The organism is Sphingomonas sp. GC_Shp_5 (assembly GCF_026540855.1).
Lineage (GTDB): Bacteria > Pseudomonadota > Alphaproteobacteria > Sphingomonadales > Sphingomonadaceae > Sphingomonas.
Map to the genome: position 1 here is coordinate 57,672 of NZ_JALNUP010000002.1, position 57,671 is coordinate 115,342.

The following is a 57,671-nucleotide window of genomic DNA, read 5'->3' on the forward strand; positions in this document are numbered from 1 at the left end:
CGCGACATTGACCATCGGGTCGAAGCGGTTGGCGTTCTCCTTGAACAGGAAGGCGCCGTTGGTGATCGGGTTCGGCGTGGTGTCGCCGTTGACGATGAACAGCGAGCCGTGGCGATCGTCCTTGGTCCAGCGACCACCGGCGGTGATGTGGAGCGCGTCGAAGCCGTCGGGGGTGTAGGTCGCCTGGCCGAACAGCGAGTAGTTGTGATCGTGCGCCTGGCTGTCGCGGGTGATGAACTGCGAGCCGGGCTGATAGCCCGAATTCGCGCTCGACAGCGTGCCGGTGACGAACGGATTGCGGATCGTATAGGCGGTCCCGTCGGCATTCCACAGGTTGCTCAGCGGGGTCGCCGCATATTCGGTGGCATGCTCGGTGTAATAATAGGCGCCGACGACGTAATCGAGCTGGTGGACGCTGCCCACCGCCTGGAATTCCTGGCTGAACTGGTTCTGCCGCAGGAACGACAGGCTGTAGCGGCTGAAGTTGCTGTTGGGCGCGAAGGCCGAGCGCTCGGGCCCGCCCGAATTGTCCCACTGATCGGTGCTGACGCCGCGCCAGGCGGTGATCGAGCGCAGCTCGATCCAGGGCGCCGCCTCATATTTCAGGTTGATCGAGGTGCCATGGGTGAGATCGGTGCTCTCCTGCTGCGGCACGCCGACGTCGGCCACCGACTGGCGATCGGGATGAACGCCGACCAGCGGCGCCTTGGGGGCGACGCAGGCAACGCGGCCGGCCGTCGCCTGGGCGGCGGTGATGGTGCCGCCGCACGCGGTGTTGGTGCCCGGCAGATACAGCGTCGTCCCGGTCACGCCGGCGGCGTTGGTGTAGGAGCCGACGGTGTAGTTGTTGGGGTTGTAGTTGAGCAGCTGGCTGTACATCGGCGTGTTGTCGTCACGCGCCTGATCATAAGCGATGTCGGCGGTGAAGCCTTCCACCGGCTGCCAGCGCGCCTGCACCCGGCCGCCCTTGCGATCGTAGTAATTCCAGCCCTTCGAGCCTTTGAGCGGATCCTTCACGGTCGGATCCTGGTGCTGATAAACGCCGTCGAACTTGAGCGAGATGTTGTTCCACTCGGGCAGGTCGATATGCGCCTCGGCATTCTTGCTGCCGTAATTGCCGATACCGGCGGTGACGCGGCCGTCGAACTGACCGGTCGGTGCCTTGGAAACCAGCGACAGCGCGCCGCCCTCGGTATTGCGGCCAAACAGCGTGCCCTGCGGGCCCTTGAGCACTTCGATGCGCTCGATATCGAACAAGGCGGCGTTGAGGCCCTGGGTCTTCCCGAGCGCGACGCCGTCGATATAGACGCCGACACCGCCGTCGCGCGCCGTCTGGTTCTGATCATAGGGGACGATGCCGCGGATGCCGATGGTCAGCGCCGACTGGCGCGCCTCGAAGGTGGCGATGCGCAGCGACGGCACCGAACCGTCGGCGAGGTTGAGCAGGCTCTGCACATGGCGGTCGGCAAGGGCCTGGGTGTCGAGCACGCTGATCGAGATCGGCGTCTTCTGCAGGTTGGTCTCGCGGCGGGTCGCGGTGACGACGATATCGGCGAGGCCGTTCGGACCCTGCGTGGCGCTGCCGTTGGTGCTGGTCGCCTCGGCGGTGCCGGTCGAGGTGGTGCCGGCGGCGGCCGCGTCGGTGGTGGTGCCGGTCTGCACGTCCTGCGCGAACGCCGGGCTGGCGACCACGGCCAGCATGGCAGCGCCGGAGAGCAGCAGCGCGCGGCCGCCGAACTTAATCATCATCGTCATGGTCCCTAAAGGTGCGTTTGTGCGTTGCATGGAGCCTTAGGGGGGATGGGCGTCACATCTGTTGCACTTGTGTGAAAGGCGCCGCCTTCCTCACTTCATGTTGGCGTCATCTTTGACCAGCGCCAATCGTGGCTGCGATCGCCGGTGAATACGCTCAATAGTGTTGCGTCGACCCTGATAATGTGAGCCATCGCGAGCAGATGTCATCAAACGGCAGTGTTGCGCGATCAAGGATAGATCATGCGCAAGTACCCAATTGCTCTTGGCAGTGCCACGCTGATGTTGGTGCCGGCGCTTGCGCAGGCACAATCCTTGCCGGCGTCGCCCGCCTCCTCGACCGAAAAGCCCGGCAAGGAGGAAACTGCGCCGAAGGAGGATCAGCCCGGCCTGATCATCACCGCCTCGAGTCGCGCCCGCTTCGAGACCGTTGATGGTCGACCAAGGCCCGGCTATGCGACCTCCGAAGACGCCTTCCTGCTGCGCACCGGCGTCGCGATCGAATATGGCCCAGGGCCGCTATCGATCGGCGGCGAGCTGATCGATAGTCGCGCCTATGACATCGGCGGCAAAACCCAGATCGGCCGCGACGACGTCAACGCGGTCGAACTGCCCCAGGCCTATCTTAAGCTGCGTCTCGACGATGCGTTCGGCACCGGCAGCAAGCTCGCGCTGCAGGGCGGCCGCTTCCTGCTCAACCTCGGCTCCGGGCGGTTGGTGGCGACCGACGAATATCGCAACACCGTTAACGGCTTCACCGGTTTGCAAGTGGAGATCGATCCCACCCGCGCGACAGCGCTGACGCTGTTCTACGTGCTGCCGCAGGAGCGATTGCCCGACGACGCCGACGATATCCGCCACAACAAGGTGCGCTTCGATCGCGAGACGTTCGACGACGCGTTCTTCGGCGCCTATCTCCGCCACAAGAAGCTGGTCGGCCCGCTGCAGGGCGAACTCGCTTACTATCGGCTGGTCGAGCGCGATTCGCCGGGGCGTGACACCGCCGATCGCCACCTTAGCGTGGTCGATGCGCGCATCGACAATGACGCCAAGGCAGGCAGCGTCGATGTCGACGTGGAGGGTGTCTACGAATTCGGCCGCGCCAGCGACTCGACGATGGCGACTGCGACCAACGCCGCCGTCGCGGCGGGCTTCGTCCATGCCGCGGCCGGCTATACCTTCGCCGCGCCGTTCACGCCGCGGGTCGGCCTGTTCTACGACTATGCCAGCGGCGACAAGCCGGGCGGCAAGTTCGGCCGGTTCGACACGCTGTTCGGCAGCCGTCGCGATGATCTCGGGCCATCGGGTACTTATGGCGGGGTGGCGCGCGAGAACATCAGCGCGCCGGGTGTCCGGTTCGAGGCCAAGCCCGGCAAGCGGGTCGAAGTGCTCGCCGACTATCGCGCGATCTGGCTCGCGTCGCGCTATGATCGTTTCTACAACGTCGTCGACAAGACCGGCCGGTCGGGCGATTTTGCCGGCCAGCAGCTGTCCGGTCGCTTCCGTTACTGGCTGGTGCCGCAGCATCTGCGGCTAGAGAGCAACTATGCGTTGCTGTTCAAGGGCGCGTTCCTCAAGGACGCGCCCCAGGCGCTCGCCCGCGACCATGATCTGGTCCGCTTCCTTGAGATGAACGTCCAGGTCACCTTTTAGCGGATGATGACGTCACGTCGGCATGCTCCCTCAACCCCGTTCGCCCTGAGCTTGTCGAAGGGCCTTGGGTCTCACCGTGCTTCGACAGGCTCAGCACGAACGGATTAAGAGGCAGCTGGGCTTCCGGCATGCGCCGAACTTGGGCCCACCTTGCTGGGGAGCGATCGGATCGCAACGGCCGGCGCCATTTGCCAACCACGGACGCGCTACGCTAAGGCTGGTGCCGAACTGATCGCGCCGGTGCCCGCAAGGGCTTGAAGGGGAATGCGGTGCGGGGGCTCGTCCCCTCATGCCGCGGCTGTCCCTGCAACTGTAAGCGGTGAGCAACGTGCCCAACGCTCCTGTCGCCGGGAGCAGCCACTGGACCCCCTGGCCGCATCGGCCACGGACCGGGAAGGCCGGGTGCCGAGCTTCGACCCGCAAGCCAGGAAACCCGCCGGCGATGGGTCGCTCATGCCGTCATCCAGGGGATGGTGCCGGCACGGTTCTCCGTCTGAGCGACGAACCTGTGTGGCGGGGGCCGCATCGGTGCGTGGCAATGGGCGCCAGACCGCCCGTCCGTCGCTCGCGCACCGGCCGCCAAGGCGCTCCCCGCCGGTCGTGTCGTGGCGTCGCGAGAGCATGATGAGCCGGTATTGCTTGCCCCATCTCGATCGACGCTGCCGGACCGCGTTGCGCGGACGCCGCCGGTGAGCGCGTTCGCGGTCCGTGGCTGGTGCCCCGATGCCTGGCGGCCGATGCTGGCGGGTGACGGTCTGCTCGTCCGGATGCGGCCGCGGCTCGGGCGGCTGACCCGCGAGCAGGCGCTCGGCCTGTGCGCGGCGGCGCTGGCGTATGGCAATGGTGCGATCGACCTCACCAGCCGCGGCAACCTCCAGCTGCGCGGGATCACCGAGCGGCGATGGCAGGGGTTGATCGACCAACTGATCGCCCTTGACCTGATCGATGCCGATCCCGGCCTTGAGGCGCGCACCGCCATCCTCGTCGCGCCGGACTGGCGGGCAGGGGACGACACCCAGCGCATCGCCGCCGCCTTGCTGGCGCGGCGCGGCGATTGGCCCGATCTGCCCGGCAAGATCGGCGTGACGATCGATGCGGGGCCGGCGCCGGTGCTGCTCGCCGACCCCGGCGATTTCCGCATCGAGCGCGGTATGTCGGGCGGCCTGATCCTGCGCGCCGACGGCCATGCCGAGGGCGTGGCGCTGGCAGCCGGCACGGAGGTCGATCAGCTGATCGAGCTGGGGCGTTGGTACGTCGCCAGCGGCGGTCGCGAGGCCGGGCGGATGGCGCGGCATCGCGCGCCGCTGCCCGGCTGGGCGACGCCGGGCGAAGCGCCGGCGCCCGCCGCGGCGGCATGGCAACCGGGCCGTCATCCGCTCGGCAGCGTGCTCGGTGCGCCGTTCGGCCGGGTCGATGCGGCTGCGCTCGCCGCCTGCCTCGAGGCGAGCGCGGCGACCGCGCTGCGGATCACGCCATGGCGGCTGCTGATCCTCGAAGGCGCCACCATCGACACAGCCGCGGGCTTCGTCGCCGACCCGCATGCGCCGGCGATCACCGCCGATGCCTGTGTCGGTGCGCCGTCGTGCCCGCAAGGCTCGGTCACGACCCGCGATCTCGCCTTGCGCCTGGCGCCGCATATCGACGGGCGACTTCACGTCTCCGGCTGTGCCAAGGGCTGCGCGCGCAGCCGGCCGGCCGATGTCGTGCTGGTCGGACGTGACGGCCGCTTTGATCTCGTGCTCGCCGGCCGCGCCGGCGATCCTCCCTCCCGCACCGGTCTCGCCGCAGACCAATTGCTCGCCCTGTTCGGAACCCGCTGATGCCCTACACCTACGAAACCGACGGTGCCGCGATCTACCGCCAGTCGTTCGCGATCATCCGCGCCGAGGCCGATCTCGCCGCCTTTGCCGGGGCGGAGGAGGCGGTCGCGGTGCGGATGATCCACGCCGCGGGCATGGTCGGTCTCGCCGACTATATCCGCTTTTCGCCGGGGTTCGCCGAAGCGGGGCGAACGGCGCTCGAGGCCGGCGCGCCGATCCTGTGCGATGCGCGGATGGTCAGCGAGGGTGTCACCCGCACCCGCTTGCCGGCCGACAACCAGGTGATCTGTACCCTGCAGGCGCCCGAGACGCCGGGCCTCGCCCAGGCGATGGCCAACACCCGCTCGGCGGCGGCGCTCGAATTGTGGCGGCCGCATCTCGCCGGCGCTTTGGTCGCGATCGGCAACGCGCCAACCGCGCTGTTCCACCTGCTCAACATGCTCGAGGATCCCGCTTGCCCGCGCCCGGCGGCGATCATCGGCTGCCCGGTCGGCTTTGTCGGCGCCGCCGAATCCAAGGCGGCGCTGTGGGCGGCGCAGCCGTTGCCCTGTGCGATCGTCGAGGGGCGGCTCGGCGGCAGCGCGATCACGGTCGCCGCGATCAACGCGCTGGCGAGCCGCGCCGAATGAGCATCGGCACCATCCATGGCGTCGGCCTCGGGCCCGGCGCGGCCGATCTGATGAGCGTCCGCGCCGACCGGCTGGTGCGAAGCGCGCGCCACGTCGCCTATTTCCGCAAGGCGGGCAAACCCGGCCAGGCGCGGCGCATCGTCGACGGGCTGCTGCGCGCCGACGTCGTCGAGCTGCCGATGGAATATCCGGTAACCACCGAGATCGCGGTGTCCGATCCCGCCTATAACGATTGCCTCGCCGCCTTTTACGCCGCCTGCGTCGAGCGGCTCGCCGCGCTGGCGGCAGCGGGCGAGGAGGTGGTGGTGCTGTGCGAGGGCGATCCGTTCTTCTACGGCTCGTTCATGCATCTCTACACCCGGCTCGACGGGCGGGTGCCGGTGCGCGTGGTGCCCGGCATCACCGGCATGTCCGGTGCCTGGACGGCGAGCGGCGCGCCGATCACCTGGGGTGACGACGTACTGACCGTGCTGATGGCGACGCTGCCCGAGAAGGATCTGGTCCGCCGCATCCGCGACACCGATGCGCTGGTGGTGATGAAGATCGGCCGTCACCTCGACAAGCTGCGCCGCGCGGTGACCCTCGCGGGGCGCGACGACGCCGCCTGGCTGGTCGAATATGCCGCCATGGCCGAGCAGCGCGTCACCCGGCTGGCCGATGTCGGCCCGGTCACCCCTTATTTCTCGATCCTGCTGATCCACGGCCAAGGGCGCCGGCCATGACCGGCTGGCTCGCGGTCGCCGGGCTCGGCCCCGGCAATGAGGCGCTGGTCACGCCCGAGGTGTCCGCGGCGCTCGCCGACGCCACCGACGTGATCGGCTACATTCCCTATGTCGCCCGTGTCGCCCCCCGCCAGGGGCTGACCCTCCACGCCAGCGACAACCGCGTCGAGCTCGATCGCGCCCGGCTCGCGCTCGAGCTGGCGGCGGCGGGCCATCGCGTGGTGGTGGTCTCCTCCGGCGACCCGGGCGTGTTCGCGATGGCGGCGGCGGTGTTCGAGGCGCTCGAGGCCGGTCCCGAGGCCTGGCGGTCGCTCGCGATCAGCGTGCTGCCGGGGATCACCGCCATGCTCGCCGCCAGCGCCCGCGCCGGCGCGCCGCTCGGTCATGATTTCTGCGCGATCAACCTCTCGGACAACCTCAAGCCCTGGCCGCTGATCGAGCGCCGCGTCCGGCTCGCCGCTGAGGCCGATTTCGCGATCGCTTTCTACAACCCGCGCTCGCGCGCACGCCCCGACGCGCTCGACCGGATCTTCGCGGTGCTCCGCGACGCCTGCGCCGACGACCGGCCGGTGCTGTTCGCCCGCGCCGTCTCCACTCCAGAGGAGAGCCTGCGCGTCGTGCCGCTGCCGCAGGCGCTTGGGGAGATGGCGGACATGCGCACCATGGTGATCGTCGGCTCCAGCCTCACCCGCACGATTGCGCGGCCGGCGGGCGACCTGCTCTACACGCCGCGGTCGGCACCATGATCGAGCCACGCCAGCACTGCGCGCGGATTGTGGACTTCGGTGCGCGGCGGCAGCGCCGGCCGGTCGATCATGATCACCGGCAGCCCGAGCGCGCGCGCGGCGCCGAGCTTGGCGGCCGCGCCGCTGCCCCCGGCGTTCTTGCACACCACCAGATCGATGCGATGCTCGCGCATCAGCCGGGTGTCGCCGGCGACGTCGAACGGGCCGCGGTCGATCACCAGATCGTGGGGGGGCAGGGGCACGGCATCGCCGCCGCCGTCGACGAAGCGGAGCAGATAGTGATGCTGCGGCTGCGCGGCGAAGGCGTCGACGTGCATCCGGCCGAGCGCGAGCATCACGCGCCGCGGCGCGCCGTCGAGCGCCGCCACCGCCGCGTCGAGATCGGCGACATGGTGCCAGGCGTCGCCCGCCTGCGGCGTCCACGCCGGGCGGGTGAGCGCGATCAGCGCGATCCCGGTCTGCGCCGCGGCAGCGGCCGCATGTGCGCTCATCTGCGCGGCGAAGGGATGGGTCGCATCGACCAGATGGGTGATGCCGCGTTCGCGGATATAGCTCACCAGCCCGTCGATCCCGCCGAACCCGCCGACCCGGGTCGCGATCAACTGCGGCTTGGGGCTGGCCACCCGGCCGGCATAGCTCAACACCGCCGCGTCGCCGCGCGCGGCGAGCAGCGTCGCGAGCGCGCTCGCTTCGGTGGTACCGCCAAGGACGAGGATGGTCGGGATGGCTGAGGCTCCGTGGCTGACGATCGTCGGGATCGGCGAGGATGGCATCGCCGGCCTCACCGCCGCCAGCCGGGCCGCGCTCGCCGCGGCCGAGCTGGTCGCGGGGGCGCCGCGCCACCTCGCGCTGGTGCCCGCGCTTACGGCGCCGACCCTCGCCTGGCCAGTCCCGTTCGCCGCCGGCATTGCACCCCTGCTCGCGCAGCGCGGACGGCGGGTGGTGATGCTGGTCTCGGGCGACCCCTTCTGGTTCGGCGCCGGCACCGTGCTCGCCCGCCACATTGCGCCCGACGAATGGACGGCGCACCCGGCACCCTCCACCTTCGCGCTCGCCGCCGCCCGGCTCGGCTGGGCACTCGAGGACACGCTGTCCCTCGGCCTCCACGCCGCGCCGCTTACCCGATTGCGTCCGCACCTCGCGCCCGGCCGGCAGGCGCTGGTGCTGCTGCGCGACGGCGATGCGGTCGGGCAACTCGCCGGCTATCTCGCCGGCCTCGGCTTCGGCGCGTCGCGGCTCCACATCCTTGAGGCACTCGGCGGCCCGCGCGAGCGGATCCGCGAGACGACCGCCGCGACGATGACCCTGGCCGACATCGCTCACCCCGTCGCGGTCGGCCTCGTCGTCGCCGGCGACGGCGCGGTGCTGCCCCAGGCCAGCGGCCGCGCCGACGGCTGGTTCGACCATGACGGCCAGCTCACCAAGCGCCCCGCACGCGCGCTCACCCTGTCGGCGCTGGCGCCGCGCCCCGGCGAGACCTTGTGGGACATCGGCGCCGGCTCGGGCTCGATCGGCATCGAATGGCTGCTCGCCCACCCGACCACCCGGGCACTCGCGTTCGAGGCCGATCCCGTCCGCGCCGCCCGGGCTCGCGCCAACGCCGCCGCGCTCGGCGTCGATCGGCTTCAGGTGATCGACGGCCGCGCGCCCGCGGCGCTCGACGGCCAGCCCGCGCCCGATGCGGTGTTCGTCGGCGGCGGCCTGTCCGAGGCCTTGCTCGCCGCGCTCTCGGCCCGCCTCGCCCCCGGCACCCGGCTGGTCGCCAATGCGGTGACGCTCGAATCCGAAGCGTTGCTCGCCCACTGGCATGCCGAGCGCGGCGGCAGCCTGCTGCGCATCGAGCTTGCCGAGGCGGCGCCGATCGGCAACCGCCGCGGCTGGCGCGCGAGCTACCCGCTGGTGCAGTGGAGCGTCACCCTGTGATCGTTGCCGGCTTCGGCTGTCGCAGCGTCGCAGGCTTGCCGGCGTTGCGCGATGCGCTCGCCTCAGCGCAGCGTGGCCAGCCCGCGGTTACCGCACTCGCCGCGCCCGACGACAAGCTCGCGCAAGTCGCGCCGCTCGCCGCGGCGATGAGCCTGCCGCTGATCGCGGTGCCGGCGGCCGCGTTGCGCAGTCAGTATACCACCACGCAATCGCCTGCCAGTCTCCACGCCCGCGGCACCGGCAGCGTCGCCGAGGCCGCGGCGCTGGCGGGGGCGGGCGCCGGTGGCCGGCTGCTCGCCTCCCGCCACGTTTCGCCCGATCGCACCGCGACCTGCGCCATCGCCCAAGGAATGCCCGCATGACCGTTCATTTCATCGGTGCCGGCCCCGGCGCGCCCGACCTGCTGACGCTGCGCGGCCGCGACCTCATCGCCGCCGCGCCAGTCTGCCTCTACGCCGGCTCCTTGGTGCCCGAAGCGCTGCTCGGCCACTGCCCGCGGGGCGCCAGGATCGTCAACACCGCGCCGCTGTCGCTCGACGCGATCATCGCCGAGATAGAGGCCGCGCACGAGGCCGGCCACGATGTCGCGCGGCTGCATTCGGGCGACCTGTCGATCTGGTCGGCGCTCGGCGAGCAGCTGCGCCGCTTACGTGCGCTGGCGATCCCGTTCACGATCACGCCGGGCGTTCCCGCCTTCGCCGCCGCCGCCGCCGCGCTCGAGGTGGAGCTGACCCTGCCGGGCATCGCCCAGTCGGTGGTGCTGACCCGTACCCCGGGCCGCGCCAGCGCGATGCCCGCGGGCGAGACGCTCGCGGCGTTCGCGGCGACCGGCGCGACGCTCGCGATCCATCTCTCGATCCACAACCTTGAATCGACGCTCGCCGATCTGATCCCGACTTACGGTGCCGATTGCCCGGTCGCGATCGTCTGGCGCGCGAGCTGGCCCGACCAGCAGATCGTCCGCGCGACGCTCGCCACCGTTGCCGCCGAGGTCACCGGCAAGCCCGAACGCACCGCGCTGATCCTCGTCGGCCGGGTGCTTGTTCCAGCCGATTTCGCCGAGAGCAGCCTCTACGCCCCGGACTATGATCGCCGCTTCCGCCCGCAATCGGCCGAATCGCCCTTTGCTGAGGGCGCGGCATGATCGATCTCCACCTGATCGGCATCGGCACCGGCAACCCCGATCATCTCAGCCGCGCGGCGATGGCGGCGATGAACGCCGCCGACCTCATCCTGCTGCCGCGCAAGGGCGCGCGCGCCGCCGACCTCATCGAGCTGCGCCGCGACATCTGTGCCGCGGTGCTCACCGGCGCCACCAGGGTAGTTGAGTTCGACCTGCCCGAGCGCGATCCCGTCGCGCCTTATCTCGACGCGGTCGACGACTGGCACGACGCGATCGCCCGTGCCTGGGCGGCGCAGATCGCCGCGCATCTGCCCGATGGCGGCCGGCTGGCGTTGCTCGTCTGGGGGGACCCGTCGCTCTACGACAGCACCCTACGCATCGCCGCGCGGCTGCAGGCGGACGGCCTGGCGTTGCGGATCAGCGTCGTGCCGGGGATCACCAGCCTTCAGGCGCTCACCGCCGCCCACGCCATCCCGCTCAATACCCTCGCCGGCGCGGTCACGGTCACCACCGGCCGGCGGCTGCGCGAGGGTGGCTGGCCTGCAAGTACCGACACCGTCGCGGTGATGCTCGACAGCGGCGGCGCCTTCACCGCCCTCGATCCCGCCGGGGTGCGGATCTGGTGGGGCGCCTATCTCGGCATGCCGCAGCAGGCGCTGATCGCTGGTCTGCTCGTCGACGTCGGCCCCGCCATCCTCGCCAAACGCGCCGCGCTGCGCGCCGCGCATGGCTGGATCATGGACACCTATCTGCTGCGCCGCAATGCTTGATCGCGCGGCATGTCGCGCGTGACGCGGCGGCGCGTGATCGCCTGCGTGGCGACGTCACCGTCGACCATCCTTCCGTTCGCCCTGAGCTTGTCGAAGGGCATGAGACTCACCGTACTTCGACAGGCTTGGCACAAACGGATCGGCGTGGATTGTTTTGAGCTGGCGTTGCGGTGTGCCCTGCCTCAAGCTTGGCTATAGCATCTGCTCGTGGCGCCGCATCCCGCGCGCAACACCGCGTTCCACTGAAGGAGCTTGCCTTGCGTTCCATCCGATTTGCGCTCGGCGCCGCCCTGCTCGTGGTGCCGGCCTCGTCGATCCCCGCGCCGCTGCTCGCCGCCGATCGCCCGCAGCCTGCCGCCCCCGGCTTCGCGGCGCTGTCCGCCCGCTACATCGATGGGCTGGCCCGGCTCAACCCTTCGTCCGCCACCTCGCTCGGCGACCATCGCTTCGACGCGCAGGTGACCGACATGTCCGCGGCCGGCCGCGCCGCGCGGCTCGCCTTTTCGCGCGCGATGCTCGCCGATCTCCACCGGGTCGATCGCAGCCGCCTGCCGCGCGAGGAGCAGGTCGATGCCGCGCTGCTCGACAATGCGCTGCGCTACGACATTTGGGACAGCGAACAGCTCGGCGGCTGGGCATGGGATCCGCAAGTCTATAACGACATCGCGGGCGGCTCGCTCTATTCGCTGGCGGCGCGCGACTTTGCGCCATGGCGCCAGCGACTGCTCGCCGCAATCCCGCGGATGGAGGCGATCCCGACGCTGCTCGCCCAGGCCCGGGCCAACCTCGTGCCGGCGCGCGTCCCCGCGATCTACGCCACCACCGTCGCCAAGCAGAACAGCGGCGTCGTCGATATCGCCGTGTCGATGCTCGCCCCCCATCGCGCCGAGCTGTCGCCGGCGGACGCCAAGCGCTTCGACACTGCGCTGGCAACGCTCAAGGCCGGCGTCGCCACACACCAGGCCTGGCTCGATGGCACGCTGGTGCCCGCCGCCAAGGGCGATTTCCGGCTCGGGGCCGCTCGCTACGATCGCAAGCTCGCCTTCGCGCTGCAGTCCGATCTCACCCGGCCCGAGATCAAGCGCCGGGCCGAGGCCGCGATCGTCGATACCCGCGCCACCATGTATGGCCTCGCTCGCCAGGTGCTGGCCGGCAAGGCCGGTGCGCCGCCGCTGCCCGCGTCTCCCACTGAGGCGCAGCAGCAGGCCGCGATCGAGCAGGCGCTGGAGCTCACCTATGCCCGGCATCCGGCGCGCGACGGCGTGATCGCCGATGCCACCAAGGCGCTGGAGAATGCGACGCGCTTCGTCCGCGCCAAGGGGCTGGTCGGCGTGCCCGACAGCCCGGTGAAGATCATCACCATGCCCAAGTTCCAGCAGGGCGTCGCGGTCGCTTACTGCGATTCGCCCGGGCCGCTCGAGAAGAACCTTGGCACCTTCTTCGCGGTGTCGCCGATCCCCGACGATTGGACCGAGGCGCAGGCGACCTCATTCTTGCGCGAATATAACGGCTACATGATCCACGATCTGGCGGTGCACGAGGCGATGCCCGGCCATTATCTCCAGCTCGCCCATGCCAATGCCAATCAGTCGACATTGCGCGCGGTGCTCGGCTCGGGGCCGTTCGTCGAAGGCTGGGCGGTCTATGCCGAGGGGATGATGGCCGACGAGGGCTATCTCGACGCCGATCCGCTGTTCAAGCTCACCGTGCTCAAGATGCGGCTGCGCTCGATCAGCAACTCGCTGCTCGATATCGGCATCCACACCGAGGGCATGACGCGCGAGCAGGCGATGCAGCTGATGACCCACACCGCCTTCCAGCAGGAGCGCGAGGCCGCCGGCAAATGGGTCCGCGCCTCGCTGGGCTCCACCCAGCTGCTCAGCTATTTCACCGGTTATGCCGAGCATATGGCCTTGCGCGATGAAGTCCGCCGCCAGCAGGGCGCGGCGTTCGACCTGCGCCGCTACAATGACGCCGTCATCAACCACGGCTCGCCCCCGGTCCGCTACGTCCGCGAGCTGATGCTGGATCTGCCGATCACCTGAGGGGAGGGGGCAGGGCAGTCCTGCCGCTCCACCCCCCTCCGTCATGCCGAACCAGCTTCAGGATGACCGAGTGGGGGCAGCGTCAGGCCCGCTCCAAACCGTCATCCCAGCGAAAGCTGGGATCTCACGGAGGCCGGGCAGGAAAGGAGCCGCTCGATACCCCAGCCTTCGCTGGGGTGACGACCTTTCCCGCATCTGGTCACTCGCTCCATCGTGTTACCGCGCCGCGGTGAACGCTCCCACGCCCGCGATCGCCAGCTTGGCCGCCGGCACCGCGGTCTGCGCAAAGGTGAAGCGCAGGAAGCGCGCCTGATGCGGCGCCGCGAAGCTGATCCGCTGGGTCGACAGCGCATAGGCGATGTTGGAGAGCTCGCCCGCCGCCGCCGGCACCCAGCTCTTGCCGTCGGTGCTCACCGCGACATCATAACCTTTGGGCGGCGCGGACCCCGCGGCCACCGTGCGCGACGGCGTGATGCTGATCCCGGCGACCGACACGGCCGTGCCGAGATCGATCGTCACCCTCGCCGGCGCCCCTGGTGTCGGCGCGGGCACCCGCCAAGCCGTACCCGCGTCGTCGTCGAGCAGCGCCTCGGCGCCGGGGCCGGTCGCAGCGACGATCGCCCACCGCACACTCGAGAGCACGGTCGAATCCGCCGCCGCGGCGAGGATCACCGGCTTGGGCGCGCTCTGGCGGAACAGCGCCACCTCGCTGATCGCCGGGCATACCGGCGCCTCGAGAATGCGCAGCCGCATCCGCCGCGCCGCCACCGGCTGCGGCAGCCGGATCAACCGCTGGTTGCCGATGCCCTGATGCTCGGCGACCTGCTGCCATTCGCCGCCGACCTCGACGTCGACCGCGAACCGCGTCACCCGCACGCCGAGCGGCAGAAATTCGCGCAGGCGGATGAGATCGAAGCGGCGGCCCGGCGGCAGGTCGAGCGTCAGGCTCGGCGTGGTGACGCCGTCGGGCGCCGACCAATAGCTCGCCGGATCGCCGTCGAGCACCTTGGCGGCGGCGAAGCCGGGGCCGCGCACCGCGCTCGCCGAGGCGACCGCGCCCGCGGCGAGGTTGGTCGTATAGGTCGCGCGCTGGGCGTCGCCGAACGCGGTCAGGCTGGCAACGTCGCCATCGCCGAGCCGGCCGCGCCGGTCGGGCGGCAGGTTGAGGTTGAGGTTGGTGCCGCGACCGATCGATTCGTCGTATAGCCGCAGCAGCCGCTCGGGCGTCTTCACCTTGGCATTCTCGTCGGCATGGTAGAACCAGCCGGGGCGGATCGAGACATCGGTTTCGGCCGGCCACCATAGCTCGCCGCCGCGCACCCCGGCATTGCCCTCGGCCTGGACATAGGGATGGTTGGGCATCGTCGGCCAGCACGGATCGCCGGCGACGCCGTCCTCATTGCCTACCCAGCGCACATCGGCGCCGAGCGGGTCGAAGGTGCAGGCCATTGGCTGGTGCTGGTGGACCAGCGCGATGATCGAGGGCCAGTTGTAATAGCGCGGCGCATCGATCTTCCGCGTCTCGCGCGCGCCGCCATAATAGCCGTCGCCGCCATTGGCGCCGTCGAACCAGAATTCGAACAAGGTGCCGTAGCGGGTGCACAGCTCGACCACCTGCTTGCGATAGTAATCGACATAGGCGGGCCGGCCATAGTCGGCGTGGTTGCGGTCCCACGGCGACAGGTAGAGCCCGAAGTCGAGCCCCGCGCGCCGCGTCGCGCGCTCCATATCGCCGACCACGTCGCCCTTGCCCGCCTTATAGGGGCTGTTGCGGATGCAATGCTCGGTGAGCAGCGTCGGCCACAGGCAAAAGCCGTCATGGTGCTTGGCGGTGAGGATGATGCCTTTCATCCCGCCGGCCTTGGCGGCGGCGACGATCTGGTCGGGGGCGAAATCGGTCGGGTTGAACAGCGCCGGGCTCTCGTCGCCATAGCCCCATTCGCGGTCGGTGAAGGTGTTGATCGAGAAATGGACGAAGGCATATTGCTCGCGGGCATGCCAGGCGAGCTGGCGCGGCGACGGCGTCGCGCCCCATGGCCGCGGCGGCGCCGCGGCGGTGAGGGCTACAGCAGGGCTGGCGGCGGCACCGCCGGCGGCGAGGCCGGAAGCGATCAGCAGGCGGCGCGAAATCTCGGTCATGATCGTCTCCAGTTACTTCGGCAGGTCGACCGCAGTGCCGGTGACGGCGAGGTCGATCCACTGGCCCGGCGCATCGCCCGGCTGGCCGCCGCCGATGAACAGGCGATAGGCGCCCGGCACCACCCGGCGGCTGCCGTCGCGCGCCACCAGGCTCATCGCCCGCGCGTCGATGTCGAAGCTGACGGTGGCGGACGTGCCCGGCGTGAGGCTCACCCGGCGGAAGCCGGCGAGCTGACGCTGGAGCATCGGCGTCGTCAACCCGCCGGGCGGTCCGGGCGGCGGCACCAGATAGGCCTGCACCACCTCGTCGCCGGCGCGCGCGCCGGTGTTGCGCACCGTCGCGCGGACATTGAGCGTCTGCCCCGCGACCACACTCGCCGCCGCCGGCGCTGCGTAGCCGAAGCTGGTGTAGCTCAGCCCATGGCCGAACGGCCACAGCGGCGTGCCGGTGAAATAGCGGTAGGTCCGTTCCTTCATGCCATAGTCGACGAACCCGGGCAGGTCGGTGGTCGAGGCGTAGAAGGTCACCGGCAGCCGGCCCGAGGGGTTGTTCAGCCCCGCCAGCGTCTCGGCGATCGCGGTGCCGCCGGCCTCGCCCGGATACCAGGCGGTGAGGATCGCATCGGCGGACGCCGGATCGATCGCCACTGCGCTGCCGCTGGTGAGCACGATCACCAGCGGCTTGCCGGTCGCCTTGAGCGCCGCAAGCAGCCGCTGCTGGGCATGGGGGAGGGCGATGTCGGTGCGGTCGCCCCCGGCGAACCCGGGCACGCTCACCTTGAGCGCCTCGCCCTCGAGATCGGGCGACAGCCCGACCACCGCGACGATCACGTCCGCCTGCCGCGCCGCGTCGAGCGCCTGCGCGAGCAGCGGCTGTTCGGGCGGCAGCCACAACAGGCGGATGCCCTCGTCCTCGCTGACGTGATCAAGCTCGAGCCGGAACGCGACGGCGCGGCCATCGCTCGCGAACGGCAGCTCGGCGCGGCCGCCCTTCACCTCGCCGGCGAGCAGCGGCTTGCCATCGATCCACAGCCGCACCGCATCGTGGCGCGTGCAATCCTTCCAGCACGCCGGCACATCAACCGCGAGCCGATAGTCGCCCGCCCCCGGCGGCACCAACTGCCCGCTCCAGCGCACGCCGAAGCTCGCGCCCAGCCCGGCGGGGCTCGCCCGGTTGTAATCGGCATCGATCCGCGTCTCGCGGCGGGTAAAGGCAGGCGTGCCCTCGCCGGCGAGCCCGCGGAAATAGTCCGCGCGCAAGCCATCCGTCCCGAACGCCGTCTCCGGCACCACCACCGGCGCGCCATCGGCGAGCACCGAGCCTTGCGCATAGCGCACGTTGCCGGCGCCGAATTGCGCCCGGATCCCGGCGAGCGGCGTCACCGGCGCGACGGCGGTGCCGTGGTAATTGGCCTGGAGCACGCCGAGGTCGTCGGCATCGGCGCCGATCACCGCGATCCGGCTGCCCGCCTTGAGCGGCAGCCGCGCCGCATCGTTCTTGAGCAGCACGATCGCTTTCCGCGCCGCCTCGAGCGCCAGCGCGCGATGCGCCGGCGTGTCGACTTGGCTCGCCTTGATCTTGCCCCATGGGTTGGCCGCGTCGAACAGCGTGCCGAGCGCGCGCCGCGCCGCGAGGCTGCGGGCGAGCGAGACATCGAGCGTCGCCTCGTCGACCAGCCCCGCGCGCACCGCCGCCGGCAACCCCGCATAGGTGGTGCCGCAGTTGATGTCGGTGCCGGCCTTGATCGCCGCCGCCGCCGCGGCCGGTGCCTCGAGCCGGTAATGATGGAATTGGTAGATGTTGCCCACCGCATCGCAATCCGAGACGGTGAAGCCGGTGAACCCCCAGTCGCCGCGCAGCCGCTCGGTCATCAGCGGCGCCGAGGCGCAGGCCGGCGTGCCGTGGATCGAATTATAGGCGCACATCAGCGAGCGCGCCTTGCCCTCGGTGATCGCGGCGCGGAACGCCGGCAGGTAGGTCGCCTCCAAATCCTGCGGGCTCGGATCGACGTCGAAGCTGTCGCGCCCCGCCTCGGGGCCGCTGTGGACGACAAAATGCTTGGGCGTCGCGATCACCTTGGGATGCGCCGGATCAGGCCCCTGCAGCCCGGTGACGAACGCCACCCCGAGCCGCGCGGTGAGATAGGGATCCTCGCCATAGGTTTCCTGGCCGCGGCCCCAGCGCGGATCGCGGAAGATGTTGATGTTGGGCGACCAGATCGTCAGCCCCTGGTAGATCCGCCGATCGGCCGTGAGGGCACGCGCGTTGAACTTGGCGCGCGCCTCGGTGGAGACGACGTCGCCGATGCGGTGGACGAGGTCGATGTCCCAGGTTGCCGCCATGCCGATCGCCTGCGGGAAGACGGTGGCATGGCCATCGCGCGCCAGCCCGTGCAGGCCCTCGTTCCACCAGTCATAGGCCGGCAGCCCCGCCTTGGCGTCGGCGGGCGCGCTGCTCTGCAGCTGCGCGGCTTTCTGTTCGAGCGACATGGTCGCGATCGTCGCGGCGACGGGATCGGCCGCGGAGGCGAGCAACAGCCAGATCATCGTGCAAGCGTCCTCAGGGTCAGCGCCTTGGCGAGCGCGGCGGGCGAGGCCTTGGCGGCGACGTCGATCGTCAAGCTCTCGCCGGGCAGCAGGTCGAAGCCATTGTCGGGCGGCTGCGCCGCGACGCTGCCGAAATCGAGCATCACCGCGCGCGCCAGATGGCCGGCGGTGATCGTCACCTGGCGGCCGTGCCACCGGGCCGCGAGCTGCGGCGCCGGATAGGCCATGTCCTTGGGCAGCCGGCGCTCGACGAGCGTGCGGCTGGCGACCTTGCCGTCGATCACCAGCTCGGCGACGCCATAGCTCGCCGCGGCATCCGCGCCGGCGAACAGCGCGTCGTCGGCGACGCTCGCCACCTCGGTCGCGGTGAGCGGCGCCAGCGTCACCGCCTCGTCGCGGGTCGAGAGCTGGCGGCCGGTCATGTCATAGCCGGTCAGCCGCCAATGCGCCGCGGTCGGCGTGGTCGCGTCGGAGACGAGCACCACCCGTGTCGCCGCGCCGCGATGCTCGGCGACGATCGCCTCGGGGGCGAAGAAGCGCCGGGCGGCATAATGGAGCAGCTTCCACTGGCCGTTGTAATCGATGCTCGCCCAGCTGATCGACGGCCACACGTCATTGATCTGCCAGTAGAGCGAGCCCATCGTCACTGGCCGGCAGGCGCGATGATGCGAGGCACCGAGCGTGATCGCCTGCGCCTGGTTGACCTGGGTCAGATACACCATGTCGGCGAAGTCGCGCGCCGGCCGCAGCCGCTCGGCGAGATACATCTGCAATCGCTCGTTGCCCGCCCCGGCGAGGAACTTCTGGTGCGCCTTCATCACCGGGCTCTCCGCGGTGAGCGCGCCCGGCCCGGCGAAGCCGCGGATCGTCGACATGTTCGGCATCGACTGGAAGCCGAATTCGGACATGAAGCGCGGGCAGCTGTCGAGATAATTCTCCACCGGCTTCGAGCCGGACCAGACGTCCCAGAAATGCCGGTCGCCATTGGCGTCGGTATCGGTCGGCGCCTCGTAATTGGCGGAAGGGGATCCCGGCCAATAGGGCGTGCCCGGCGAGCGGGTCAGCACCGCATCGCGCAGCACCTGGTTGAACAGCACCGCCATGCCGGTGCCGATCCGCTCCTGCTCGTCGGGGCCCACCGCCTTCTTCCACGCCTTGCGGTCGGACCAGTTCTCCCAGCCGGACAGCACCTCGTTGTTGCCCGCCCACAGCACGATCGAGGGATGCGATTGCAATCGGCTCACCTGCTCGTCGGCCTCGATCCGCACGTTCTCGCGATAGGCTGCATCGGGCGGCGTCACCGAGCCGCCGAACATGAAGTCCTGCCACACCATCAGCCCCATCCGGTCGGCGAGATCGTAGAAGGCGTCGTCGAGATAATAGCCGCCGCCCCACACGCGGATCGTGTTCATGTTGGCGTCGCGCGCGCCCTGCAGGATCGAGCGCATCCGCTCCGGCGTCACCCGCGCCGGGAACATGTCGAACGGGATCAGGTTCGCGCCCTTGGCGAAGATCGGCGTGCCGTTGACGCGGAAGCCGAAGCCGCCGCCGTCGCGCATCAGCTCCACCGTGCGCAGCCCGATCGTGCGGCTCGCTTTATCGTCCGCGCCCAGCGCCGCGTCGACGCGGTACAGCGGCTGCGCGCCATAGCCCACCGGCTGCCAGCGCTGCGGATCGGCGATGGTCAGCGGGATCGAGACGGCATTGTGCCCGGCGGCGAGCGTCACCGCCTGCTCGACGGTGATCGCCTGCCCGGCCGGCGTCGTCACCGTGGCGCGAACGGTGGTGCGCACCGCGGCATCGGCGACCACGTCGAGCCTGGCGCTGAGCCGCGCCTCGGCCTGGTTGAGCGCGTCCTGCTCGACGCGGAAGCTGTCGATCCGCGCCTCGTCCCACGCTTCGAGCCGCACCGGCCGCCACAGCCCGCTGCTGACGATGCGGGGGCCCCAGTCCCAGCCATAATGGTATTTCGGCTTGCGGATATACGGCGAGGTCTGCTTGCCCTTGGGCTCGTCGCCGAAGAAGGATTCATATTCGCCGGGCAGCGGATTGGGGTTGTTGAGCACCAAGGGCTGCAGCGTGCGGATCGGCGAGGCGATCGTCACCACCAGCTCGTTGCGCCCGGCATGCAGCGCCGGCTTGGCCGCGATCCGCCAGCGGCGATGGGCATTGTCGGTCTTGAGCAGCAGCTGGCCGTTGAGGCTGACGGTGGCAAAGGTGTCGATGCCGTCGAACACCAGGTCGAGGTGATCGCGCGCCAGCATCGCCGGCGTCACCTCGATGGTGCGGCGATATTGCCAGCCGGCAAGCCCCGCCCATTGGATCGCGCCCTCGTTGGTGCCCTGATAGGGGTCGGGCACGCGCTTGGCGGCGATCAGGTCCTGCTGGACGCTGCCCGGCACGGTCGCGCGCAGCCATTGCGCCTCGCGGCGATGCGCGGCGATCGCGGTGCCGTCGGCGGGGTCGATCCGCACCTGCCAGCCATCGTTCAGCGGCAGGCTGGTCTTGGGGGCCGCCAGCGCCGGCATGGCGGCCGACAGCAGCAGCGGGGCAATCAGCCAGTGTCGCATCAATGGCGCTCCGTAAGCTGGACGCGTCCGACCGCGTAGAAGGGATCGGACAGGGGAGAGGTGAATTGCAGGCATAAGTCGTGATCGCCGGCGAGCGTGGGCAGCGTGCCGGTGAAGCGCAGCTGCGCCGGTGCGGTGGCGGGATCGGGCAATGGGAAGCTCGCGGCGATCACCGGCTTGGCCTGCGCGCCCGTGCCGACGGCGCCGCCGTTGCTCGCGGTGCAGCCGATCAGCACCAGCAGCTCGCCGTGCGGGGTGACGGGGTAATGGTCGCGCACCTGGCCGAAATCATGCGCCAGGCCCCAGTTGCGCGCCACCCGCGCCACGTCGATCGTGAAGCCGCCGGCGACGTCGAGCGGCGCCGCGGGATAGACCGAGCAGGTGTTGAACAGGTTGATGTTGTACACCGGCCCGTTGCCGGTCGCATCCGCGGTCACCGGCACCCGCAGCCCGAAGCCTTCGCCGGGGCAGGCGGCGAGCTCGGAGGTGCTTCGCGCCAGCAGCGCCGCGCGGCCGGTGTCGAACTGCCGCGGCGTCGCGGTGGCGAAGCCATCCTTGCCGAAGGCGGCGGCGTTGATCGTGGTGCCCGGCGTCACCGTCAGCGGCGCCGCATAAGCGGTGGAGCGCGCGGTCGGCGCCGTGCCGTCGAGCGTGTAGCGGATCGCGCCGTACGGCGCCTGGGTGGCGAGCGCCACCGTCATCTGGCCGGTGCGCAGCGCGTCGCCGCGGCTGCCCTGCACCGTATAGCCGACCGCGAAGGCGCTGTCGGCGACCTCGATGCCGGCGGTGCGCCAGCGCACGATCTGCGGCTGCAGCCGGTCGACGAAGCTTGAAAAGTCGCGCTTGTCCTTGCCGGACCAGGTGATCTCCGCGATCGCCGCGGCGCGCGGGAACAGCACATGCTGCATCTGATAGGGCATGACGATATATTCGCTCCACGCATTGCCCTGGGCGCCGAGCACATGGCCGGCCTTGGCGGGGTCGATCCCCGCCGGCATCGGCTCACAGGCATAGATGTTGGCGAGCGGCTGCAACCCGCCCAACCGCCCCGGCGGCTCGTCGCCGCGGTCGCTCTGCATGTTGTCGAGATACAGCAACGGGGCAGGGGAGAGGACGACGTCATGGCCGCTGTTGGCCGCGTCCACCGCGCCCTTCTCGCCGCGCCACGACATCACCGAGGCAGATGGCGGCAGGCCACCTTCGAGGATCTCGTCCCAGCCGATCAGCCGCCGGCCCTTGGCGGCAAGATAGCTGCCGAACTGGTCGATCATCCAGCTTTGCAGACCGTTCTCGTCCTTGAGGCCGAGCGACTTGATCTGCGCCTGCACCTCGGGGCTGCGCTCCCATTGGTCCTTCACCGCCTCGTCGCCACCGAGGTGGATGTAGGTGCCGGGAAACACCGCCATCAGCTCGTCGAGCACCTGCTTGACGAAGGCGATGCCTCCCGGGCCGGGGTTGAAGAGGTACGGGTTCACGCCCCAGTCGTGCGACACCGCCGGCGTGTCGCCGAGCACGCCAAGTTCGGGATAGGCGGCGACCAGCGCCTGGGCGTGGCCCGGCAGGTCGACCTCGGGAACGATGGTGATGCCGCGCGCCGCCGCATAGGCGACCAGCTCCTTCAGCGCCGCCTGCGTGTAGAAGCCGCCCACCTTTGCGCCCGGTGCGCCGCCGGTGGAAGGCGGTGTCCGCCATCCGCCCACCTCGGTGAGCTTGGGATAGCGCTTCACCTCGAACCGCCAGCCTTGGTCGTCAGTCAGATGGAGATGGAGCGTGTTGAGCTTCACCGCCGCCATCTGGTCGACGATCCGGTACAGCGACGGCAGCGGCTGGTAATGGCGCGCGGTGTCCACCATCAGCCCGCGCCAGGCGAAGCGCGGCGCATCGACGATGGTGGTCGCGGCGATCCGCACCGGCTTGCCGAATGCGCGGTCGGGGCTGATCAGCTGCGCCAGCGTCATCGCGCCATAGACCAGCCCGGCATCGCCCGACGCGGCGATGCGCACGCCATGGTTGTCGACGGTGAGCCGATAGGCTTCCGCGCCGGTGATCGCCGGATCGCGGATGAAGCGGATGGCGCCTTCACTCGTGTTCGCCGCCAGCGTCAGCCCACGCTCGACGTTGACGTGCTCGATCAGCAACTTGGCGGCGGTTGTTGCGCCCTGGTCTGCGCTGTCGGCGCTAACCTTGGTGCCGCTGGCGATGGTGAAGCTGCCAGCGGCGGGGGTTGCCGAGAGCGGCATCGGCACCAGCGGCAGCGGATCCGCCGTCGCCGTCGCCGCAGCCGGCAGCATCAGCCATGCCACCGCCGTCATCGCGCTTCGCCGCCGCATCATCCGCCCCATCACCAACTCCCTGCCGCAGCGCTTGCTGGAGTGTAACCAATATAGGTCCAGGCACAAGCAGGCCACGTGCTCTATGCGCGAGGTTAGTGAAGTTAGCCCGGGTTTGCCGCCGCCGGTGCAGACCAGTTGCCGATACAGATTGCTTTGGCTACCCTGTCGGGCCGTGTGCCCGGGAGGGGCAACGGAGCTAAGGAGAGACCATGGCGTTTTCCGATGACATCGGTCGCTTCCGTGACGGCAACCCATCCCCGCTCTATCTCCAGCTCCAGCAGCTGATCCGCGACGCCATCGGCAGCGACATCCTCACCCAGGGCAACGCCATCCCCGCCGAGCGTGATCTCGCGGTGGAGTATGACATCTCGCGGATCACGGTGCGCAAGGCGATCGGCGGGCTGGTCGAGGAAGGCCTGCTGACCCGCCGGCGTGGCGCCGGGACGTTCGTCGCCGGCCGGGTCGAGAAGAGCTTCTCCAAGCTGTCGTCCTTTTCCGAGGACATGGCGGCGCGCGGCCGCACGGCGAGCAGCAACTGGATTTCGCGCGCGGCCGGGCAGGTCAATCCGGAGGAGGCGATGTCGCTCGGTCTCTCGCCCGGTGCCCCGGTGTTCCGCTTCCAGCGCATCCGCTTCGCCGACGACGAGCCGATGGCGCTCGAATTCTCCACCATCGCCGGCTATTGCCTGCCCTCGGTCGAGGTGGTTGGGGACTCGCTCTACGCCGCGCTCGAAAAGGCCGGCAGCCGCCCGGCGCGGGCGCTGCAGCGGCTGCGCGCGGTGCCGTTCGGCAGCGAGCATGCGCGGATGCTCGGCGTCGACGCCGGCCACGCCGGGCTGCTGATCGAGCGCCGCGGCTTCCTGCGCGACGGTCGCGCCGCCGAGTTCACCCGTTCCTACTATCGCGGCGACGCCTATGACTTCGTCGCCGAGCTCGCGGACCTCTAGTCGCCCGTCAGCCCCCGTATCCCCTGGAGTACCAGCATGAACCGTCGCCAGCTTCTCCTGGGCAGCGCCAGCGCTGGCGCGCTGCTCGCGGTCGGCGAGCCGGCAGCGGCGGTGTCGCCCCGCCAGGACGGTGACGCCGGGGCGCTGCCGATGCCGCGCCCGGCGACGACGCTGCCGCCGCCGCTGCCGGTCCAAGATCCTTCACGGACGCTGATCGAGCGCGGCTGGCTGTTCCACGAGGGCGACATCGTCGCGCCGATGCCCGAGGGCCACAACGCCACCTACCTCAGCGTCAAGGCCGGCAACGCCCAGGGTGCGGCGGCAATGGCGTTCGACGATTCCGACTGGCAGCCGGTGCGGCTGCCGCACGATTGGGCCTCCGCGCAGCCGTTCGTGCAGACCGCCAATGTTTCGCAAGGCTATCGTCCGCGCGGCATCGGCTGGTATCGCCGCACGCTGCTGCTCGACCCTGCCGACCGCGGCAAGACCATCCTCCTCCAGTTCGACGGCATCGCCAGCAACGCGACGATCTGGGTCAACGGCAGCGCCGTTGCGCACAATTGGTCGGCCTATAACAGCGTCTCGGTGGACCTCACGCCTTTCGCCCGCTTCGGCGACGACGCCAATGTCATCGCGATCCGCGTCGACGCCAGCGTGATGGAAGGCTGGTGGTATGAGGGGGCCGGCCTGTACCGCCACGCCTGGCTGATCCGCCGCGCGCCGGTCGCGATCGTCACCGATGGGGTCCATTGCGATCCGCGGCGGGCGGGCGACGGCCGCTGGCAGGTGCCCGTCGCGGTGACGATTGGCAGCACCGATCACCAGCCGGCCAGCGTCACGCTCGAGGCGACGCTGCTCGACCCCGACGGCCGGACGGTGGCGAGCGGCCGGGCAACGGCCACGGTTGCCCCGCTCGAGCGAGCCGATGCAGCGCTGACGCTGGACCTGCCGCTTGCGCCGACGCGCTGGTCAGTCGACACGCCGACGCTCTACACGGTGGTGACGCGGCTGGTCCGCGACGGCGTCGCGGTGGATGAGCGGCGCATCCCGATCGGTTTTCGCACCCTCCGCTTTGACGCCAACCAGGGCTTCTTCCTCAACGACGAGCATGTGAAGCTGAAGGGCGTGTGCCTGCACCAGGATCATGCCGGCGTCGGCACCGCGATCCCCGATACGCTGATCGAATGGCGGCTGGAGCGGCTTAAGGCGATGGGCTGCAACGCGATCCGCTGTACGCACAACGCCCCGGCGGCGGAGTTCCTCGACCTGTGCGACCGGATGGGCTTCCTCGTCATGGACGAGAACCGCCTGTTTGATCCCGCGCCCGATTATATGGCCCAGCTCGACTGGATGGTCCGCCGCGATCGCAATCATCCGAGCGTGATCCTGTGGTCGGTGTTCAACGAAGAGCCGATGCAGGGCACCGAGGCCGGCGTCGAGATGCTCCGGCGCATGGCGCATACCGTCCACGCGCTCGACGACAGCCGTCCGGTCACCGGCGCGATGAACGGCGCCTTCTTCGATCCCGTCAACGTCTCGAGCGTGCTCGATGTGGTCGGCTTCAATTACTATCAGGGCGATTACGACCGCTTTCACGCGCTCAACCCCACCAAGCCGATGACCAGCTCGGAGGATACCAGCGCCTATGAGACCCGCGGCGTCTTCGCCGACGACGCCAAGGCGCACCGGCTCACCTCCTACGACACCGAGGCGGCAAGCTGGGGCGACACTCATCGCAAGAGCTGGAAGGCGATCGCCGATCGGCCGTTCGTCGCCGGCGGCTTCGTGTGGACCGGGTTCGATTATCACGGCGAGCCGACGCCCTTCAACGAGTGGCCGACGATCTCGAGCTTCTTCGGGATCATGGACCTGTGCGGCTTTCCCAAGACGGCGTTCGACATCCACCGCGCGCAATGGCTGGATAGCGAGCCGGTGGTGAGTCTAAACCCGCACTGGACCTGGCCCGGCCGCGAAGGTCAGCCGATCGAGATCCTGGTGATGAGCAACGCCGAGCGCGTCGTGCTCCGCCTCAACGGCAAGACGGTCGGCGAGCAGCCTGTCGATCGGTTGATGGGGAACAGCTGGCAGGTGCCTTATGCGCCGGGGCGGATCGAGGTGCTGGCGATGCACGGCGGCAAGGTGATCGCGCAGGCGGCCCATGACACCACCGGGCCGGCGGTGGCCCTGCGCCTAACCCCGTCGCGCACCGTCATGGCGGGGGACGACGAGGATGCGCAGCCGATCACGATCGACGCGATCGACGCCAGGGGGCGCCATGTTCCCACGGTCAATCTGATGACGCGCTTCAGTGTCGATGGCGCGACTATCATCGGCGTCGGCAATGGCGATCCCAACAGCCACGAGCCCGAGAAGGGCAACAGCCGCTCGCTGTTCAACGGACTCGCGCAGGTTATCGTCCAGGCGGGGACAGGCCGCGGACGCATCACCGTGCGTGCCGAGGCCGTCGGGTTGAAGCCGGCACGGCTGGTGATCGACCGCGCCGCGATCGCGCCGCGCGCGCAGGTCGCCGCGACGATGCCGACGATCGCGATCCGCGACTGGCGGCGGTCGCCGGCGCTGGCCGTTCGTCCCGCGCCGAGCCTGGCGCCAGCCGATGGCGACAACAACAGCTGGGCGTTCGTCCGCAGCGGCACGCTGGTGCAGCCCGACGCCGCCGGCGCCTGGCGGGTCTATCGCGCCAGCGTGACTCCGTGGCGGCGGATCGCGCAGCAAGGCGGTACCCTCCGCTTCGCCGGCATCGCCGGCCGTGCCGAGCTATGGATCGATGGCGCCCGGCTCGCGACCAAGGCCGAGGCGGCGACCGGGCCGCTCGAGGCGCGGCTACCCGCCGGCCCGGGTCCGCGCCGGGTGGTGCTGATCGTCGAGGCGGCGGCGGACGCCCCCTCCGGCATTGCCGGAGCGGTGTCGCTCACCGCCGACGGCTGAACGATCAGGCCGGGGCGAGCAGCCCGGTCTCATCGGCCGTCAGCAGGTGGACGACACCCGTCGCCGGCCGCGCCACCGCGGCGGCACCAGCCGTGCCCAGCGCGCGATCATCGACCTTGCCGCCATCGCGCAGTTCGATCCGCAGCCGCCCGGCAAGCCGACGCGCGCCCAGCACATTGCCGGCCCCGCCGAGTGCGGCGAGCACGGGGGCAGACAAGGTGACCTCCGACGTGTCGATGCTGGCCACGGGCGCCGGCGCCACGTCGCCCAACGCCAGCGCGTCGCGGATCTCGACCGCGACCACATCGGCGATCGGCCCGAGCACCACCTGCAGCGCCGCATCGGACGGACGGATCATGCCGCGCGCGCCGAGCGCCTTGAGCGCCGCATCGTCCACCGCCGCCTGATCGACCACGATCAGCCGCAGCCGCGTGGTACAGGCGCTGACGCTGGTGAGGTTGGCGGCGCCGCCGAGCGCCTGGGCGAAGGCAGCGCCGCGGCCACCCGCCGCGACCGCCTTCGGTGCCGCGACCGGTGCATCGGTCTCGCGACCCGGCGTCGGCAGGTCGTATTTGGCGATGAAGAAGCGGAACAGCCCGTAATAGACGAGGGCATAGACCGCGCCGACCGGCAGCAGCAGCAGCGGCCGGGTCGCCTTGCCGTAATTCAGCACGTAATCGAGCAAGCCCGCCGAAAAGCCGAAGCCGAGCTTGACGCCGAGCGCCGCCATCAGCGTCATGGACAGGCCGGTGAGCACCGCATGGACCGCATAGAGCAGCGGTGCCAGGAACATGAAGCTGAACTCGATCGGCTCGGTGACGCCGGTCAGCGCCGAGGTCAGCGCCAGGCTGAACAGCATGCCGCCGACCGCCTTGCGCCGCGCCGGCAGCGCCGCGTGGTACATCGCCAGGCAGGCAGCGGGCAGGCCGAACATCATCACTGGGAAGAAGCCGGCCATGAAGCTGCCCGCGGTGGGATCGCCGGCGAAGAAGCGGCGCAGATCGCCGGTGCTGCCGTGGTAATCGCCCTGCACGAACCAGGCGATGTTGTTGATCAGATGGTGCAGCCCGGTGACGAGCAGCAGCCGGTTGAGCAGCCCGAATACGAACAGACCGGCGCCGCCGGAACTGCTGATCGCGAAGCTCATGTCGTCGATCCCGGCGCTGAGCGCGCCAAAGCCGAGGCCGACGATCAAGGCCAGCGCCAGGCCGGCGAGACCGCTGACGATCGGCACGAACCGCCTGCCACCGAAGAAGGCGAGATACTCCGGCAGCTTGATCGCCGAGAACCGGTTGTAGAACAGCCCGCCAATCAGGCCGGAGAGAATGCCGATCGGCACGTCGAGCCGTGCCATCGCGCTGTTCTTCCATGCCGCGACCGCCAGATCGACGGCAGGGCCGGTGAACCCCGCGGTGGCATCCGGCGCGGCGGTGATCAGCACCTTGCCTGCTTCGGTCGTGACCAGGAAGCAGACCACGCCGGCGAGCGGCGCGGCGCCGTTGCCGTCACGCGCAAAGCCGGTGGCGACGCCGACCGCGAACAGCAGGCCGAGGTGCGAGAAGATCGCATCGCCTGCGGCGCTGATGAACGCGATGTTCAGCAGGTCGGCCTGGCCGAGCCGGAGCAGCAGCCCGGCGATCGGCAGCACCGCGATCGGCAGCATCAGCGCGCGGCCCAGCGGCTGCAGCGCTTCCAGGATCCTCTTCATCGGCGAAACTCCCGGGCGAGGGTTCGGACCTCGGCGGCCGATCGGCAGCCGAGTGCGGCGGCGGCATGCTGGCGGCATGCCTCCAGGGTAAGCGTGGCGACCAGCGCCTTGATCTCCGGCACCATCGCCGGTGCTGACGAGAGTTCAGTGACGCCGAGCCCGAGCAGGATCGGGATTGCCAGCGGATCGGAGGCGAGGCCGCCGCAGACGCCCACCCAGCGGTCATGCCGACCGGCGCCATCGCAGGTCTGCGCGATCAGCCGCAACACCGCCGGATGTAGCCCGTCGAGCGCGGCGGCGACCGCCGGATTGCCGCGGTCCATCGCCAGCGCATATTGGGTAAGGTCGTTGGTGCCGACCGACAGGAAATCCGCCTCGGCCGCGAGCAGATCGGCCGTGACCGCCGCCGCCGGCGTCTCCACCATCACGCCGAGCTGGACGGGTTCGGCGATCGCGAGTTCGGCGACAAGGCCATCGAGCAGCGTCCGGACCTGGCGCAGCTCGTCGACGCTGGCGATCATCGGCAGCATGATCCGGCACTGGCCGCGTGGGGTGACCGCCAGGATCGCGCGGAGCTGCTGCTCGAGCAGCGCCGGCTGGGCAAGGCCGACCCGGATCCCGCGCAGCCCGAGCGCTGGGTTCTCCTCGGCCGGGATCGGCAGATAGGCGACCGGCTTGTCGCCGCCGATGTCGAGCAGCCGGACGATCAGCGGGCGGCCTTCCAGCGCGTCGGCGATCGCCTGATATTCGGCGGTCTGTTCGGCGAGATCGGGCGCGTGCGCGCGCTCCAAGAACAGGAACTCGGTCCGCAGCAGCCCCGATCCCTCGGCGCCGCAGGCCACGGCCTGCCGGGCGTCCTCCACCGAGCCGAGGTTGGCGAACGCCTCGATCCGGGTGCCATCGGCCATGTGGCACAGTGCCGCGGCGCGCGCGAGCTGCTCGGCGCGACGATCGCGGGCCGCCGCGACGCGGGCGGCGGCGGTGGTCCAGGCGCCGTCGTCGGGGTCGACGTGGAGCAGGCCATCGTCGGCATCGAGGATCAGCCGAGTGCCCTCGGCAAGGGTGTGCAGGGTCGTGCCCATCGCGACCAGCGCGGGGAGGCCCATGCTCGCGGCGAGGATCGCGACGTGCGAGGTCGGGCCGCCGCGTTCGACGCAGAAACCAACGACGTTGCCGCGATCGAGCGACAGCAGATCGGAGGGCAGCAGATCCTCGGCGATCAGCACCGTGCCGGGCGGAAAAGCGAGGGGCATGGCCTCGATGCCCATGATCAGCGCGATCAGCTGGCGCTCGAGATCGAGCATGTCGTCGGCGCGCTCGGCGAGGCGCGGGTCGCCGAGGCGACGCAGCGCGTCTGCCTGGGGGCGGATCGCCTCGCGCCAGGCATGAGCGGCGCCATGGCCTTGGGCGATGCCGTGGCGCGCGGCGGTGAGCAGGGCAGGGTCGTCGAGCAGAGAAAGATGGGCGGCGAGGATGGACTGGGCGGCGCCGGTTGCGGCCAGCTGCCGGGTGGCGAGATCGGCGCGCAGGGTTGCGATCGCCTGCTCCAGCTGGGCTTCCTCGTCGGCGATCCCCTGGCCCTGCTCGGGCACGGCGAGATCGGTCGCACGGAACAGCCCGGCCTGGCCGATTGCCAGCCCCGCGGCGGCGGTGACGCCGGCGATGGCGCCCGAGGGCACGTCACGTGCGGCGGTGACGGGCGCGGCTGCAGCTACTGGCACCGCCGCGGCGGTTTCACCCATGCCGCTGACGATCAGATCGGCAACCGCCGCAAGCGCCGCCGCGGCATCGTCGCCGACGGCGGCGACCGTCACCTTGTCCTGATGGCCGATGCCGAGCGCGAGCAGCCCGATCGGGCTGCGGGCGCTGGCGCTCTGCCCATCCTTGATGATCGTCACCTCGGCGCGGAAGCGCTTGGCGGCTTCGCCGAGGCGGGCGGCAGGCCGGGCGTGAAGGCCGTGGGCCAGCGGCACGACGATGCTGCGGGTAAGCTGCTCACCCGACGCGACGGCCGATGCGACCGCACCGGTTTCCCGCGGTTCGAGCGTCATCAGCGCCGCGCCGACGGCGATCTCGCCCGCCGCCGTGCAGTCGACGATCGAAAAGCGCTCCATGTTGGTGACGACGATCGGCGTCACCACCGCCCGCGCCGCGCATACCAGTCGATCGAGATCGAACCGGATCAGCGGCGCACCGGCGGCGACGGTGTCGCCCGGCTGGACGCAGGGCTCGAAACCGCTGCCACCGAGCGCCACCGTGTCGAGCCCGATGTGGATCAGCAGCTCGACGCCGTCGGTGGTGACGAGGGTGATGGCATGGCCGGTCGGCTGGACGCCGATCACGGTGGCGGCGCAGGGCGCATAGAGGCAGTCACCGGTCGGGTCGATCGCCACCCCGTCGCCGAGCATGCGATCGGCGAATACCGCGTCGGGCACGTTCGCCAGCGGCGTGATCAGGCCTGCCAGGGGCGCAGTCAGGATGATGGAAGCCATGAACAGATCCTAGGTGCGCCAGTGGAGAATATCAGGAAAAGGCGGTGCCGCCGATCCAGGTGCCGGCCGGGTGCAGGTCCGCGGTCATTCGCACCCAATCGGCGCGGCGGCCGGGCGCCAGCGCGCCGCGCTCGCGGGTGAGGCCGAGGAACGCCGCTGGTGCCGCCGCCGCCATGATCGCGGCGTCGGCGGGCGTGACGCCGAGGCGCTCCACGGCGTGACGGACGGCGCCGGCCATGTCGAGATCGGACCCTGCCAACGTGCCGTCGGCACCGATCGCCCGCCCGTCGCGGACGCTGATCGGCCGGCCCTGCAGCACGAAGTCTTTCTCGCGCGCGCCGACGCAGGGCATCGCATCGCTGACGAGCATGAACCGATCGAGCGGCCGTGCCCGCAGCGCGATCCGCAGCGCTGCGTCATGGACGTGGAAGCCGTCGGCGATGATCCCGCAATAGACCGTCTGATCGTCGAGCGCGGCACCAACCACGCCCGGCGCGCGGTGCTGCAGCGGCGACATGGCGTTGAACAAATGGGTGACGCCGGTAATCCCTGCGGCAAAGCCGGCCACCATGGTGTCGTGATCGGCTTCGCTATGACCGACGCTGACGATCACACCGGCAGCGACGAGGCGGCGGATCTGATCTGCCGTGACGCGTTCGGGCGCGAGCGTGACCATCACCCGGCCGCGGCGCGGTGCGGTGAGCAGGTCGATCAATTCGTCGTCGAGATCACGGAACCGCGCGGGATCATGGATGCCCTTGCGGCTGACGCTGATCACCGGGCCTTCGACATGGATGCCGACCACGCCGGGTATCGTGGCGTCGATCGCGGCATCCACCGCGTCGAGTGCGCGGGCGATCACCGCCGGCGTGTCGCTGACCAGCGTCGGCAGAAAGCCGGTGGTGCCGAACGGACGATGCGCCGCGCCGATCGCGGCAATCGACGCGACCGACGGGTCGTCGTTGAACAGCACCCCGCCGCCGCCGTTCACCTGGGTGTCGATAAAGCCCGGCATCAGCCAGCCGCCATCGAGATCGACGATCTCGCCGCCCGCCCGGCCTTCGACCAGCGCGGTGATGATGCCGCCCTCCACCCCGATCGAGGCATCGGTGAGGATGCCACCCGCGGTGATCACCTGGCCGTTGATGAAACTGTAGGTGGTCATAGCGTGCGGGTAACTTTGCTCAGGTGCGACGGTGCGTCCGGGTTCAGCCCGCGGGTGAGCGCGAGCGTGTTCGCCATCCGGTAGAAACTCTGGATCATCAAGATTGGCTCGATCGCGGCCGCCGCCGCGAGCGCCGGCGGATCACCGGCACCGTCGAGCGCCGCATCGGCGAGGCTGACGCGGGCGCCGCGGCCGGCGAACTCGCTCGCCGCCTCGCGGACGCTGTCGCCGGCGCGATCGGAGGTGGCGAGCGCGAGCAGCGGGAAGCCCTGGTCGACGATCTGCATCGGGCCGTGGCGGACTTCCGCGGCGCTGAACGCCTCGGCGTGGAGCGCGCAGGTCTCCTTGAGCTTGAGCGCGGCTTCTTGGGCTATGCCCAGCCCGAGCCCGCGGCCGATCACGAACAGATTGTCCGCGGTGCTGAGCGACGCCGTCACTGACGACCAGTCGAGCGCCCAGGCGCGACGAAGCTGCACCGGCAGATCGGCGATCGCGGCCTGCAGCTCGTCATCCTGCGCCCAGGCGGCGGTCAACGCGGCGAGCGCCGCCAGTGCGGCAATATAGGATTTGGTTGCGGCAACCGATCGCTCCGGACCCGCCCGGAGGCGGATCAGCGTGTCCGCTGTCGCGGCCAGCGGCGACTCCTCGTCGTTGACCAACGCCACCACATGCGCACCGGCGCGCTGCTGGGCGTCCACCACGGCGAGCAGGTCCGGGCTGCGGCCGCTCTGCGAGATGGCGATGCACAGCGTCGCGTCGGCATGGGTGGGTGAGGCATAGACCGAGGCGGTCGAGGGTGCCGCCGAGGCGACCGGCACCCCGATCAGCGTCTCGATGAGGTATTTGCCGTAGGTGGCGGCGTGATCGGAAGAGCCGCGCGCGCAGGTAACCACCACCGCCGGCGGTGCCGCACGCAATCGTTCGCCGAGCGCGGCGAAGGCGTCGGCATTGGCGGCAAGCATCCGCTCCACCGCGGCAGCGGACTCGGCCGCCTCACGGAACATCAATGTGTCGCCGGCGTCCGCCAAGGCAGGTGGAACGTCGGACACGTTATCGATCATCGCAGGCACGCTCTGTTTCCCCCGGAATGCCGCTTGGAGCTCTCCCGCCCCGCAGCGTCAGCCGAACTAAGTCATAGATTGGTATTATTCAAGCACCGCTTTACGCCGCCTTTAGCATAGCTACGATCTTGGTAACCACGCCGACATCGGTGGCGGCCCAGGCGTCGGCGACGAAGCCGAACCGGCGTTCATCAACATCGTTCGGCAGGGCAATAGAGCTGCGGCACGAGGCGTGAACCTCGGTGACGCCGGTGCTCAGCACGAGCGGGAGAGTGGTTGGATTGATGCCACTCGCTGCGAGGATGATCACGCGGTCTGCCGCGCGCTCGTGCAAATGTCGCAGCATCGATGCACCATCCGCCGCCTTGGGTTGCCCGCCCGAGGTGAGAATGCGCTCGAAACCCAAGTCGATCGCGGTCTCGAGGGCCGCTGGCAGGTCGGGGCACAGGTCGAACGCCCGGTGCAGCGTCAGCGCCAGCGGACGGCCTCGCGCTTCACCCAGCGCGCGTGCATGGGCGATCAGGCGGGCGAGCGCTTCGGCGTCGAGCCGGCGGTCAGGCTGGAGCGCGCCGATCGCCACCCCCGCGAGGCCGGCCTCGGCGGCGGTGCGGATGTCCTCGGCGATCAGTGCCTGTTCGGCTGCGGCATAGCCAAAGCCGCCGGCCGTGGGGCGGGCGAGCAGATGCACCGGCACCGGCGCCGCAGCGGCGGCCCTGATCAGCGACAGGGCAGGGGTGAGGCCGCCGACCGCCAGCGCGGTGCACAGCTCCAGCCGATCCGCCCCGCCGCGCACCGCCGCGCCGATGCCGCCGACATCCTCTACGCAGACCTCGAGCTTCACCGGCCGATCACTCCCCGCCGCCGCGCTATCACCCACGTCACGCCGCGAACAACGACGCTGCCTTGAGCACGCGGGTGGTGCCCTGCTGATCGGTCACGGCATAGGTGAAGCCTGGCAATAGACAGAAGGCACCAATCCTGCCCTTGGTGTCCATCGCCAGAAAGCCGACCTGGACGCCGCGGATCGCATCGCCGCGCAGGGTGGCGATGTGACGCACGACCTCCTCGCACGCCTGCTGCGGCGTCGCGCCACCGCGCATCGACGCAATCACCCGCGCCGTGCCCGCAATCCGCGTCACCTCCTCACCAAGGCCAGTGGACGTCGCGCCTCCGACGCCGCGCTCGACATAGAGGCCGGAGCCGACCTGCGGCGAATCGCCAACCCGGCCGCGCATCTTGAACGCCATGCCCGAGGTGGTGCATGCACCGGCAAGCCGCCCGATGGCATCGCGCGCGAGCAGCCCGATGGTGTCATGGTCCAGCGCGCCGCCGGGCGTATGATAGGGGCGGTTCTCGCTATTGGCCTCCGGCCGGTACTGTGCAGTCTTCAGCCAGTCGCGCCAGGCCTTCTCGGCCTCAGGCGTCAGCAACTTGTCGCGCGGGAAGCCTTGGTCGCTCGCGAATCGGGTCGCGCCTTCGCCGACCAGCATGGTGTGCGGCGTTTTCTCCATCACCCGGCGGGCGACCGAGATGGCGTGAATCGTGTCCTCCAGCGCGGCCACCGCGCCGACCCCGCCTGCATCGTCCATGATCACCGCGTCGAGCGTGACATGGCCGTCGCGGTCCGGATAGCCGCCATAGCCGACGGAGTGATTGGTCGGGTCAGCCTCCGGCACCATCGCCCCGGCTTCCACTGCGTCGATCAGCGTGCCTCCGGCGCGCAGTTTTGCAAAGGCAGCCGCGTTGGCAGCGGCGCCGAAATCCCAGGTCGACAGCACTGTTGCGCCTGCTGCCGGAGCGGCAGTGCGCGCCGCCGCCTCGCTTGCAAATGGCAGCACACCGCCGACGGCGCCGATCATGGCCAACAATGATCTGCGGTTGTTCATCGCGTCCCCCTGTGGGCCCGTCCAGACAGTGGAACCCTGGAACATCCGTAACGCAGCTGCTTGTCCGGCGCCAGTGGTATGGTCTAATCGCAACATTAGGTCATCATCCATGACCAAAGGTAACATAAAGGTATTGACGAGTGTAAAAATATAGCGAACCTTACCTTTTGAGCCCGAACAAGCGTCATGGCGTAGCGGGCCAGGGGGTATTCATCATGATCTTCAATCAATCGGTTTCCCGAATAGCACTCATGTGCGCGTTCACGGTGGCGGCAGTCCCGGCGGCAGCGCAGCAGACGTCCAGCGCTCCTGCCGATGTGGCTGCAGCGCCCGCCGATGCCGGGCAGGGGCTTGACGTGGCCGATGGCGCCGATCAACGCGCGGCGGCGATCACCGGCCAGCAGTCGGATGACCGCTCGGGCAGCGAGATCATCGTCACCGGCACTCGAATCGTGCGCCCCAACATCGCCTCGGCCGCGCCGATCACCTCGGTGACCTCGTCGGACATCAAGGCGCAGGCGCCGAACAACATCGAGGAAGTGCTCAACCGGCTGCCGCAGATCGCGCCCGACAGTCAGCAGAACTACCAGGATTCAGACGGACGCCAGCGCATCAAGCTGCGCAGCCTCGGCTTTGAGCGCACGCTGGTGCTAGTCGATGGGAAGCGGCTGGGCACGCAGAATGGCGAGGATGCCGGTATCATCCCGGTATCGTTGATCGATCGCGTGGACGTGCTGACTGGTGGTGCGTCGTCGGTGTACGGATCAGACGCCGTCGCCGGTGTGGTCAATTTCGTGCTGAAGCCCAATTTCAGCGGCATCCGCCTTGATACCAATTACAATTTTTACAACCACGCGAACAAGGCCAACATTGTTACCGCGCAAGCAGCGGCGTCCGGCTTTCCGATCAACACCGGCACCGTCAACGACGGCGGTCGCGCCGACATCACGCTGACTGCGGGTACCGGCCTGTTCGGTGACAAGCTCAACATCTCGGGCTTCGTCAACTACAAGCATGCTGATCTCATCCCGTATGACGCCCGATCAACGGCGGCGTGCCAGCTCGTCCAGAGCGTAAAGGACGGCCCGCTCAACTGCTCGCTGTCGAGCTATTCGAAGAGCGGCTACATTTCGCCCACCTCGGGCCCGAATGCCGGCGCTGCCTATATCAACAACCCGGATGGAACGCGGACCTTCGTGCCCTACGGCCCCGGCCCGAACAATGCCGCCAATCCTTACGACAATTACTCGTTCCAGCGGGCTGATTCCCGCGTGAACGCCGGCGGCTTTGCAACGCTCAAGCTGTCGCCGGAATATGAGGTTTATGGCTCGGCGATCTGGTTCCGCGACAAATCCACCAACAACGTGCCCTCGCGCGTGTTCAGCTACACTGCGTACGGATCCACGCCCTATCAGGTGAACTGCAACAACCCGTTCCTGTCGACATCGCAGGCAACGGCTCTGTGCGGCGGGGTGGCCGGCACTGGTGCGCTGGTGCCGCTCGAGATCCGTTATCGCCTCAACGCGCCCGATCTCGTCGACACCTACATCAACACCGGTATTCGTGCGGTCGGCGGCATCCGCGGCAAGGTGGGCGACGCCTGGAGCTATGACGTCGGCGCCGTCTATGCGCGCAACCAGCAGGACTGGATGCCCGCGACGCTGCCGAGCTTTTCGCGGATCAACGACACGCTTAATGTGGTCAACGTCAACGGTACGCCGACCTGCGTGAGCGGCAATGCCGGCTGCGTGCCCTTCGATGCGTTCAGCGCCGGCAACGGCGATCCAGCGCTGGTCAATTACATCTCCGGCGGCGTTGATCCGGAGAAGCAGCGGACGGTCGGCATTCTGTGGGACGTGACCGCCAACATCACCGGCGATCTCGGCAAGTACGGCATCACCTCGCCGTTCGCCGAGGATGGCCTCGCCTTTGCACTTGGCGCCGAATATCGCTCAGATCGGCAATTCTCGGCGGCTAATGCGGCCTTCCGAGCGGATTACGGCGGCTCGGACGCCGACCTGCGCGAGAGCGTCTATGAGAGCAATATCGAGATCCAGGCGCCGCTCGTCCAGCACAAGCGGTTCATCGACGAGCTGCAGGTAAATGGCGGCTTCCGCCTGTCCAAATACGACATCAACCCCAGCAAGTTCACGACCTGGAAGATTGAGGGTCTATACGCGCCGATCCGCGACATCGTCCTGCGCGCATCGTTCAACAAGGCTCAGCGCGCACCGACGGTGCAGGAGGCGTATCAGGCTACCAACATCAGCTTCAGCAAGCAGGGCGGCTCGCAGAACGATTTCTGCGCGCCCGTGCCGCGGCAGATCGCCGATCCGGCGCACCCAGGCCAGACGATCACGATCACCACGCCGCTGGCGTCACGCGAAGTGTGCGCGGCGACCGGGCTGTCTGACGCATTGTACGGCAGCGCGGCTCTGCTGTGCCCGGACAATCAGTGCACCGTGCGCTCTGGCGGCTTCACCGCCGATCCAGAGACAGCCTACACGCAAACCTACGGGCTGGTGCTCAAACCGCGCTTCATCCGCGGTCTGGTGTTCTCGGTTGATCGCTACCGGATCAAGATCAACAACTCGCTCGGCTACAACGATGACAGCTATTACACCGATGGCTGCCTGCGTTCTAACGGCGATCCCTTCTTCTGCTCGGGCATCGTCCGTGCCGCCAACGGCACGCTATACGCCACCGCCAACACCAACCCGACCAGCGGCTTTATCCGCGCCGGTACCACCAACTATTATTTCTCCATCGCCCGTGGCTATGACTTCCAGTCGCAATATGTGCTGGGCTTGGGAGGCGCTGGTCGCCTGGACCTGAGCTTCAATGGCTCGCTGACCACCTTTGCGGGCGGGCAGGATTCACCAATCCAGCCGCTGCGCAATTGCGCGGGCTACTACGGCAACGGCTGCAGCCAGCTACTGCCGAAATGGTCGCACGGCCTGCGCACCACGTACACCACGCCTGACAGCTTCTTCAGCGCATCGCTGAACTGGCGCTATGTGGGTTCGCTGACGTCGGCGGACAATTCGGGGGACCCAGCGATCGGCGGCACCCCGGATCGGGCGCGCACCACCTTCTACCATATCGCGCCGGTGAACTACTTCGATCTCGCCTTCAGCTTCGCGATCGCTAAGCAGTTTTCGCTGCGCCTGATCGCGAACAACCTGCTCGACAAGGACCCGCCGATCCTGGCGAACTCGTACGACATCAGCCTGGCACGCAGCAACACTATCCCCGCGCGCTACGACTCCCTTGGCCGCAACATTGCGATCGGAACGACGATCAGCTTCTGATCAATCAAGGGGCTCGCCGAGAACAGGTGAGCCCCACTTGAAGGCGCCTCAGTTCACATCGCGCGCAAGCGGATGGTCTCTTCAGGCGACGGCGTGGCGGATTCCTGGTCGGCGAGCACGCCGGCAACCCAGTCTGCCACCTGATAAGCGGCAAAAGGCTTGATCAGCCGCGGCGTACCTGCCTCCGCCACGCCGGAGCGTAGGCTGGGATAGGGCAGCAACAGCAGATAGGGCACGCCGCGGCGCTGCAATGCGGCAGTGAGGGGTGCTGCAGCCGCCACCGAGGGCTGACCGATCACCGCGGCGGTCAGCTGAGGCTCGCTGTCGAGCGCCAGTTGTGCGGCAGTCAGCTCGGCAAAGGGACCGAGCACCTGCACCCCACGGGCGCCAAGCGTCGCCGAGACATAGCTTGCCTCGAACGCGTCCGCGTCCGCCACCATGACGACGGCGTCCATCTGTGGCACGTCGCTCACGCTCCCGACACTCAAGCGGCATCGCGATCGACCAGCGCTGCCGCTGGGGCGATCGACGACGAGGCCGGTGCAGGCTGTTCCTGCCAGCCGGCGGCAAGCCGGCGGTAGGTCGCCAGCGCTTGGCCCACCACCTGGTCCATATTGTAATATCGATAGGTCGCCAGACGGCCTACGAAGCTCACCCCGCTTTCCGCCATCGCGAGCGCCTCATAGCGCTTGTATAGCGCCTGGTTTTCGTCGCGCGGGATCGGGTAATAGGGATCGCCTTCCGCGCTCGGGAACTCATAGGTAACGCTCGTCTTCGCCGCCGTCTGCCCGGTGAGGTGCTTGTATTCGGTCACCCTCGTGTAGGGCACGGCCTCCTGGGGATAGTTGATCACGGCGACCGGCTGCAGCCATTCCTGGTCCAGCGTCTCATGCTGGAAGCGCAGCGAGCGGTAGGGCAGCTTGCCGTAGCGATGACCAAAATATTCGTCGATTGGTCCGGTGAACACGAGATGGTCGTGCGGATAGGCCTCGCGCACCTGATCATAGTCGACGCCGAGCAGCAGATCGATGTTGGGGTGATCGAGCATCCGCTGGAACATCCGGGTATAACCCTCGAGCGGCATCGCCTGGAAGCTATCGGTGAAATAGCGATCATCGGTGTTGGTGCGGGTCGGCACCCGCGCGGTGACCGACTTGTCGAGCTCTGACGGGTCCATGCCCCATTGCTTGCGGGTATAGCCCTGGAAGAAGGTCTCGTAGAGCTCGCGCCCGACCTTCGACACCACGACATCGGCCGAGGTGCGGATCGGCTCCACCGGCTCGGCACGGCTGGCGAGAAAGGCGTCGACCTCCGCGTCGGTGGTCAGATCCAGATCGTACAGCATGTTGAGCGTGGTGCGGTTGATCGGCATCGGCACCAGCTTGCCGTGGACGTCGGCGAGAACGCGATGCTCATAGGGCCGCCATTCGGTGAAGCGCGACAGATAGTCGACGATATCCTGCGAGTTGGTGTGGAAGATGTGCGGGCCATATTGGTGCATCAGCACGCCGGCTTCATCCAGGTGATCGAATGCGTTGCCGGCGATATGCGGGCGGCGGTCCACCACCAGCACGCGCTTGCCCGAATCGCGCGCCAGCCGTTCGGCCATCACCGCCCCGGCAAATCCTGCACCGACGACCATGACGTCGTACCGCTCGCGCTGTGCGGGCCAAGTGGTCGGCGACACCACCGCCTCGATCATGTCGCGGGCCACGACCTCGCTGTCGATCAGCGCCGCCATTTCGAGCGCGGTGCTGCGCCATGAGCCACGCGCGAGCATCGCGTCGGCCTCGTCACGCCATACGGTTCCGGCGGTGCGCATCGCCACTGCGGCCTCGCACGCCGCGACAAACGATGCGGCGGTATCGGCGATCTGCACGCCGGCAAGTTTGCCATAGTGACGAACGACATCGACGATCGGCGTCGAGACGACCGGGCAGCCGGCGGCAAGATATTCGGGCGTCTTGGTCGGGCTGATGAAGCGCGTCGCCTCGTTGATCGCGAAGGGCATCAGCGCGACGTCCCAGCCCGCCATATAGGCAGGGAGTTCGGTATAGGCCTTGCTGCCGAGATAATGGATATTGCCGCGGCGCGGCAGATCGGAGTCACTGATCTTCACCACCGGGCCGAGCACCACCAGCGACCATTCGGGATGGGCATCCGCGACGGCGGCAAGCAGATCGAGGTTCATGCGCTCGTCGATGACGCCGCAGAAGCCGAGCCGCGGGCCGACGATCGCGGCCTGATCGGCGGGGGTTTCCACTGCGCCGCGGGCATGGGCGAAATGCGGCACGTCGATGCTGGACGGGAAGGCGTGAACGTTGGAATGGCGATCGCGCTTGGCTTCATACAGGCTGGTGCCACCGGTGAACACAATGTCCGCGCGCTCCAGCAGCCGCTGCTCGCGTGCCAGCAGTTCCGGCGGTGCGTTCTTGAAAGCGGACAATTCGTCCATGCAATCATAGATGGTGCAATCGGCCGCGAGATGATCCGAGAAGGGCAGCATCATCGGGGTGTAATACCACCGGATCAGCGTGCCGGTGGTGCCTGCCAGCGCCGCGTCAAGCAGCTGCGAAAGCTGGCCATCGTCTGGGTCACGCCGCACGGCGTCGAGTTCCGGGGTCATGACGATGACGCCGCTGGTCGGGCAGATGCTCTGCTGGAGGCGCGCTTCGCCGAGGCCGTCGATGTAGATAGGCTCTTCCCAGAACATCACGCGATAGCTTGCGGCAAAACGCGTCATCAGGTGTTGCGGGCGCTGAAAGACGAATGCCCACCGCAGGTGGCTAAAGCAAATCAGGGTGGGCCGCCCATCAGATGGCGGGAACGAAGAATCATTGGAAACGCCGATGGGCGGAAGCTGCACGTTCACGGACACCCCTCACAGTCTGAATATTTGTTAAGCAACCGGCGTGGCAGGAGAAATGTTCCGCAAAGCGAACGACCGTAACCTGCATCAACACGATTTGGGGAACGATGCCGGGGCAGGAGCCGTTCGAGCAAGGCTGTAGGGGAGTCGGGCAATGACGCGGCTTGAACTGTGGGGCGGCCTTGAATGCACGGTAAACCGCACGCGTGACGGATACACCGACCAGTCGCTACTGAGCGGCCATCATGATCGCCCGGCGGATATCGATCTGTTCGCCGGGTTAGGTGTTCAGGCACTGCGTTATCCAGTGCTGTGGGAACGCGTTGCCCCCGGCGGAGCCGGCAGCGAGGATTGGCGATGGACCGACGAGCGGCTCGGCGCCTTGCGCACCCGCGGCATCCGCCCGATCGCCGGCCTGGTCCACCACGGCAGCGGTCCCGCCCATACCGATCTGCTCGACGACGCGTTCGCGCCGAAGCTTGCCGCGTTCGCAGGCCAGGTGGCGCAACGCTATCACTGGATCGAAGATTGGACTCCCGTCAACGAACCGCTGACCACCGCACGCTTCACCGGCCTGTACGGCCACTGGTATCCCCATCACCGCGACGAGGCGTCGTTCTGGCGTGCGCTGATCAACCAGATCGACGGTGTGCGGCTGGCGATGAAGGCGGTGCGGCAGGTCAACCCGCAGGCGCGGTTGATCCAGACCGACGATCTGGGCCGAGTCTATTCCACCGTGCGGCTCGCCGAACAGGCCGCGTTCGAGAACGTCCGGCGCTGGACCGGGTGGGACCTGTTGTTCGGCATGGTGACGCCGCATCACCCATTATGGGCGCGGATCGACCTTCACGGGCTGGGCGATCGCCTGCGGCGTATCGCGGACGATCCTTGTCCGCCGGATGTGATCGGGGTGAACCATTATCTGACTAGCGATCGCTTCCTCGATCACCGGCTGCAACGCTATGACGCTGTGACCCATGGCGGCAACGGTCGGCTCGCCTACGCCGATACCGAGGCGGTACGGGTGCTTGATCCAGCGCCCGAGGGGCTTGCCGGCGCGCTGCGGGCCGCATGGCAGCGCTACCGTGTGCCGATCGCGATCACCGAGGTGCACAATGGCTGCACGCGCGAGGAACAGATGCGCTGGGCGGCCGAAGCCTGGGACACCGCGACCGCGCTGAGGGCGGAGCAGGTCGACATCCAGGCGGTGACCGCCTGGTCGCTTCTGGGCAGCCAGGGCTGGAACACGCTACTGACCCGGCCCGGATTGTACGAGTCTGGGGTCTTTGACGTTTCGGGCGGCACTCCCCGGCCGACGGCACTGGCGGACTTGTGGAAGGGATTGCCGCAGGGTTCCCCCCGACATCCGGCGATGGCAGGGGAAGGCTGGTGGCGCCGGCCACAGCGGATCATCTATCCCGCGATCACCCGTCCTGCCGGGCTGCTTGCGGCGGCGGGCAACGAACAGGCGCAGCCGCTGCTGATTTGCGGCGCCACCGGCACCCTGGGCCAGGCTTTTGCGCGAGCCTGCGCGGCGCGGGGTATCGCCTGTGTGATCACGACCCGCGACCTGCTCGATCTCGAACGGCCCGCAAGCATCGCCGCCGCGCTGCACCGCTGGCGCCCGTGGGCGGTGGTCAATGCCGCGGGCTGGGTCCGGGTCGATGACGCCGAGCGCGAGGAGGCAGCGTGTAACCGCGCCAATGCCACTGGCGCGATCGCGCTGGCCGAGGCCTGCGCCACGCGCGGCATTGGCTACCTCGGCTTCTCCAGCGACCTTGTCTTCGACGGCACCGCGGACGCCCCCTATCGTGAAAGCGACGTGCCACGACCACTCAATGCCTATGGCCGCAGCAAGCTGGCGATGGAGCAAGGCTGCGCGGGGTTGCCAGGCGTGCTGATCGTCCGCACCGCGGCGTTCTTCTCGCCACACGATCAGCATAACATCGCGGTCGGGGTTGCGGACAGGCTGTCGGCAGGCGTACCGTTGGCGGCGGCCGAGGATCACATTATCAGCCCAACGTTCGTGCCCCATCTCGTTGATGGCGCACTGGATCTGCTGATCGACGAGGCCACCGGGCTATGGCATCTCAGCAACGGCGAAGCGGAAAGCTGGGCAGGGTTCGCCCGCCGCATCGCGATCGCCTGCGGGCTCGATCAGCGGTTGGTGAGGCCCGTGGCTGGCGCTTCGCTGGGCTGGGCCGCACCCCGGCCGATCGCGGTGCCGCTCGTCAGTGAGCGCGGGGCGCCGCTGCCGTCGCTCAGTCGCGCGATCGAGGCGTTCGCCGGCGACTATATGGCGGCGCGCGCGGTCCGTCGCTGTGCCTGAGCGTCGCGGTTAGACGCTGACCGCAGCGGCGACGCGTCCTTGCGCGCCGAAGATGCGCAGATAGCGGGCGATCTCGCTCGGCTCCCCAGTTGCCTTGGTCGGGTTGTCGGAGAGCTTCACTGCCGGTCGGCCGTTGGCGTGGGTCACCTTGGCCACTAGCGAGATCGGCTCGAGCCCAGCCGCGCCGTCCGGATCGCAGCCACGGAAATCATTGGTGAGATTGGTGCCCCAGCCGAAGCTCATCCGCACCCGGCCATCGAAGTGGCGGTAGGTTGCCTCGATCGTGTCGACATCCATCCCGTCGGAGAAGATCAGCAGCTTGGTGTGGGGATCGCGGCCCTGCGCCTGCCACCAGGCGATAATCTGCTCGCCCGCGTCGATCGGCGGAGCGCTGTCCGGGCGGAACCCGGTCCAGTCCGCCAGCCAGGCCGGCGCGTTGCGCAGGAACGCGGCCGTGCCGAACGCATCGGGCAGGACGATGCGCAAATTGCCGTCATAATGCGCCTGCCACTCCTCGAGCACGCGATAGGGCGCCGCGGCGACGCCGGCATCGTCGTCGGCCAGCGCGGCCAGCACCATCGGCAGTTCATGTGCATTGGTGCCGACCGCCTCCAGGTCGTTGTCCATCGCGAGCAGCACGTTGGACGTGCCGATGAAGCGGTCGCCGAGCCCCTCCTTGAGCGCTTCGACGCACCAGCGCTGCCACAGGAAGCTGTGCCGTCGCCGCGTGCCGAAATCCGACAGCCGCAGATCGGGCAGTTCGCGCAACCGCTCCACCTTTGTCCACAGCTTGGCCTTGGCGCGCGCATAGAGCACGTCGAGCGCGAACCGGCCCTTGGCGCGCAACGCCGCGCGGGCACGCAGCTCGTTGATGATCGCGAGGGCAGGGATCTCCCACATGGTGGTGTCGGTCCAAGGCCCGTCGAAGCGCAGGATGAACTGGCCATCGGCCCGGCTCAGTTCGTAAGGCGGCAACTGGAACTCGCCGAGCCAGGCGACGAACTCCGGGGAGAACATCCGCGCCTTGCCGTAGAAGCTGTTGCCGGCGAGCCAGATCAGCTCCTTCTTGGTAAAGCGCAGCGTGCGGGCGTGATCGAGCTGCTCGCGCAATTCGGCCTCCTCGATCACTTCGGCTAGCCGCACGCTGGCGGTGCGGTTGATCAGCGAGAATTCGGCGCGCACATCGTTATGCCCATGCCGGATCATCTGCAGCATTAGCAGCTTGTAGAAATCGGTGTCGAGCAGGCTGCGGACGATCGGATCAAGCCGCCAGCCATGGTTGTAGGTGCGGGTGGCGATGTCGGTGACGGCCATGGCGCTGTCCTTAGCGTCTGCGCGTCCGCCTGCAACCAGCAGTACCGAAACGGAACTCTGCCCGGCGTACCGCTTTGATGAGGCAGAGGAGAATGCGATCATGAGCGACGACAAGAGCAAGACCGGCGGTGCCGACCGCCGCACCGTGGCTGCCGGGGAAGGCTATGAGGTGGAGTATTTCGCCTCCAAGCACGACATTACCCCGGCGCAGGCGCGGGAGCTGATCGCCAATGTCGGCAACGATCGCGACAAGTTGGATGCGGCCGCTTACGGCCTCAAGCAGGGCCAGGGCTGATCTAGGCCTGCTACGGGAGCGGGCAGAGGCGGTGCCCGCCTCCTGCATTGCGCATCTCAGCGCCGAGGCAGCACGGCCCGCGTGTCGGTGAGCATCCCGGTAGTTCTCCGCACCAACGAAAAACCGCCGCCCGGCATCCCGGACGGCGGTTTTTTCTTGTCGGCGTTAGCCGATCGATCAGTCGTTCAGATACTCGCCGGCATCGGCGTCGGTGCCGGTGCCCGAGGTCACGACCTCGGCCAGCGGATCATCGCCGGTGCCGGCGCTGTCACGCACCGAGCGGGCATTCTCCGCCGCCCGCAGCTCGGCTGCGCTGGCAGGCGCGATCAGCACTTCGGCGAGCTTGCGCTGCTGGACCCGGAGCGCCGCATCGCGCGACGTCGCCGCAACCCGCAGGCGGTTCATGCCGGCGCCGGTACCTGCTGGGATCAGGCGGCCGACGATGACATTCTCCTTGAGGCCCATCAGCGTGTCCTGCTTGCCCTGGACCGCCGCCTCGGTGAGGACGCGGGTGGTCTCCTGGAACGACGCAGCCGAGATGAACGACCGGGTCTGCAGGCTCGCCTTGGTGATGCCGAGCAGGATCGGCTTGCCTTCGGCCCGGGTCTGGTTGGCCTCAAGCTTCTCGTTGATCGCGTCCATTTCCTCGCGATCGACCTGCTCGCCCGCCAGCAGCGTGGTGTCGCCACCGTTGGTGATCTCGACCTTCTGCAGCATCTGACGAACGATCGTCTCGATGTGCTTGTCGTTGATCTTCACGCCCTGCAGACGATACACTTCCTGGATTTCCGACACGAGATATTCCGCGAGCGGCTCAATGCCGAGCACCTCGAGAATGTCGTGCGGATCAGGCGAACCGCCGATCAGATTGTCGCCACGCTTGACGTAATCGCCTTCCTGGACGTCGATCACCTTCGACTTCGGCACCAGATACTCGACGACCTCGCCGCCATCCTCGGGCTGGATGCCGATCTTGCGCTTGGCCTTATAGTCCTTGCCGAACACGACACGGCCCGAGACCTTGGCGATGATCGCATTCTCCTTCGGCTTGCGGGCCTCGAAGAGCTCGGCGACGCGCGGCAGACCACCGGTGATATCGCGGGTCTTGGCGGCTTCGCGGCTGACACGCGCCAGCACGTCACCGGCCTGAACCTGGGCACCATCCTCGACCGACAGGGTCGCCCCCGACGCCAGCATGTAGCGGCCGGACTCACCCGAGGTGTCGTCGAGCAGGGTCAGGCGCGGACGCAGATCCTCCTTCGACTTGGTGGTGATGCGATATTCGGTGACGACACGCTGGGCGATACCGGTGGCTTCGTCGGTCTGCTCGGTGAGCGTCTTGCCCTCGATCAGATCCTGGAACTTCACGATGCCCGGGTTCTCGGTGATCACCGGCATGGTGAACGGATCCCATTCCGCCATGCGATCGCCCTTCGACAGCACATGGCCATCGTCGAACATCACATAGGCGCCGTAAGGGATGCGATGCACCGCCAGCTCGCGGCCGTCCATGTCGACGATCGCGATCTCGCCCGAGCGGCTGAGCACCACGCGACGACCACGCTGGTCGACGATGATGCGCAGATCACGATACTCCGCGGTGCCGTCGACCGGCGCCTCGAGGTTCGACTGCTCGTTGAGCTGCGCCGCGCCACCGATGTGGAAGGTACGCATGGTCAGCTGGGTGCCCGGCTCGCCGATCGACTGCGCCGCGATGACGCCGACCGCTTCGCCGATGTTCACCGGCGTACCGCGGGCGAGATCACGCCCGTAGCACTTGCCGCAGACGCCGATCTTGCTCTCGCAGACCAGCGGCGAGCGGATCTTCATCCCCTGAATGCCGATCTTCTCGATCTGCGTGATCATCGGCTCGTCGAGCAGCGTGCCCGTCGGGATGACGATCTCGCCGGTCTTGGCGTCGACCACGTCCTCGGCCGTGGTGCGGCCAAGGATGCGCTCGCCGAGCGACGCGATGGTGCTGCCACCCTGGACGATGGCCTTCATCTCGAGCGCGCGCTCAGTGCCGCAATCCTCTTCGATGATGACGCAATCCTGCGACACGTCGACGAGGCGGCGGGTGAGATAGCCCGAGTTGGCGGTCTTCAACGCCGTGTCCGCGAGGCCCTTACGAGCACCGTGGGTGGAGTTGAAGTACTCAAGGACGGTCAGACCTTCCTTGAAGTTCGAGATGATCGGCGTCTCGATGATCTCGCCCGACGGCTTGGCCATCAGGCCGCGCATGCCGGCGAGCTGCTTGATCTGCGCCTGCGAGCCACGGGCACCGGAGTGCGCCATCATGTAGATCGAGTTGATGTCCTTCTCGCGCCCGTTGGGGAGCTTCTTGACCGCCTTGATCTCGTTCATCATCGCGTTCGCCACCTGGTCGCCGCAGCGGCTCCAGGCGTCGATCACCTTGTTGTACTTCTCTTGCTGCGTGATCAGGCCGTCCTGATACTGCTGCTCATAGTCCTTCACCTGATCGCGCGTCTCGTCGACCAGCGCGATCTTCTCGCCCGGGATGATCATGTCGTCCTTGCCGAACGAGATGCCCGCCTTGAACGCGTGACGGAAGCCCAGTGCCATGATCGCGTCGGCGAACAGTACGGTCTCCTTCTGGCCGGTGTGACGATAGACCTCGTCGATCACGTCGCCCACGTCCTTCTTAGTGAGGAGGCGGTTGACGGTCTCGAACGGGACCTTCGACGACTTCGGGAGCGTCTCGCCGAGCAGCATGCGGCCCGGCGTCGTCTCGAAGCGCTTCATATACTGCTTACCGGCTTCGTCAGTCTGCGGCACGCGGCTGATGATCTTGGTGTGGAGCGTCACCGCCTTCGCCTCGAGCGCCTGATGCACTTCCGACATGTCGGAGATCAGCATGCCTTCGCCCGGCTCGCCTTCCTTCATCATCGACAGATAATACAGGCCCAGCACCATGTCCTGCGACGGCACGATGATCGGCTTGCCGTTGGCAGGCGACAGGATGTTGTTGGTCGACATCATCAGCACGCGTGCTTCGAGCTGGGCTTCCAGCGACAGCGGCACGTGGACGGCCATCTGATCGCCGTCGAAGTCGGCGTTGAACGCCGAGCAGACGAGCGGGTGCAGCTGGATCGCCTTGCCCTCGATCAGCACGGGCTCGAACGCCTGGATGCCCAGACGGTGAAGGGTAGGAGCGCGGTTCAGCATCACTGGATGCTCGCGGATCACCTCGTCGAGTATGTCCCAGACTTCCTTGCGCTCCTTCTCGACCCACTTCTTCGCCTGCTTCAGCGTCATGCTAAGGCCCTTGGCGTCGAGGCGCGCGTAGATGAACGGCTTGAACAGCTCGAGCGCCATCTTCTTGGGCAGGCCGCACTGATGCAGCTTCAGCTCAGGCCCGGTCACGATGACCGAACGACCCGAATAATCGACGCGCTTGCCGAGCAGGTTCTGGCGGAAGCGGCCCTGCTTGCCCTTGAGCATGTCGGACAGCGACTTGAGCGGACGCTTGTTGGCGCCGGTGATGGTGCGACCGCGGCGACCGTTGTCGAACAGCGCGTCGACGGCTTCCTGCAGCATGCGCTTCTCGTTGCGCACGATGATGTCTGGCGCGCGGAGCTCCATCAGGCGCTTGAGGCGGTTGTTGCGGTTGATCACGCGGCGATACAGGTCGTTCAGATCCGACGTCGCGAAGCGACCGCCGTCGAGCGGCACCAGCGGACGCAGCTCGGGCGGGATCACCGGCACGACCTCGAGGATCATCCACTCGGGGCGGTTGCCCGATTCCAGGAAGCTCTCGACGACCTTCAGCCGCTTGATGATCTTCTTGGGCTTCAGCTCGGACTTGGTGGTGGCCAGCTCTTCGAGCAGGTCACGCTTCTCGCCCTCGAGATCGAGGCTCTCGAGCATGATGCGCACGGCTTCGGCGCCGATGCCGGCCGAGAAGGCGTCCTCGCCATATTGGTCCTGCGCCTCGAGGAGCTCGTCCTCGGTGAGCAGCTGGAACTTCTCGAGCGGGGTCAGGCCCGGCTCGATCACGATATACGCCTCGAAGTACAGCACGCGCTCGAGCTGCTTGAGCTGCATGTCGAGCAGCAGGCCGATGCGCGACGGCAGCGACTTGAGGAACCAGATGTGCGCGACCGGGGCGGCGAGCTCGATATGGCCCATGCGCTCGCGGCGGACCTTCGAGACGGTAACCTCGACGCCGCACTTCTCGCAGACGATGCCTTTGTACTTCATGCGCTTGTACTTGCCGCACAGGCACTCGTAATCCTTGATCGGACCGAAGATGCGCGCGCAGAACAGGCCGTCACGCTCGGGCTTGAACGTGCGATAGTTGATGGTCTCTGGCTTCTTGATCTCGCCGAACGACCACGAACGGATCTTGTCCGGGGAGGCGATGCCGATCTGGATCTGGTCGAACGTCTCGGCCTTGGCGACCGGATTGGCGAAATTGGTCAGTTCGTTCATGAACCTGTCCTCTTAGAAATCTGAACTCCCCTCCCAATGGGAGAGGAAAGGCCCCGCCGGCGTCAGCCGGTGGGAAGGTGAGGGCAGCACATTGCGCCGTCCTCACCCTGCCGCGCCTTCGGCGCTTCCTCCCTCTCCCGCGCGGAGAGCGAGGAAGAGCGCTTACTCCGCGGCGATGGCCACCCCGTCGGCATCGAGCTCGTTGCTCTTCAGGTCGACGTTGAGACCCAGGCTGCGCATTTCCTTGACGAGCACGTTGAAGCTCTCGGGGATGCCGGCCTCGAACGTGTCGTCGCCCTTGACGATCGCCTCATAGACCTTGGTACGGCCGACCACGTCGTCGGACTTCACCGTCAACATCTCCTGGAGCGTGTACGCCGCGCCATAAGCCTGCAGCGCCCAGACCTCCATCTCGCCGAAGCGCTGGCCGCCGAACTGCGCCTTACCACCCAGCGGCTGCTGGGTGACCAACGAGTACGGCCCAATCGACCGCGCGTGGATCTTGTCGTCCACCAGATGGTGCAGCTTGAGCATGTAGATGATGCCCACGGTCACCTTGCGATCGAACATGTCGCCCGTGCGCCCGTCGAACAGCTCCGACTGACCCGAGGTGTCGAGACCCGCGAGCTCCAGCATCGCCGACACGTCGCTTTCGCGGGCGCCGTCGAACACGGGCGTGCCCATCGGGATGCCGGTGCGGATATTGTGTACCAGCTCGGCGATCTCCTCGGGCTCGCGGCTCTGGATGTCCTCGGCATAATGATCGCCGTAGACTTCCACGAGGCGCGACCTGACCGCGTCGGGCATCTCGCCCGCCTTGGCGTCAGGGTTTGCCTCGCGCCAATCCTCGAGCGCGCTCGCGACCTGCATGCCGAGATTACGGGCAGCCCAGCCGAGATGCGTCTCAAAGATCTGCCCGACGTTCATCCGCGACGGCACGCCGAGCGGGTTGAGCACCAGATCGACCGGGGTACCATCCGCGAGGAATGGCATGTCTTCCTGCGGCAGGATCCGCGAGATGACGCCCTTGTTGCCGTGACGGCCGGCCATCTTGTCGCCCGGCTGCAGCTTGCGCTTCACCGCGACGAACACCTTGACCATCTTGAGCACGCCCGGCGGCAGCTCGTCGCCACGCTCCAGCTTCTCGCGGCGATCGTGGAACTTGTCGGTGATCAGCTTGGCGGCATCGTCATACTGCTGCTTCACCGCTTCCAGATTGGCCTGGACCTTGTCGTCCTGCACCGCGAACTTCCACCACTCGTGGCGGTCGACGCTGTCCAGCAGGTCCATGTCGATAGTCGCTCCCTTCTTCAGGCCCTTCGGCACCGCCGTCGCGACCTGATCGAGCAGCATCTCGCGCAGGCGGCTCCAGGTCGCCCGGTTGAGGATGGTGCGCTCGTCGTCCGAGTCCTTCTTCAGGCGCTCGATCTCCTCGCGCTCGATCGCCATCGCGCGCTCGTCCTTGTCGATGCCGTGGCGATTGAAGACGCGCACGTCGACGATCGTGCCGGCAACGCCCGGGGGCAGACGCAGCGAGGTATCGCGCACGTCCGAGGCCTTCTCGCCGAAGATGGCGCGAAGGAGTTTTTCCTCCGGCGTCATCGGCGATTCACCCTTGGGCGTGATCTTACCGACCAGGATGTCACCCGGCTCCACTTCGGCGCCGACATAGACGATGCCCGCCTCGTCGAGGTTGCGCAGGGCTTCCTCGCCGACGTTGGGGATGTCGCGGGTGATGTCCTCCGGCCCGAGCTTGGTGTCGCGGGCCATGACCTCGAACTCGTCGATGTGGATCGACGTGAACACGTCGTCCTTCACGATCCGCTCGGAGATGAGGATCGAATCCTCATAGTTGTAACCGTTCCAGGGCATGAACGCGACGAGCGCGTTGCGGCCGAGCGCGAGCTCGCCGAACTCGGTCGACGGGCCGTCGGCGATCACGTCGCCGGCGTTGACCACGTCGCCCACCTTCACCAGCGGACGCTGGTTGATGCAGGTGGACTGGTTAGAGCGCTGGAACTTCATCAGCGTGTAGATGTCGACGCCCGACTTGCCGGCATCGACCTCGCCGGTCGCGCGCACGACGATACGTGCCGCATCGACCTGGTCGATGATGCCTGCGCGGCGTGCCGAAATGGCGGCGCCAGAGTCGCGGGCGACGGTCTCTTCCATGCCAGTGCCGACGAAGGGCGCTTCCGCCTTCACGAGCGGCACGGCCTGGCGCTGCATGTTCGAGCCCATCAGCGCGCGGTTCGCGTCATCGTTTTCCAGGAACGGAATGAGCGATGCCGCGACCGAGACGAGCTGCTTGGGGCTGACGTCCATCAGCGTGATCGTCTCGGGGAGCGCCATCAGGAACTCGCCGGCCTGACGTGCCGACACCAGCTCCTCGGCGAACGAGCCGTTCTCGCTGAGTTCTGCCGACGCCTGCGCGATCGTGTGCTTGGCCTCTTCCATCGCCGACAAATAGACAACCTCGTCGGTCACCTTGCCGTCGATGATCTTGCGGTACGGCGTCTCGATGAAGCCGTACTTGTTGACGCGGCTGAAACTCGCGAGCGAGTTGATCAGGCCGATGTTCGGGCCTTCCGGCGTCTCGATCGGGCAGATGCGGCCATAGTGCGTCGGGTGAACGTCGCGGACTTCAAAGCCAGCGCGTTCACGCGTCAGACCGCCCGGCCCGAGCGCCGACACGCGACGCTTGTGCGTCACTTCGGAGAGCGGGTTGGTCTGATCCATGAACTGCGACAGCTGCGACGAGCCGAAGAACTCGCGGACGGCAGCCACGGCGGGCTTGGCGTTGATCAGATCGTTCGGCATCACGGTCGAGACGTCGACCGAGCTCATGCGCTCCTTCACGGCGCGCTCCATGCGCAGCAGGCCGACGCGATACTGATTCTCGAGCAGCTCGCCCACCGAGCGCACGCGGCGATTGCCGAGATTGTCGATGTCGTCGATCTCGCCCTTGCCGTCCTTGAGGCCGACCAGGGTCTTGATCACGGCGAGGATGTCCTCGCTGCGCAGCGTCGTCACCGTGTCCTTGGCGTCGAGGTCGAGGCGCATGTTGAGCTTGACGCGGCCGACGGCCGACAGGTCGTAGCGGTCCGGATCGAAGAACAGACCGGCAAACAGCGATTCAGCGGTCTCGAGCGTCGGCGGCTCGCCGGGGCGCATCACGCGATAGATGTCGGAGAGGGCCTGCTCGCGCTCTTCGGCCTTGTCGGCCTTGAGCGTGTTGCGGATCCACGCGCCAGTCGAGACATGGTCGATGTCGAGCAGCTCGATGGTGTCGACGCCGGCCTTGTCGAGCAGTTCGAGGTTTTCGGCACCGATCTCGTCGCCCGCCTCGACGTAGATCTGGCCGGTGCTCTCGTTGATCAGATCATAGGCCGAATAGCGCCCGTAGATCTCTTCGGTCGGGATCAGCAGCTCGGTGAGGCCGTCCTTGGCTGCCTTGTTGGCGGCACGCGGGCTGATCTTCTGCTGGGCGGCGAACACCACCTCGCCCGACGACGCATCGACGATGTCGAACAGCGGCTTGACGCCGCGCCAGTTCTCAGCGGCGAACGGGATGATCCAGCCGCCCTGGCCGCGCACATAGGTGACGCGGTTGTAGAAGTGGTTGAGGATGTCCTCGCTGGTCATGCCGAGCGCGTAGAGCAGCGCCGTCACCGGCAGCTTGCGCTTGCGATCGATGCGGACGTTGACGATGTCCTTGGCATCGAATTCGAAGTCGAGCCAGGAGCCGCGATACGGGATGACGCGCGCGGCAAAGAGGTACTTGCCGCTGGCGTGGGTCTTGCCGCGGTCATGATCGAACAGCACGCCCGGCGAGCGGTGCATCTGCGAGACGATGACGCGCTCGGTGCCGTTGATGAAGAAGGTGCCGTTCTCGGTCATGAGCGGCATGTCGCCCATGTAGACGTCCTGCTCCTTGATATCGATGACCGACTTGGCCTCGGTATCTGGATCGACCTCGAACGCGGTGAGGCGCAAGGTGACGCGCATCGGTGCGGCATAGGTGATGCCGCGCTGGCGGCATTCCTCGACGTCGAACTTCGGCGGCTCGAGCACGTAATCGTCGAAGTCGAGATAGGCGGTGCCGGCGAAATCCTGGATCGGGAACACGCTGCGCAGCGTCTTCTCGAGACCCGAGACGTGACCGATCGACTTGTCCGAACGCAGGAACTGCTCATAGCTCTCGCGCTGAACCTCGATCAGGTTCGGCATCTGGATGACTTCGTGGATGTCCCCGAAGATCTTGCGGATGCGCCGCTTGGCGGTGCTGCCCTGGATCGCCTTGGTTGCCATGGGTGTTATATGCCCTCGATCATGTTCGCCGGCGCAGGGCCGGAAATGCGTGCCCCGGATGATCCCCGGGGCGGGACGCGAGCAAAGACGCCGAAAGGCCGATCGCAACTCGGTGCGTCGGCTTTCAGCGTCTGGAACCAATAGCCCTCTATTCGTACGAAGCGCTGCGCGACGGCGCGACATGTCCCGAAAGCTGTGGTGATGGAGCGGATGTAGGAGCGCGGGCCTAACTTGTCAAACATCACGCATAGGATCCAACAGCGGCTCGGCTCGTCGTCGGAACGGGGCGACTGGTCGCAGCGGCGGTCGCGGTCGTGCGCTGTTCACTAAGGGCGGTTCACCATTATTCGGGTGAGATCGATTTCCATGACGCTCCTGGCACGCGCGCGCCTTGCCGCGACGGCCTCCCTGCTGACCCTGGCGCTGCACGCGCCGGCGACGGCCCAGACCCAGCCGCAGACCGCGCCGCAGACCATCCCCGGGCTCGACAATTACAGCCTGCCCTCAAGCCAGCCGACCACGACGCCGGCACCGCCGCCTGCCGAGGTCGCGCCGGTGCCGGTGCCTACTGCCGCGCCGCCGCTCCGCCCAGCGGCTCGGCCGACTCCGCGACCGACGCCAACTCCGCGACCGACGCCGACGCCGACGCCGACGCCGACGCCGACGCCGGTGGCCATTCCAACGGCTACGCCTACGGCCGTCTCGACGCCTGCCGCCACGGGCACGCCGACGCCTGATCCCAGCGCTTCACCCAGCCCGACCGCGACGCCGACGCCGATCGTGGCGGAGACGGGGCAGGGGGCGGGTTGGCCCTGGGGGCTGGCGGGGCGGCTCGTGCTCGGGCTGGCGGCCGGTGCGGCGGTGTGGTGGCGGCGGCGCGGCGCCGTGCAGCAGTTGAGCTACGAACCCGAGGCAATCGTCGACGAGCCGCTAGGCGATGCTGTCGCGGCACCGGCGGCACAGGCTGCTGCGCCGGCGATGCTCGCCCGCCGCAGCGCGCCGGTTGCGGCGCCCGCGCCGGCAGGCGAGCAGGCATCGTTGGCGCTGTCGCTGCGGCCGGCGCGCGCGGGACTCAACCTGCTGAGCGCAACGGTGGATGCGGAGCTGACGGTGACCAACCAGGGCGCGATCGCGCTCGCGGAGATCCGGATCGGCGCGACACTTCTCAGCGCCCATGCCGGGCAAGAGGCCGATCTCGCGGGTATTTTCGCCCAGCCGGTGGCGCGGCCGGCGACGCCGCCGTTCGCGCTCCAGCCCGGGGAAAGCCGGACCGTCCGCGTCGTCACCGCCTTGCCCCGGGCGTCGATCCAGTCACTCACCGCGGCGGGGCGGCCGATGTTTGTGCCGCTGGTGGCGATCAACTGTCTCTACCAGACGCCGGCAGGGGCAGGGCAAACCGGCCAGGCATTCGTCGTCGGGGTGGAGCGGGTCGATTCGCCCAAGCTCGCGCCGTTCTGGCTGGATCAGCCGCCGCGCACCCACGACCAGGTAGCGGCGCGGCCGCATGGGTCGGCGGTGTCGGGCTAAGATGCCCTGACGCGAGGCGATCGGCTGGTGTCCTGCACGGGCAGGGGCACCGCCGATCCCCATCGCATCGGGCCATGGCGCCCCCGCCCGGCGCGGCGCAGGCCTTTACCGCAGCCGATAGGCGGTAAGCGCGCGTGGGTAACCATAATCGGGCGTCTGCCCGGTCACGATCAGCGTGCCGTCGCCAGTCAGCGCCATCTCGCCGCCCCCGGCGGCGCTCCACACCGGCGTGTGCGTGCTGCCCTGCGTGGGAATGGCGTAGATCGCCTTGTCGGTGCTGACGAACACCAGGGTGTTGGTGAGGATGGTGTTGCCGATCATCCGCTCGCCCAGCGGCGGCGCCCAGCCCCACAGGACCTTGCCGGTGGCTTCATCCAGCGCGTCGAGTTCGCCAGGATCGGCATGCGAGAGATAGACCAGCCCGTTTCCGACCGCCGGCGCGGTGGAGTAGGTGGCGGCGCTACGCCAGACATAGGCCTTGGTGGCGGTCGACCAGTTGACCAGGATCGAGGGCGTCGACGCGCTACGCTGGCTCGAATAGGCCATCACGTTGCCCATCGTGCCGAGGATGGGCGCACCATAATAGCTGTAGAAGCTGTTCTGGAAGAACGGGTCGGTCAGGCTCGCCTTGGAGGTGCCGGTCTTTCGATCGATCATCTCCAGCGCATTGCCCGAATAATAATAGACCGTGTCCTCGTCGACGGCGGGGGTTTCGCCATCCCAGATGCTGCCGTTGACCTGGGTACCCCAGCCGTTAGAAGCGGTATAGTCGAAGCCGTAGACGACGCTGCCATAATAGCCCGCCGACATGTACAGGCCGTCCTTGTAGGGCGTGGGCTGCAGGAAGGTGGACCATTGCGCTGAGAACAGCGCGCGGGGTGGCTTGAACTCCCCGGTCAGCGCATCCACCGACAATATCGGATTCTGGTCCGACGACGTCGTCATCGTGGTGACGAAGACCCGGCCGTTGCCGACCGCGGGCGGGCTGAAATAGGTGGTCGCCCCGATCGCATAGGCCCAACGCTGTTCGCCGGTGCCGGTGGCAAGGGCGTGGAGCACGGCGGTGCCGTCACGCTCCTGCGTCGTGACATAGGCAAGGCCATTGGCCGCAGCGATCCCGCTCACCCGGGTGCTCGTGGCCGGCGCCCAATCCCACGCCTTGGCGAAGACTGCGGGATCGAAGGTGGCATGAACATAGCCGGTGTGCGCGGCATTGCGCTGGTAGGTCGTCCAGTCGGCCACCTGAAGAGTGAGATTGTAGGTGAAGCTCTGCGTCGATCCCGGATAGATCGTGCCACATGCGGTGTCGCGGCACAGCCGGAACGTGACCGTCCCGCTATAGCTGCCCAAGGCCAGGGTGCTGACCGGCTTGAACCGCACCGAATAACTGCCGTCGCTCGCACGGACGACATCGCCATCGAGCATCAGGCGAGCGTGGTCATATTGCAGATCGGCGATCACGGTGTCGGCGGTGGTGCCGCTGACGGTGGCGGTGAAGCCCAACGGTGTGCCCGAGCCGTCATCGCCGATCGCCGTCGTCTGCGACGTGGCCGAAAGGTTGACGGCCAAGGTCGCCGCCGTAGGGGTCGGGGTGGGTGCCGGGCTGACCGTGCCGCCATCGCTCCCGCCGCAGCCGCCAACCATCAGCGCCACCAGCACGGTGGCGGTCTTCTTCGCAGTCATCGTTATTCCCCCCTTGCCCGCCTTCAGCGGGCCCCGCCGCCCTGTGCCGACAATAGATGTTCCTGTCACGAACAGTTTCGGGCCGGTAATCTCGGGTTATCATCGGGAGAGGAAGCAGCCGGCTCGTTACCCAGGATGATCTTGCGCGTCGGGCTTGTTCCGGCGCCATCTACGTCGAATCACACAGAGCTTTGGCGGCAGCGCGCTAGCCACAATCCATCGCGCCTCACCGGCGTTGTTCCGAAAGTCTGTTCAGGCGCAACGAATAGCCCGGGCCCTCTTGCCTGACGCTTGGCTAGCTTCTGGCTGCTGGAACACGTCCGACGTGACGAAGATGCGGCCGGCGCTTGGTTGGGATCTGTTCGTGCCCTAGGTCGTGAACATGCTTGCACGTGGCGGCGCTGTTCCTCGCGTCGCTTGACACAAAGGTGTGGCGAGCCCGGGATAGGGCACAACGCAAAAAGGGCGGCCCTGTGAGGGGCCGCCCTTTCCGTATCGCCCGAGGGCGATGAAGCCGTAAGGCTTACTTGAGGTCGACGGTCGCGCCGGCGGCCTCGAGCTGTGCCTTGACCTTGGTGGCCTCATCCTTCGACACGCCTTCCT

General features: G+C 68.1%; 35 protein-coding genes and 1 riboswitch (2 of these 36 cut by a window edge). Of the genes, 16 read left to right on the top strand and 19 right to left on the bottom strand.

What is annotated here, in order from left to right; translation table 11 throughout:
• Positions 1-1,749: the 5' portion of a TonB-dependent receptor gene (locus OXR60_RS02455; RefSeq protein ID WP_267394071.1), read on the bottom strand. Its footprint begins 834 nt before the window's first position; 1,749 of the gene's 2,583 nt are visible here — the first part of the coding sequence; the start codon lies at positions 1,747-1,749; its stop codon lies off the left edge, out of view.
• 246 nt (positions 1,750-1,995) lie between these two features.
• On the opposite strand from OXR60_RS02455, the gene OXR60_RS02460 reads away from it, so the two are divergent.
• The 5 genes from OXR60_RS02460 to cobJ all read left to right on the top strand — a co-directional run bounded on the left by OXR60_RS02460 (position 1,996) and on the right by cobJ (position 7,322).
• Positions 1,996-3,405, top strand: coding sequence for an alginate export family protein (locus OXR60_RS02460; protein WP_267393699.1), 1,410 nt, complete (start codon positions 1,996-1,998; stop codon positions 3,403-3,405).
• Positions 3,406-3,626: 221 nt separating this feature from the next.
• Positions 3,627-3,861, top strand: a riboswitch (cobalamin riboswitch).
• Between the two features lie 233 nt (positions 3,862-4,094).
• Positions 4,095-5,225 (top strand): cobalamin biosynthesis protein CobG, encoded by a 1,131-nt coding sequence (locus OXR60_RS02465; protein ID WP_267393701.1) that lies wholly within the window; start codon positions 4,095-4,097, stop codon positions 5,223-5,225.
• Positions 5,225-5,854: a precorrin-8X methylmutase gene (locus OXR60_RS02470; protein ID WP_267393702.1), complete on the top strand. Its 630-nt coding sequence runs from the start codon at positions 5,225-5,227 to the stop codon at positions 5,852-5,854. The genes OXR60_RS02465 and OXR60_RS02470 overlap by 1 nt, the downstream gene beginning before the upstream one ends.
• A complete protein-coding gene (gene cobI, locus OXR60_RS02475; protein ID WP_267393704.1) occupies positions 5,851-6,576 on the top strand; it encodes a precorrin-2 C(20)-methyltransferase in 726 nt (241 codons plus the stop codon). Before OXR60_RS02470 ends, cobI begins: the two co-directional genes overlap by 4 nt.
• Positions 6,573-7,322 carry a precorrin-3B C(17)-methyltransferase gene (gene cobJ / locus OXR60_RS02480; RefSeq protein WP_267393705.1) on the top strand — a complete coding sequence of 250 codons (750 nt, stop codon included), beginning with the start codon at positions 6,573-6,575 and terminating at the stop codon, positions 7,320-7,322. Before cobI ends, cobJ begins: the two co-directional genes overlap by 4 nt.
• On the opposite strand, the gene OXR60_RS02485 is transcribed toward cobJ, so the two are convergent.
• Positions 7,298-8,047 (bottom strand): cobalt-precorrin-6A reductase, encoded by a 750-nt coding sequence (locus OXR60_RS02485; RefSeq protein WP_267394073.1) that lies wholly within the window; start codon positions 8,045-8,047, stop codon positions 7,298-7,300. The genes cobJ and OXR60_RS02485 overlap by 25 nt on opposite strands.
• Between OXR60_RS02485 and cbiE the strand changes: the two genes are divergently transcribed.
• From cbiE to OXR60_RS02510, 5 genes are all read left to right on the top strand, one after another.
• Positions 8,046-9,245, top strand: coding sequence for a precorrin-6y C5,15-methyltransferase (decarboxylating) subunit CbiE (cbiE, locus tag OXR60_RS02490; RefSeq protein ID WP_267393706.1), 1,200 nt, complete (start codon positions 8,046-8,048; stop codon positions 9,243-9,245). The genes OXR60_RS02485 and cbiE overlap by 2 nt on opposite strands.
• The gene (locus OXR60_RS02495) at positions 9,227-9,607 is read left to right on the top strand and encodes a cobalamin biosynthesis protein (protein WP_267393708.1); all 381 of its coding nucleotides are present in this window, start codon (positions 9,227-9,229) and stop codon (positions 9,605-9,607) included. Before cbiE ends, OXR60_RS02495 begins: the two co-directional genes overlap by 19 nt.
• A complete protein-coding gene (gene cobM, locus OXR60_RS02500; protein ID WP_267393710.1) occupies positions 9,604-10,389 on the top strand; it encodes a precorrin-4 C(11)-methyltransferase in 786 nt (261 codons plus the stop codon). The genes OXR60_RS02495 and cobM overlap by 4 nt, the downstream gene beginning before the upstream one ends.
• Positions 10,386-11,138, top strand: coding sequence for a precorrin-6A synthase (deacetylating) (cobF, locus tag OXR60_RS02505; RefSeq protein ID WP_267393712.1), 753 nt, complete (start codon positions 10,386-10,388; stop codon positions 11,136-11,138). The genes cobM and cobF overlap by 4 nt, the downstream gene beginning before the upstream one ends.
• 257 nt (positions 11,139-11,395) lie before the next feature.
• Positions 11,396-13,183, top strand: coding sequence for a DUF885 domain-containing protein (locus tag OXR60_RS02510; protein WP_267393714.1), 1,788 nt, complete (start codon positions 11,396-11,398; stop codon positions 13,181-13,183).
• 216 nt (positions 13,184-13,399) lie between these two features.
• Here OXR60_RS02510 and OXR60_RS02515 read toward each other — a convergent pair whose 3' ends face one another.
• From OXR60_RS02515 to OXR60_RS02530, 4 genes are read right to left on the bottom strand one after another with little or no spacing between them, the layout of a single operon-like run.
• Entirely contained in the window at positions 13,400-15,322 is a 1,923-nt protein-coding gene (locus tag OXR60_RS02515; RefSeq protein WP_267393716.1) for an alpha-L-fucosidase, read from the bottom strand.
• Positions 15,323-15,334: 12 nt separating this feature from the next.
• Positions 15,335-17,869: a glycoside hydrolase family 3 C-terminal domain-containing protein gene (locus tag OXR60_RS02520; protein WP_267393718.1), complete on the bottom strand. Its 2,535-nt coding sequence runs from the start codon at positions 17,867-17,869 to the stop codon at positions 15,335-15,337.
• On the bottom strand, positions 17,866-20,439 hold the full coding sequence (locus OXR60_RS02525; RefSeq protein WP_267393720.1) for a glycoside hydrolase family 2 protein: 2,574 nt from the start codon (positions 20,437-20,439) through the stop codon (positions 17,866-17,868). The genes OXR60_RS02520 and OXR60_RS02525 overlap by 4 nt, the downstream gene beginning before the upstream one ends.
• A complete protein-coding gene (locus OXR60_RS02530; RefSeq protein ID WP_267393722.1) occupies positions 20,439-22,781 on the bottom strand; it encodes a family 20 glycosylhydrolase in 2,343 nt (780 codons plus the stop codon). The genes OXR60_RS02525 and OXR60_RS02530 overlap by 1 nt, the downstream gene beginning before the upstream one ends.
• Positions 22,782-22,981: 200 nt before the next feature.
• On the opposite strand from OXR60_RS02530, the gene OXR60_RS02535 reads away from it, so the two are divergent.
• Both OXR60_RS02535 and galA read left to right on the top strand, forming a co-directional pair.
• A complete protein-coding gene (locus tag OXR60_RS02535) occupies positions 22,982-23,719 on the top strand; it encodes a GntR family transcriptional regulator (RefSeq protein WP_267393723.1) in 738 nt (245 codons plus the stop codon).
• Between the two features lie 36 nt (positions 23,720-23,755).
• Positions 23,756-26,665, top strand: coding sequence for a beta-galactosidase GalA (galA, locus tag OXR60_RS02540; protein WP_267393725.1), 2,910 nt, complete (start codon positions 23,756-23,758; stop codon positions 26,663-26,665).
• A gap of 4 nt (positions 26,666-26,669) precedes the next feature.
• On the opposite strand, the gene nagE is transcribed toward galA, so the two are convergent.
• The 6 genes from nagE to OXR60_RS02570 all read right to left on the bottom strand — a co-directional run bounded on the left by nagE (position 26,670) and on the right by OXR60_RS02570 (position 34,950).
• A complete protein-coding gene (gene nagE / locus OXR60_RS02545; protein WP_267393727.1) occupies positions 26,670-28,373 on the bottom strand; it encodes an N-acetylglucosamine-specific PTS transporter subunit IIBC in 1,704 nt (567 codons plus the stop codon).
• A complete protein-coding gene (gene ptsP / locus OXR60_RS02550; RefSeq protein WP_267393729.1) occupies positions 28,370-30,865 on the bottom strand; it encodes a phosphoenolpyruvate--protein phosphotransferase in 2,496 nt (831 codons plus the stop codon). The genes nagE and ptsP overlap by 4 nt, the downstream gene beginning before the upstream one ends.
• Before the next feature lie 31 nt (positions 30,866-30,896).
• On the bottom strand, positions 30,897-32,030 hold the full coding sequence (gene nagA, locus OXR60_RS02555; protein WP_267393731.1) for an N-acetylglucosamine-6-phosphate deacetylase: 1,134 nt from the start codon (positions 32,028-32,030) through the stop codon (positions 30,897-30,899).
• The gene (locus tag OXR60_RS02560) at positions 32,027-33,034 is read right to left on the bottom strand and encodes an SIS domain-containing protein (RefSeq protein WP_267394076.1); all 1,008 of its coding nucleotides are present in this window, start codon (positions 33,032-33,034) and stop codon (positions 32,027-32,029) included. Before OXR60_RS02560 ends, nagA begins: the two co-directional genes overlap by 4 nt.
• Positions 33,035-33,191: 157 nt before the next feature.
• Entirely contained in the window at positions 33,192-33,968 is a 777-nt protein-coding gene (locus OXR60_RS02565; protein ID WP_267393733.1) for a copper homeostasis protein CutC, read from the bottom strand.
• A gap of 1 nt (position 33,969) precedes the next feature.
• Entirely contained in the window at positions 33,970-34,950 is a 981-nt protein-coding gene (locus tag OXR60_RS02570) for a N(4)-(beta-N-acetylglucosaminyl)-L-asparaginase (protein WP_267393734.1), read from the bottom strand.
• 344 nt (positions 34,951-35,294) lie between these two features.
• Here OXR60_RS02570 and OXR60_RS02575 point away from each other — a divergent pair, with 344 nt between their 5' ends.
• Positions 35,295-38,288, top strand: coding sequence for a TonB-dependent receptor (locus OXR60_RS02575; RefSeq protein WP_267393736.1), 2,994 nt, complete (start codon positions 35,295-35,297; stop codon positions 38,286-38,288).
• Positions 38,289-38,341: 53 nt separating this feature from the next.
• Here OXR60_RS02575 and OXR60_RS02580 read toward each other — a convergent pair whose 3' ends face one another.
• Both OXR60_RS02580 and glf read right to left on the bottom strand, forming a co-directional pair.
• Positions 38,342-38,743, bottom strand: a complete 402-nt coding sequence (locus tag OXR60_RS02580; RefSeq protein WP_267393738.1) for a hypothetical protein — start codon at positions 38,741-38,743, stop codon at positions 38,342-38,344.
• A 29-nt stretch (positions 38,744-38,772) separates the two neighbouring features.
• Positions 38,773-41,031: a UDP-galactopyranose mutase gene (gene glf / locus OXR60_RS02585; RefSeq protein ID WP_267393740.1), complete on the bottom strand. Its 2,259-nt coding sequence runs from the start codon at positions 41,029-41,031 to the stop codon at positions 38,773-38,775.
• 280 nt (positions 41,032-41,311) lie between these two features.
• Here glf and OXR60_RS02590 point away from each other — a divergent pair, with 280 nt between their 5' ends.
• Entirely contained in the window at positions 41,312-43,486 is a 2,175-nt protein-coding gene (locus tag OXR60_RS02590) for a family 1 glycosylhydrolase (protein WP_267393742.1), read from the top strand.
• 9 nt (positions 43,487-43,495) lie between these two features.
• Here the strand turns inward: OXR60_RS02590 and pncB are convergent, their stop codons facing one another.
• Entirely contained in the window at positions 43,496-44,800 is a 1,305-nt protein-coding gene (gene pncB / locus OXR60_RS02595; RefSeq protein ID WP_267393744.1) for a nicotinate phosphoribosyltransferase, read from the bottom strand.
• Positions 44,801-44,900: 100 nt separating this feature from the next.
• Here pncB and OXR60_RS02600 point away from each other — a divergent pair, with 100 nt between their 5' ends.
• Positions 44,901-45,095 (top strand): DUF3606 domain-containing protein, encoded by a 195-nt coding sequence (locus OXR60_RS02600; protein WP_267393746.1) that lies wholly within the window; start codon positions 44,901-44,903, stop codon positions 45,093-45,095.
• 177 nt (positions 45,096-45,272) lie between these two features.
• Here OXR60_RS02600 and rpoC read toward each other — a convergent pair whose 3' ends face one another.
• Both rpoC and rpoB read right to left on the bottom strand, forming a co-directional pair.
• Positions 45,273-49,547: a DNA-directed RNA polymerase subunit beta' gene (gene rpoC / locus OXR60_RS02605; RefSeq protein ID WP_267393747.1), complete on the bottom strand. Its 4,275-nt coding sequence runs from the start codon at positions 49,545-49,547 to the stop codon at positions 45,273-45,275.
• Between the two features lie 162 nt (positions 49,548-49,709).
• Positions 49,710-53,858, bottom strand: coding sequence for a DNA-directed RNA polymerase subunit beta (gene rpoB / locus OXR60_RS02610; protein ID WP_267393749.1), 4,149 nt, complete (start codon positions 53,856-53,858; stop codon positions 49,710-49,712).
• 366 nt (positions 53,859-54,224) lie between these two features.
• Here rpoB and OXR60_RS02615 point away from each other — a divergent pair, with 366 nt between their 5' ends.
• Positions 54,225-55,385, top strand: a complete 1,161-nt coding sequence (locus OXR60_RS02615) for a hypothetical protein (protein WP_267393751.1) — start codon at positions 54,225-54,227, stop codon at positions 55,383-55,385.
• Between the two features lie 105 nt (positions 55,386-55,490).
• Here OXR60_RS02615 and OXR60_RS02620 read toward each other — a convergent pair whose 3' ends face one another.
• Both OXR60_RS02620 and rplL read right to left on the bottom strand, forming a co-directional pair.
• A complete protein-coding gene (locus OXR60_RS02620) occupies positions 55,491-57,068 on the bottom strand; it encodes a PQQ-binding-like beta-propeller repeat protein (protein ID WP_267393753.1) in 1,578 nt (525 codons plus the stop codon).
• Positions 57,069-57,591: 523 nt separating this feature from the next.
• Positions 57,592-57,671: the 3' end of a 50S ribosomal protein L7/L12 gene (rplL, locus tag OXR60_RS02625; protein ID WP_267393755.1), read on the bottom strand. 295 nt of this gene lie beyond the right edge of the window; only the last 80 of its 375 coding nucleotides appear in the window; its start codon lies off the right edge, out of view; the stop codon is at positions 57,592-57,594.

Excerpts from the sequence above, each read along its gene's own strand:
- OXR60_RS02620 (WP_267393753.1), bottom strand. The coding sequence starts at position 57,068 with ATGACTGCGAAGAAGACCGCCACCGTGCTGGTGGCGCTGATGGTTGGC.
- nagE (WP_267393727.1), bottom strand. The coding sequence starts at position 28,373 with ATGAAGAGGATCCTGGAAGCGCTGCAGCCGCTGGGCCGCGCGCTGATG.
- ptsP (WP_267393729.1), bottom strand. The coding sequence starts at position 30,865 with ATGGCTTCCATCATCCTGACTGCGCCCCTGGCAGGCCTGATCACGCCG.
- OXR60_RS02600 (WP_267393746.1), top strand. The coding sequence starts at position 44,901 with ATGAGCGACGACAAGAGCAAGACCGGCGGTGCCGACCGCCGCACCGTG.
- pncB (WP_267393744.1), bottom strand. The coding sequence starts at position 44,800 with ATGGCCGTCACCGACATCGCCACCCGCACCTACAACCATGGCTGGCGG.
- OXR60_RS02470 (WP_267393702.1), top strand. The coding sequence starts at position 5,225 with ATGCCCTACACCTACGAAACCGACGGTGCCGCGATCTACCGCCAGTCG.
- OXR60_RS02530 (WP_267393722.1), bottom strand. The coding sequence starts at position 22,781 with ATGGGGCGGATGATGCGGCGGCGAAGCGCGATGACGGCGGTGGCATGG.
- OXR60_RS02515 (WP_267393716.1), bottom strand. The coding sequence starts at position 15,322 with ATGACCGAGATTTCGCGCCGCCTGCTGATCGCTTCCGGCCTCGCCGCC.
- OXR60_RS02520 (WP_267393718.1), bottom strand. The coding sequence starts at position 17,869 with ATGATCTGGCTGTTGCTCGCCTCCGCGGCCGATCCCGTCGCCGCGACG.
- rpoC (WP_267393747.1), bottom strand. The coding sequence starts at position 49,547 with ATGAACGAACTGACCAATTTCGCCAATCCGGTCGCCAAGGCCGAGACG.
- OXR60_RS02590 (WP_267393742.1), top strand. The coding sequence starts at position 41,312 with ATGACGCGGCTTGAACTGTGGGGCGGCCTTGAATGCACGGTAAACCGC.
- OXR60_RS02535 (WP_267393723.1), top strand. The coding sequence starts at position 22,982 with ATGGCGTTTTCCGATGACATCGGTCGCTTCCGTGACGGCAACCCATCC.
- nagA (WP_267393731.1), bottom strand. The coding sequence starts at position 32,030 with ATGACCACCTACAGTTTCATCAACGGCCAGGTGATCACCGCGGGTGGC.
- OXR60_RS02560 (WP_267394076.1), bottom strand. The coding sequence starts at position 33,034 with ATGTTCCGTGAGGCGGCCGAGTCCGCTGCCGCGGTGGAGCGGATGCTT.
- cobJ (WP_267393705.1), top strand. The coding sequence starts at position 6,573 with ATGACCGGCTGGCTCGCGGTCGCCGGGCTCGGCCCCGGCAATGAGGCG.
- cbiE (WP_267393706.1), top strand. The coding sequence starts at position 8,046 with ATGGCTGAGGCTCCGTGGCTGACGATCGTCGGGATCGGCGAGGATGGC.
- galA (WP_267393725.1), top strand. The coding sequence starts at position 23,756 with ATGAACCGTCGCCAGCTTCTCCTGGGCAGCGCCAGCGCTGGCGCGCTG.
- OXR60_RS02580 (WP_267393738.1), bottom strand. The coding sequence starts at position 38,743 with ATGGACGCCGTCGTCATGGTGGCGGACGCGGACGCGTTCGAGGCAAGC.
- OXR60_RS02525 (WP_267393720.1), bottom strand. The coding sequence starts at position 20,439 with ATGCGACACTGGCTGATTGCCCCGCTGCTGCTGTCGGCCGCCATGCCG.
- glf (WP_267393740.1), bottom strand. The coding sequence starts at position 41,031 with ATGACGCGTTTTGCCGCAAGCTATCGCGTGATGTTCTGGGAAGAGCCT.
- rpoB (WP_267393749.1), bottom strand. The coding sequence starts at position 53,858 with ATGGCAACCAAGGCGATCCAGGGCAGCACCGCCAAGCGGCGCATCCGC.
- OXR60_RS02615 (WP_267393751.1), top strand. The coding sequence starts at position 54,225 with ATGACGCTCCTGGCACGCGCGCGCCTTGCCGCGACGGCCTCCCTGCTG.
- OXR60_RS02460 (WP_267393699.1), top strand. The coding sequence starts at position 1,996 with ATGCGCAAGTACCCAATTGCTCTTGGCAGTGCCACGCTGATGTTGGTG.
- cobF (WP_267393712.1), top strand. The coding sequence starts at position 10,386 with ATGATCGATCTCCACCTGATCGGCATCGGCACCGGCAACCCCGATCAT.
- cobM (WP_267393710.1), top strand. The coding sequence starts at position 9,604 with ATGACCGTTCATTTCATCGGTGCCGGCCCCGGCGCGCCCGACCTGCTG.
- OXR60_RS02570 (WP_267393734.1), bottom strand. The coding sequence starts at position 34,950 with ATGATCGGCGCCGTCGGCGGTGTGCTGCCATTTGCAAGCGAGGCGGCG.
- cobI (WP_267393704.1), top strand. The coding sequence starts at position 5,851 with ATGAGCATCGGCACCATCCATGGCGTCGGCCTCGGGCCCGGCGCGGCC.